Source organism: Porphyrobacter sp. AAP82, assembly GCF_000331285.1.
In the GTDB taxonomy this organism is placed as follows: Bacteria; Pseudomonadota; Alphaproteobacteria; order Sphingomonadales; family Sphingomonadaceae; genus Erythrobacter.
On the sequence record NZ_ANFX01000024.1, the window covers coordinates 1 to 55,252 of the forward strand.

Sequence of the window (55,252 nt, forward strand, 5' to 3'; positions counted from 1 at the left end):
GGCAACGGCGGCGGCAATCGTCGCGGCGGCCGCGGGCGTGGCGGCGGCGGCGGCGGTGGCGGCGGTCGTCCGCGCGCCGCGCAGGGCTGAGCCTTTGCCTGCAACTTTTGGCTGAAATACCGCATTTCCGGCCCCGATGGTTGCCGCCATCGGGGCCTTCGCCCATATGCGCCTGCGACAAAGCGGGAGCGGCGCAATGGCTGACGAATATGATTACGACCTCTTCACCATCGGTGCAGGCTCGGGCGGGGTGCGCGCCAGCCGCGTCGCTGCCGCGCACGGCGCGCGCGTGGCCGTGGCCGAGGAATACCGCGTCGGCGGGACCTGCGTGATCCGCGGCTGCGTGCCCAAGAAGATGCTCGTCTACGGTGCGCATTTTGCCGAGGACCTTGTCGATGCGCAGCATTTCGGCTGGACCATCGAAGGCAAGCGCTTCGACTGGAAGGCGCTGCGCGATCATGTGCAGAACGATGTGACCCGGCTGGAGGGGCTCTATGGCCAGACCCTCGGCAACCACAATGTCACGATCTTCGCCGAGCGCGCGACGATTACCGGCGCGCATGAAATCACGCTGGCGAGCGGCAAGACCGTCACCGCGAAACATATCCTCGTCGCCACCGGTGCGCGCCCGCTGGTGCCGGAATTTCCGGGCAGCGAGCATGTCATCACCTCGAACGAGGCCTTCCACCTCGAAGAACTGCCGCGCCGCATCCTGATTGCGGGCGGAGGCTATATCGCCAATGAATTCGCCGGCATCTTCAACGAATTCGGTTGCAAGGTGACGATCGCCAACCGCTCGGACACGATTTTGCGTTCCTACGATGCGTCCCTGCGCGACCGGCTGCTCCAGATCTCGATGGCGAAGGGCATCGGCTTCCTGTTCAACACCGAATTCGAGAGCATCGCCAGGCAGGATGACGGCACCTTGCTGGTCAAGCTCGCCGGCCAGGACCCTTGCGAATATGACGCGGTGATGGTCGCCACCGGCCGCGTCCCCAATACCCAAGGGCTGGGCCTCGAGACAGTCGGCGTCGCAATCGGCAGCAAGGGCGAGATCGTGGTCGATGCCTTCAGCAAGACGAATGTCGATCACATCTTTGCGGTGGGCGACGTGACCGACCGGGTGCAGCTCACCCCCGTGGCGATCCGCGAGGGCCAGGCCTTTGCCGATAGCGTGTTCGGCCCGGGCGAGCCCTATGCGGTGGACCATTCCTGCGTGCCCTCTGCCGTGTTCAGCCATCCGCCCATCGCCGCGGTGGGCCTGACGGAGAGCGAGGCGCGCAACAGCCTCGGCAATATCAAGGTCTACCAGTCCGACTTCCGGCCGATGAAGAACGTGGTCGCGGGGCGCAACGAGCGCAGCCTCTACAAGATGATCGTCGATGCCGCGAACGACCGGATCGTCGGCATCCACATGATCGGCCCCGAGGCGGCGGAGATCATGCAGGCCGCCGCGATCGCGGTGAAGGCAAAGCTCACCAAGGCGGACTTCGACGCCACGGTCGCCATCCACCCGACCATGGCCGAGGAGCTGGTGCTTTTCAAATAAGTTGCAATGCAAAACCTATCTGCTAAGGGCGGGACATCCGCAAACAGGGGAGGGTTCGCATGACAGGCACGGTTCTGGTGACGGGGGCGACCGGCTACATCGCCGGGGAACTGATCCGGCAATTGCTGGCAAGGGGCTGGACGGTGCACGGCACGGTCCGCAATGTCGGCAGGTCCGAAGGTGCCTTGCGCGTGCGGCTCGGCGATCCCTCGCCCACCGCGTTCCGCCTGTTCGAAGCCGAGCTCATGTCCGATCACGGTTGGGCCGAGGCCGTGGCAGGCTGCACCCATGTCGCCCACGTCGCCTCGCCGATCCCCGCACAGGCGCCGAAGCACGAGGACGATCTCATCATTCCCGCGCGCGAGGGCACCCTGCGCGCGCTGCGCTTCGCGCGCGGCGCGGGCGTTGCCCGCTTCGTCCAGACATCTTCGACCGCGGCGGTGATCTACGGCGTCGACCGCGGCGAACATACCTTCGATGAAAGCCGCTGGACCGACACCAGCCACCCCGACGCCTACCCCTACGTCAAATCCAAGACCATCGCCGAGCGCGCCGCGCGCGAGTGGGTCGCGGCCGAAGGGGGCGATATGGAGTTTGTTTCGGTCAACCCCGGCATGGTCCTGGGCCCGGTCGATAGCGGCGACTTTTCGGCCTCGGTCGAACTGGTGCAGCAATTGCTGTCGGGCGCGATGCCGATGGCGCCGGACCTCGGCTTTCCGATCGTCGACGTGCGCGACATCGCCGCGCTGCATGTGCTGGCGCTGGAGACCCCGGGGCTGGCGGGCGAGCGCTTCCTCGCGGCGGGCAAGTTCCTGACCGCGCTCGAGGTCGCAGCCGTGCTGCGCGCGCGGCTGGGGGACAGGGCGCGCAAGACCCCGACCCGGCCGATGCCCGATTGGGTGGTCAATATCCTCGCCCTGTTCAACCCCGAGGTCCGCGGCATCAAGACCGAGATCGGCAAGGTGCGCCATGTCAATTCGGCGCATGCGCAAGCGCGGCTCGGCTGGACAATGCGCGCGCACGAGGACACCATCGCCGAATGCGGTGAAAGCCTCATCGCGCATGGAGTGGTGAAAGTCTGATGGATGTGAACGGCAAGCAGGTGCTGCTGACCGGCGGCAGCGCAGGGATCGGGCGCGAGATCGCGCGGCAATTGCAGGCCAAGGGCGCGCATGTGCTGCTCACCGGGCGCGATTCCGAACGGCTGGCGGCGATGGCGGCCGAGGGCTTCGAGACCCTTGCCGCCGACCTGTCGAGCGCCGCCGGGGTCGACGCGCTGGTCGCAGCGCTGGGCGAGCGGCCGATCGATATCCTCATCAACAATGCCGGGCTCGGCGTGCCGCATGATGTGAGGAAGACGCTACCCGATCCGGACGCGGCGGATGGGTGCCTCTATGCCAACCTCTCCGCGCCGGTGCGGCTCATCACCGCGCTGCTCCCGCGCCTGCGCGCCCGTCCGCAAGCGGCGATCATCAATGTGACGAGCGGCCTTGCCATCGCGCCCAACACCGCGTCCTCGGTCTATTGCGCGAGCAAGGCGGGCCTCAGGAGCTACACCATGGCCCTGCGCGCCCAGCTGGCGGGCGAGCCGATCCAGGTGATCGAGGCGCTGCCGCCGGTGGTCGACACCCAGATGACCGCCGACCGCAAGGCCGCCAAGATGCCGCCGCAGGAATGCGCCCGCCAGATCATCGCCGCGCTCGAAAAGGGCCACGACGAGGCCAATGTCGGCATGGTCAAGGTGCTGCGGGCGGTCTACTCGCTCTCGCCCGCGCTGGCGCGCAGCGTGATGCGGCGGTTCTAGGCACCGAGCCGCGCCGGCGCGAAGGTCTCGAACGAAAGCCCCGCAGTCGCCGCATCTGCGGGGAAGGGCAGGCCGAGCGCCGCCGCGGCCGCGATCCGCGAGAGCGCAGGCGCGGTCTGAAACCCCGCGCCGCCTTGCCCGGCTACCCAAAAGAACCCGGGCGCGCCCGCCGCCTCGCCGATCACCGGAAGCTCGTCGGCCACGAAGCTTCTGAGGCCCGCCCAGGCGTGGCTGATCCGGCGGATGGCAAGGGTGGTGGCCTGTTCCACCCGGTCGGCGGCGATCGCCTTGTCGAGCTCCTCGGCCGCCGCATCGCAAGGGTCTGACGGGGTCTCGTCCATGTATGACGCGAGCAATTGCCCGCGCCCCTCGGGGAGCAGGTAAAAGCCTTCGCCAACGGTCTTGGTGAAGGGCCAGCGGCCGACATCCTCACCCTCCGGCGCGGGAAAGCTGATGACTGTGCGGCGGCGCGGCTCGATGCCGATGGGAGCTGCGCCTGCGAGGCGCGCGACCTCGTCGGCCCAGGCCCCGGCGGCATTGACGAGGATCGCAGCGGCGTAGGTCTCGCCGCCTGCGGTGACATGCCACGCATCGCCTTCGCGCCGGATGCCGCTCACCCGGCCGCCCGTCACCAGCCGGCCGCTTTGCGCCTTGAGGCTCGCGGCATGGGCCTGCAACATCGCGTGGGTATCGAGCTTCAGCGATCCGTGGTCGATCAGCGCCGCGGCGCAGGCCTCGGGCCTCAGCGCCGGCAGCAGCGCGCGCGCTTCTTCCGGGGAGGCGCGGGTATAGTCGCAGCCGTACCGCCGGTGCACCGCCTCCAGCGCATCGAGCGCCGCGATCTCGCCCGCCGAGGCGATGTGGAGCGCGGCATGGACGCTCCCGTGTTCGGCAAGCTCGCCCATGCTCAGCGCGGTCAGGGTGCGCACCGGCACGTTCCCGAGCCCGTAATGCGCAAAGGCCACCGATCGCCCCGAGGCGTGGTAGCCGGGCGCGCTCTCGCCTTCCAGCACTGTCACCCGCGCATGCGCCGCCATCCGCGCGGCGACCGATAGCCCCGCGATCCCTCCGCCGATCACCAGCACGTCCGCCACCTGCATCATCGCGCCTCCCGCCACTTTTGCCACGTTGACGCTTTGGCCATGCTAAGGCAACGCGTTGCGGCAAGAAACCGGCCCGAGAGAGGAACCCCACGCTTGTCCGCCAACATCGCCGAAATGGAACGCCGCCGCGAAGCCGCCCGCCTTGGCGGCGGGATCAAGCGTATCGAGGCGCAGCACGCCAAGGGCAAGCTCACCGCGCGCGAACGCCTCGACGTGCTGCTCGATGAAGGCAGCTTCGAAGAGATCGACGCCTATGTCGAACACGACTGCGTCGATTTCGGGATGGAGAGCCAGAAGATCCCGGGCGACGGGGTGGTGACCGGCAGCGGCACAATCAACGGCCGGCTGGTGTTCGTCTTCAGCCAGGATTTCACCGTCTTCGGCGGTTCGCTCTCCAAGCGCCACGCCGAGAAAATCTGCAAGATCATGGACATGGCGCTGAAGGTGGGCGCGCCCGTCATCGGCCTCAACGATTCGGGCGGGGCGCGCATCCAGGAAGGCGTGGCGAGCCTCGGCGGCTATGCCGAGGTGTTCCAGAGGAATGTGCTCGCCAGCGGCGTCGTCCCCCAGATCAGCCTCATCATGGGGCCGTGCGCGGGCGGGGCCGTCTACTCGCCCGCGATGACCGACTTCATCTTCATGGTGAAGGATTCAAGCTACATGTTCGTCACCGGCCCCGACGTGGTGAAGACCGTCACCAACGAAGTGGTGACGCAGGAAGAGCTGGGCGGGGCGATCACCCACACCACCAAGACCTCGGTAGCCGACCTCGCCTACGAGAACGATGTCGAGGCGCTGCTCGCCACCCGCCGCTTCTTCGACTTCCTCCCGCTCTCGAACCGCGAGGAAGGGCCGACGCTCCCCACCAGCGACCCGTGGGACCGGCTGGAGAACAGCCTCGACACGCTGATCCCCGACAACGCCAACCAGCCCTACGACATGCACGAGGTGATCACCAAGGTGCTGGACGAGGGCGACTTTTTTGAAATTCAACCCGCGCATGCCGGTAACATCCTGTGCGGTTTCGGCCGGGTGGAGGGCCGCACCGTGGGGGTGGTGGCGAACCAGCCGATGGTGCTGGCGGGCGTGCTCGACATCAATTCCTCCAAGAAGGCCGCGCGCTTCGTGCGCTTCTGCGATGCCTTCGAGATCCCGATCATCACCTTCGTCGACGTCCCCGGCTTCCTCCCCGGCACCGCGCAGGAGCTGGGCGGGATCATCAAGCACGGCGCGAAGCTGCTCTTCGCCTATGCCGAGGCGACCGTGCCCAAGATCACCGTCATCACCCGCAAGGCTTACGGCGGGGCCTATGACGTGATGGCCTCCAAGCACCTGCGCGGCGACTTGAACTACGCGTGGCCCACGGCGGAAATCGCGGTGATGGGCGCGAAGGGCGCGGTGGAGATCATCTTCCGGCAGGAGAAGGACGACCCCGCCAAAATCGCCGAGCGGACCAAGGAATACGAAGACCGCTTCGCCAATCCCTTCGTGGCGGCCCAGCGCGGCTATATCGACGAGGTGATTTATCCGCACTCAACGCGGAAGCGGATCGCGCTGGGGCTAAGGAAGCTGCGGATGAAGCAGTTGGAGAACCCGTGGAAGAAGCATGACAATATTCCGTTATGACAGATGATCGCAGACATTGGGCCCAGTCGAATGCTGATCCGGAACCGGGTGCTCCACCCGGTGTCCGCCCGATCAGTCTGGATGCGATGAATCATTTGGGTGTCGACGGAGAAGGAAATCTCTACTGGATCGACACTAAGATTCTGACGACGAAGAAGGAGTTCCGCCTTAGCTTCTTCCAAGGAGCAGTCGCGCTGGTTACCGCTGTTTCCGCCGCGATTGCCGCTGGCGCAGCGGTCTATTCAAGCTATCTTGAAGCGCTTGCACTTGAAGCGCAGCAACCAACGTCAACGATTTTGGCATCAAGGTGCTTGCCACCCGAAGGAGCGATTTTGCAAGTCGATCCATCTGCCAAGAATGACGGAACTTTCGACTTCACAACTGAGAACTGCATAACTGACAATGCCTATCGCTTTGCAGGCTTGGGTTCGTCTTTCGAAGATGCTGTGGGAGCTGTAACCGGTGCTTGCCGCTGGGAAATCTCATCGCACGTCAAAAGGATGGGCTCATCAGAGGCAGAGTGGCGGGACCGAGCTAGGTTTCGTGTCGCTGAGGCCAGAACGGGCAAATGCCTTACCAAATAGGCAGCCCAAGGGGACAAAGATGAAGCTGGGAAGACTGAACCACATCGGGGTCGCCACGCCCTCCATCGCGGACTCGATCGCGTTCTACCGCGACGTCATGGGCGCGACCAAAATCCACACGCCCTTCGATCTTGAGGAGCAGGGCGTGAAGGTCTGCTTCGTCGACACGCCCGGTGCGGACGGGGCGATGAACGGCACCCAGATCGAGCTGATCGAGCCGCTGGGGGAGAACTCCACGCTCGCAGGCTTCCTCGCCAAGAACCCCTTGGGCGGGCAGCATCACCTGTGCTTCGAAGTGCCCGACATCGCCGAGGCGCGCTCCGCGTTCGAGGCGCTCGGCAAGCGCATCCTCGGCCCCACCCGCATCGGCGCGCACGGCACGCCTATCTTTTTCGTCCATCCCAAGGACATGGGCGGGATGCTTACCGAGATCATGGAGACGCCCAAAGAGGGCACGCATTGGTCGAACTGAACCCCCGGGAGAGAAGAATGTCCTACGAAACCATCCGCGTCGAACGTGACGGCCCGCTGCTCACCATCACCTTGAACCGCCCCGAGCGCCTCAACGCCATGCCGCCGCAGATGGCGGACGAGCTGGGTCAGGCCTTCTACGACCTCGGCGATGCGCGCGCGGTGCTGATCACCGGCGAGGGCAAGGGCTTCTGCTCGGGCGCGGACTTGTCTGCGCGCGGCTCGGGCTCGGCATTGGGCGGCAAGGGCGGCAGCCACGAGGCGCTGATCAATCACTACAACCCCGCGATCAGCCAGCTGATCCGCGCGAGCGTGCCGGTGATCTGCGCGGTCAATGGCCCGGCGGCGGGCGTGGGCTGCTCGCTCGCGCTGGCGGCGGACTTCACCATCGCGGCCAAGAGCGCGTACTTCCTTCAGGCCTTCGTCAACATTGGTCTGGTGCCGGATGGCGGCTCGACCTGGCTGCTCGCCCGCGCCATCGGCCGCGCGCGCGCCACGCGGATGATGATGCTGGGAGAGAAGATTTCCGGCACGCAGGCCGAGGAATGGGGCCTCGTCTATAAGTGCGTCGAGGACGCTGACCTGATGACCGAAGCTCGCGCGCTGGCCGAAAAGCTCGCGAACGGGCCGACCATCGCCTACGCCACGATGAAGCGCAACATTGCCACCGCGCTCGACCAGAACCTGCAAATGGTGCTGCTCGCCGAGGCCGAGGGCCAGCGCATCGCGGGCGCCACCAAGGACGCGATGGAAGGCGGGATGGCCTTCCTCCAGAAGCGGAAAGCGGAGTTCAAGGGGGAGTAAAGGGCCCGTCATCCCCGCGAGAGGCGGGGATCCAGCGCCCTCTCCCGCGCGTTACCCGAACAAGCTGGACCCCCGCCTTTGCGGGGGTGACAATCTAGGCACAGACATGACCGACAAACCGACGCTCGAAGACTGGAACGCCCTCGCCGCCAAGGAGGTGAAGGGCCGCGACCTGACCTGGCAAACGCCCGAAGGTTTCGCGATCAAGCCGCTTTATACGGCTGAGGATCACGCTGGCTTCGATCCCGGCCTTCCCGGTTTTGCGCCCTTCACGCGCGGGGTGAAAGCCTCGATGTATGCGGGCCGACCTTGGACCATCCGCCAATATGCGGGCTTCTCGACCGCCGAGGAATCGAACGCCTTCTACCGCCGCAACCTCGCGATGGGGCAGAAGGGCCTGTCGGTCGCCTTCGATCTTGCCACCCACCGCGGGTATGACAGCGATCATCCGCGCGTTGTCGGCGATGTCGGCAAGGCGGGGGTGGCGATCGATACGGTTGCGGACATGGAGATCCTGTTCGATCAGATCCCGCTCGATTCCATGAGCGTTTCCATGACGATGAACGGCGCGGTGATCCCGGTGCTGGCCTTCTTCATCGTCGCCGCCGAGCGTCAGGGGGTGAGCCAGGAGAAGCTCGACGGGACCATCCAGAACGACATCCTCAAGGAGTTCATGGTCCGCAACACCTATATCTACCCGCCCGAACCTTCGATGCGGATCATCTCGGACATCATCGCATATACCTCGGCCAACATGCCGAAGTTCAACTCGATTTCCATCAGCGGCTACCATATGCACGAGGCCGGTGCGACGGCGGTGCAGGAGCTCGCCTTTACCATTGCCGACGGCAAGGAATATGCCCAGCGCGCGATGGCGGCAGGGCTCGATATCGACGCCTTTGCCGGGCGCCTCAGCTTCTTCTTCGGCATCGGCATGAACTTCTTCATGGAGATCGCCAAGCTGCGCGCCGCGCGCACCTTGTGGTGGCGGGTGATGGACGGGCTCGGCGCCAAGGACGAACGCTCCAAGATGCTGCGCACCCACTGCCAGACCTCCGGCGTCTCCCTGCAAGAACAAGACCCCTACAACAACGTCATCCGCACCACGGTGGAAGCGATGGCGGCGGTGCTGGGCGGCACGCAGTCGCTGCACACCAATGCTTTGGACGAAGCCATCGCGCTTCCCACCGATTTCTCCGCCCGCATCGCCCGCAACACCCAGCTGGTGCTGCAAGAGGAAAGCGGGATCACCTCGGTCGTCGATCCGCTCGGCGGCTCGCACTATATCGAGGCGCTGACCGCGACGCTGGTGGACGAGGCGTGGAAGCTGATCGAGGAAGTGGATGCAGCGGGCGGCATGACCGCCTTCGTCGCCACCGGCGCCCCCAAGGCCGCGATCGAGCGCGCGGCGGCGGAAAAGCAGACCAAGGTTGATAAAGCCGAGACCGTCATCGTCGGCGTCAACAAGTACCGCAAGGAAAGCGAAGACGCGCTCGAGACTCTTGAGGTCGACAACCAGAAGGTGCGCGCAGGCCAGATCGCCCGCCTCGCAAAGGTGCGCGAAGGCCGGAACGAGGCCGCCTGCCGTGCGGCGCTCGCGGCGCTGACCGAGGGCTGCAAGAGCGGCGCGAACCTGCTGGCGCTGGCGGTCGAGGCCGCACGCCATGACGCAACCCTCGGCGAGATTTCCTCGGCGATGGAAGAGGTTTTCGGCCGCCACGATGCCACCCCCGCGCCGGTCAGCGGCGTCTACAGATCCGCCTATGAATTTGACCGCCGCTGGGCGCAGGTGACCGACGGCGTCGAAGCCGTGGGCCGCCGCCTCGGGCGCGCGCCCCGCATCATGATCGCCAAGATGGGGCAGGATGGGCATGATCGCGGCGCGAATGTGATCGCGAGCGCCTTTGCCGATATGGGCTTCGATGTGGTGAGCGGTCCGCTGTTCCAGACGCCTGAGGAATCCGCCGCGATGGCGCTGGAGAGAGACGTCGATGTGGTCGGCGCATCGTCACTGGCAGCAGGCCACAAGACCCTGATCCCCGAACTGATCCGCCTCCTGCGCGAGGCGGGGCGCGGGGATATCAAGGTGACGGCAGGCGGCGTCATCCCCCCGCAGGACTACGACTTCCTGCGCGAGGCGGGGGTGCAGGGGATCTACGGGCCGGGCTCCAATGTGGTGGAATGCGCGGCGGATATTCTGGTGCTGCTCGGCCACAACATGCCGCCCTTGGGCGAAGGGCTGGACGAGGCGGCGGAGTAGGCGCTACTCGCGCAGGGAAAGCTTCTTTCCGGCAGGCCTTCTTGCGCTACATCACGCCACCAACTTGAGAAGGACGGACATGAGCATCTGCATCAAGGGCAAGCGGCTTGTGGTCTCCCTGCATATGGCAGTTCTCCTGTCAGCAGCATTCTCCGGAGGCACCGTGCAGGCCGATGAGGCGACCGCGCCGGCAGTCATTGTGCGCACCGTCAGCGATCTCGACGACCCCGAAGCGATCCGCCCCGTGCGGCCCCTTGCCCTCGATACCTGGCTCAAGCCCGACGATTTCCCGGCGGCGACTTTCACGCCGGGCAAGCAGAGCGGGCTCAACCTCAAGCTGCTTGTCGATGTGGCGGGCAGGGTGACCGGATGCACCAATTACGGTCCCGAAACCGAGCTTTCTGCGCGCGCCTGCGCGCTGATAGCGGAGCGCGCGCGTTTCGTTCATGCCATCGATGCCAAGGGCACGCCAAAGCCGAGCGAGCGGGTGATGGTCGTGTTTTTCTACGGCACCGCGCCGGCGGCTAATCTGCCCCCGCCTCCCGCGCCGCCGCCGCCCGGGTGGCGGAACACGCGTCCTGTGCTGAAGGATCCAGCGGTGTTGCAACTCTCGGCCGAGGCGCAGTCGCCGGGCGCGCCTGCACCGCGCGTGTCGGTAGCGGTCAGCGAAAAGGGCCGGGTGACCCGCTGCCGGATACTCCAGACAACCGACAATGATCCGGGCGATGTCGCGCTGTGCCGCCGGATCGGGGCCGCGCGCTTCGAGCCGGCACGAGACCCCGAAGGGCGCAAGGTGGCGGCCCCATCGCTTGTCCTGACCTTCAAGGTCGCGCCATAAGGCACCGGACGACCGGCGAATACCGGCGTCGCATTCAGAGAAAGCGAAAGCAGCAAATGACCCACCCCCGCACCGACTGGACCCGCGCCGAAATTGCGGCCCTCTTCGACCTGCCCTTCACCGAGCTGCTGTTTCAGGCCGCCAGCGTCCATCGCGCCTGGCACCCCGCGACCGAAGTCCAGCTGTGCACCCTGCTCAGCATCAAGACCGGCGGGTGCCCCGAGGATTGCGGCTATTGCTCGCAGTCGGTGCATGCCGACTCCGGCGTCGAGGCCACCAAGCTGATGGACGTGCAGGCCGTGCTCCAGCGCGCGGCGCAGGCGAAGGATGCGGGCTCGCAGCGGTTCTGCATGGGCGCCGCGTGGCGCAATCCCAAGGACCGCGACATGCCCGCGATCGTGGAGATCGTGAAGGGCGTGGCTGCCATGGGGCTGGAGACCTGCATGACGCTGGGGATGCTCGAACCGCATCAGGCAGCACAGCTCGCGGACGCCGGCCTCGATTACTACAACCACAATATCGACAGCAGCCCTGAATATTACGAGCGGGTGATCTCGACCCGCGATTTCCAGTGCCGCTTGGATACCCTCGATCACGTCCGCAAGGCCGGGATCAACGTGTGCTCCGGCGGGATCGTCGGCATGGGCGAGACGCGCGAGGACCGGGTGGGTTTTGTGCATACGCTCGCGACCCTGCCGCAGCACCCGGAGAGCGTGCCGGTCAATGCGCTGGTGCCGGTCAAGGGGACGGTGCTCGGCAACATGCTGGCCGATACGCCGCTCGCCAAGATCGACGATATCGAGTTCGTCCGCACGGTTGCCGCGGCGCGCATCACCATGCCGCGTTCGATGGTGCGGCTATCGGCCGGGCGCGAGTCGATGAGTGAAGCCACGCAAGCCCTGTGCTTCCTTGCGGGCGCGAATTCGATCTTCACCGGCGACAAGCTGCTGACCGCGCCCAATGCGGGCGACGACAAGGACGGCGCGCTGTTTGCCAAGCTCGGCCTCACCGCATTGAAGGGCGAGGAACCCGCACGGGCCTGCAAGGCGGCGGTGTGAGCCTTTCGCCCCTCCCGTCACCCCGGCGCAGGCCGGGGCCCAGTGACGCGGAGTGCAATGGCTGCCGCTCTGGGTCCCGGCCTGCGCCGGGATGACGAGGTGAGTTTATGCGGGCACGCCTGATCCTTCTCCCGCTGATTGCTCTTGCTGGCATGGCGCGCGCGGAGCCAACCCCGCAGCCGCTGACGATCGGCGAGACCGTGACGCTCGAAGCGCTCGGGGCGGCGCGTGCGGTCAACATCGTCCTGCCCCCCGATTACGCCACTGACCCCGAGAAACGCTGGCCGGTGATCTACCAGCTCGACGGCGCTTTAACGCAAGACCTGATGATGGGCGCAGGTCTCATGCGCTGGGGGGCGCTGTGGGGGCGCAGTGCGGATGCGATTGTCGTGGGGATCGAGACGAGGGACCGCCAGCGCGAGTTGCTCCCCGCGACGAAGGACTCCGCCGAGGCCAAGCGCTGGCCCACGGCGGGTGACAGCGCCGCCTTCCGCGCGTGGCTGGCGGGCACCGTCAAGCCGCTCGTCGAGACCCGCTACCGCACCGATGGCCGCGCCTTCCTCGTCGGCGAAAGCGCGGCGGGGCACTTCGTGGTCGAGACCTGGGAAGAGGCACCGCAGCTCTTCACCGGCTACGCCGCGATCAGCCCGATCCTGCAATGGGACTTCGAGGCTTTGAGCCGCAAGCCTTTGGGCGAGGGCCCGCGCCCCCCGCTCTACCTCAGCCTCGCCGACGAGGGCGGGGCGACGGAGAGCGGCATGATGCGGCTGCTCGCAAGCCTGCCGCCCAGCCAGCCCTTCTGCTTCTCCGACCGCCGCAGCGAGCTGCACCATTCGACCGCGCTCCACGGACTCTTGCCCGAAGCGCTGCAATATCTGATGCCGACCAAGGCGGATTGGCTGGAGGAATTCGGGATGGTGCTCAGATGCGAAAAGCGGGGCGGGCAGGGGTGATGGTCTCGCGCGCCTTCGAACTGCTTGCCAAGCTGATCGGACGCGCGGCAGCGCAGGTCGTATGCTTCATGCTGCTCTGGGGCTTCATCGGACTTTGCGTGCGGCTCTATGGATGGATCGACAGCATCGTCCCCGGCGGGATCGATCCGGTGCCGGCGGGGATGTTCGGCTTTGCCGCATTCGCTGCTTTCGCGAGCTGGCGGCTTATCCGCAACGCAAGGCTGGACGACTGACGCCCCAAATCCGCTAGCTTGCAGCAGCGCCGATCCCTCGGCATAGCCGCTGACGCAAAGACCGCCCCTTGGAGAGAGGCCCAACCCTTGTTCTCGAAAATCCTGATTGCCAACCGCGGCGAAATCGCCTGCCGGGTCATCACCACCGCCCGGAAAATGGGGATCAAGACCGTTGCGGTCTATTCCGATGCCGATGCCCGCGCGCCCTTCGTCGCGATGGCTGACGAGGCGGTGCATATCGGGCCCTCACCTGCGGCAGAATCCTACCTGATCGCCGATAAGATCATCGCCGCGTGCAAGCAGACTGGCGCGGAAGCGGTGCACCCCGGCTACGGGTTCCTCTCCGAACGCACTTCCTTTGCCGAGGCGTTGGCGAAGGAGAACATCGCCTTCATCGGCCCGCCGGTCGGCGCAATCGCCGCCATGGGCGACAAGATTGAGTCGAAAAAACTCGCCAAGGAGGCGGGCGTCAATGTCGTCCCCGGCTTTGTCGGCGAGATCGAGGACACCGAACACGCGGTCCGCATCTCGAACGAGATCGGCTATCCGGTGATGATGAAGGCCAGCGCCGGCGGCGGGGGCAAGGGGATGCGCCTCGCCTATACCGAGGCCGACGTGCGCGAGGGCTTCGAAAGCGTGAAGCGCGAAGGGCTCAACTCCTTCGGCGATGACCGCGTGTTCATCGAGAAGTTCATCTTGAACCCGCGCCACATCGAGATCCAGATCCTCGGCGACCAGCACGGCAACATCCTCTACCTGAACGAGCGCGAATGCTCGATCCAGCGGCGCCACCAGAAGGTGGTCGAAGAAGCGCCGTCGCCGTTCGTCACGCCCGCCATGCGCAAGGCGATGGGCGAGCAATGCGTCGCCCTTTCGCGCGCGGTGGGATATTATTCGGCAGGCACCGTGGAGCTGATCGTCAGCGGGGCGGACCCGACGGGGGAGAGCTTCTACTTCCTCGAAATGAACACGAGGCTTCAGGTCGAACACCCCGTCACCGAAGCGATCACCGGTATCGACCTGGTTGAACAGATGATCCGCGTCGCGGCGGGCGAGAAGCTCAGCCTGACGCAGGACGATATCGGGATCGACGGCTGGGCGATCGAAAACCGCGTTTATGCCGAAGACCCCTATCGCGGCTTCCTGCCTTCGACCGGGCGGCTGGTGCATTACCAACCCCCGCTCGCCGGATGGAGCGAGGACGAGGCGGTCGCGGGCAAGGCGCGCCGGGGCGTGGCGCGCGGGAACGGCTCGGTGCGGGTCGATGACGGCGTCTATGAAGGCGGCGAGGTCTCGCGCTTCTATGACCCGATGATCGCCAAGCTCATCACCTGGGCTCCGACCCGCGACGAGGCCGCCGATCTCCAGATCGAAGCGCTCGACCGGTTCCGCATCAAGGGCCTCGGCCACAACGTCGATTTCCTCTCCGCGATCATGCAGCACCCGCGCTTCCGCTCGGGCGAGCTGACGACGGGCTTCATCGCCGAGGAATATCCGGAGGGCTTCCACGGCGCGGCGACGTCGGACGAGGTGAAGCGCCTGCTTGCGGCAGTCTGCGCGGGCAACGAGTTCACCCTCCAAAACCGCGCGCGGCGCATCTCCGGCCAACTCGATGGCGACGACGGGCGCATCGGCGTGCTCCGGACCACCACCGAATGGCTGGTCAAGCTCGGGGACGAGCGCTTCCAAGTCACGCTCGGCGAGGGCCACGCGGTGGTCGACGGCGTTATGGTCGAAGGTATGTGCACCTGGCAGCCGGGCATGGTGCAAGCCGAAGCGACCGACGGGAAGGGGCTGCATCTTGGCCTGATCGTCGAGCGGCAGGGCAACCAGTGGAAGGTCACGACGCGCGGCGCGCAGCACACCGCGCTGGTCATCCCGCAGCGGCTGGCACGACACGAATCGCTGATGCTCGAAAAGGTCCCGCCCGATCTCTCGCGCCTGCTGATCTGCCCGATGCCCGGGATGCTGGTGAAGCTCCACGTCGCGGAAGGCGAGACGGTGCAGCCCGGCCAGCCGCTGGCGACGGTGGAAGCGATGAAAATGGAAAACATCCTGCGCGCCGAAAAGGAAGGCGTCATCGCCAAGATCAACGCCACCGAGGGCGAGAGCCTGGCGGTCGACGCGGTGATCCTCGAACTGGAGTGAACTGGCCCGCGCGCTGCTGACCGCGCGCGGGTTTTTGACCGATTTGCGTCAAACCGGCGCAAAGCTGCGCTTTGCAGCAAGATCATTGCAAAATCTGTTGTAGTTTTGCGTCAGATTAATGATTTCCGACAGAAAATTTGCGCCTGCTCTGTCCTACAAGCCAGTCCGTGAGAAACGTATCCTTGCCGATTCGCGGCATTCCGCCGCGTGAGGGATTGAATCTCAGTGGGAGGATTTGATCATGGCGCATACAGGTACCGGTTTTTTCGATCGGAAGGGCCATTTCTACAAGACCGCGCGCGAGGCGACGGTGAGCGACCTGGCGGCTTTGCTGGGGCAGATCGGCGAGGGCGAAAGCCTCGCGCCGGGCATCGCCTACATGCTGCTCGAACGCCGCGCCGAAATCGAGCGGCTGTTCGGCGAGCATGATGCCATGCTCGAGGAAGAGGCAGCGATGAAGGCGGCGCGCGGCGCGGAAACGCGCGACAATATCGCCAAGTTGCCGAGCCGCCCGGCTCATTGATTGGCTCAATCCAGTGCCAGATGCAGGCACTGGTTGAAGTCGGTGAGCACATAATCGGCAAAGGCCGGGCCGTTCACGAAACCGCGCCGTCGGTAGAGCGCCAGCGCGGGCTCGAAGACCGGGCCCCTGCCGGTCTCGAGGCCGAGCGTGGCAAGGCCCTCGGCGCGGGCGTGGGCGATGATGGTCTCGAGCAGCGCGGCGGCATACCCCTGCCGCAGGAAATCCGGGTGGGTGCGCATCGACTTGACCTCGCCCGAGCGCGCATCGAGGCGCTTCAAGGCACCGATCGCAGCGATCCGCCCGTCGATCTCGAGAGCCCACACCGTCACCCCCTCGGCCCGCAAGCCGCTCAGGTCGAGCGCGAAGCTGAGGCCGGGCGGCGAGCCTTCGCGCATCGCGCGCTGATGGTAAGTGGCCAGCTCCTGCACCCGGGGATCGTCCAGATCGGCCAGATCGATCCGCATCCTCACCCCTCCACGATTGCCACCGCCCTGATCCACCCCGCACTGGCGCGCTCGATCTTCACCGGAAAGCAGCTCACCATGAAACCGTGGGGCGGCAGGGCGGCGAGGTTCGCCAGCTTCTCGATCTGGTAATAGGGGCGGATGCGCCCGGCCTTGTGGCCTTCCCAGATGATCGCCGGGTCGCGGCTCTCGGCCCAGCGCTTGGCGGTGTGGCTGAAGGGCGCGTCCCAGCTCCAGGCGTCGGTGCCGACCACCTCGATCCCTTGCGCGGTGAGCCACAGGGTCGCCTCGGCGCCGAGGCCCACGCCCTGATCGGTGAAATTGTCGGTGCCGTAGAGCGCGCCCGATTGCACCAGCACGATATCGAGCGGCTGGAGCGTGTAGCCGATCCGCGCCAGTTCCGCCTGCACCTCGGCGGCGCTGACCACATGGCCGTGGGCAAGCGCGCTGAAATCGAGCTTCACGCCGGGGCGGAAAAAGCGGTCGAGCGGGGCCTCGTCGATGCTCGGGGCGGGGCGCGCGCCGCTATCCGTGGTCGAATGGAAATGCCACGGCGCGTCCATGTGGGTGCCGTTGTGGGTGGATAGCACGACGAATTCGACTGCCCAGCCTTCGCCATCGGGCAGGTCCTCGCGGCGAAGGCCGGGGAAGAACATCGCGATCTGTTCCCACGTGGTCTCGTGGGTCATGTAGGTGACGCGGGGCCGCATCACCTCGGGATCGGAGACCACATCGTTGGTGATCGGGATCGAGAGGTCGATGAAACGGGTCATCCGGCCAGTTCCTCGTCCATGAAGGCGGCGATGTCGGCAAGGTCGACATCGCGCGCCACATAGGCCTCGCCCAGCGCGCGCAGCAGGAGGAAGGGCAGGGTGCGCCCTTCCGCCTTCTTGTCATGGCGCATGTGATCGACGAGGGCAGCGCCGTCGCAGGCGAGGCCGAGCGCGGGGAGCGCGGCCGGCAGCCTCGCCTCCGCAATCGCCGCCGTCGCCCGGGCGGCATCCCCGGCGGAAATCTCGCCCCGCCGCGCCGAATATTTCGCCGCCAGCACCATGCCCAAGGCAACCGCCTCGCCATGCAGCAGGCGTTCGGAAAAGCCGGTCTCGGCCTCCAGCGCATGGCCGAAAGTGTGGCCCAAATTGAGCAGCGCGCGAAGGTCGAGCGTCTCGCGCTCGTCGGCCGCCACGATGCGGGCCTTCATCGCGATGCTGGTGGCGACGGCGTGTTCGAGGGCGGCGGGCTCGCGGGCGAGCACTCTGTCGCCGTTCGCCTCGAGCCAGGCGAAGAAGGCCGCATCGCCGAGCAGGCCGTATTTCAGAACCTCGGCGAAGCCTGCGCGCATTTCGCGGTCCGGCAGGCTGCCCAGCACCAGCGGGTCGATCAGCACCTGCGAGGGCTGGTGGAAGGCGCCGATCAGGTTCTTGCCGGCGGCCGTGTTGATCGCGGTCTTGCCGCCGACCGAGCTGTCGACCTGTGCCAGCAGGGTTGTCGGCAATTGCACGAAGCCCACCCCGCGCTTCACCACCGAGCAGGCAAAGCCGACGAGATCGCCGACCACGCCCCCGCCCAAAGCAAACACATGGTCCTTGCGGGTGACGCCCAGCGCCAGCAGCCAGTCGCACAGCTTTTGCAGCACGCCCCAGGTCTTGGCGTCCTCGCCCGGCGCGACCACGAACCAATCGGCGGCAAGCCCGTGCGCGGCGAGATGCGCATCGATCCGTGCGGCGAAGAGCCGGTGGGTGTGGGTGTCGGCAACGAAAGGCACAGGCCGCTCAGGGCCATATCCCTTGAGGAACGGCGCGGCAGTCTCGGCGAGGCGGGTGAGCAGGCCCTCCTCGATCACCACCTCATAAGCGCGCCCGGCCAGAGCGACGGGGATTACAGCCATTGATCAATCGCCTCGATGATCGCGCGCGCGGTGTCGGCGTGGGGGCCGGTCTCGCTGCGCACGCGGATATGCGCCTCGCCGTAGAACGGCGCGCGCTCGCGCGCCAGCCGGGTGAGGATTTCCCTGGGGTCGCCCTGCTTCAGGAGCGGACGGTTGCCGCGGCGCGCGGTGCGCTCGACCAGCGTGTCGATGTCGCAATCGATCCACACCGCGATGCCCTTCTCGAGCACCGCTGCGCGCGTCTGCGGATCGACGAAGGCACCGCCGCCGGTCGCGATCACGCCGTGGCCCTCGGCGAGCAGGCGGGCGATCACGCGGCGTTCCCCGTCGCGGAAATGGGCCTCGCCAAAGGCCTCGAAGATTTCGGGGATCGAGCGCTGGGCAGCCTCGGCGATGGCATCGTCGGCATCCACGAAGTCACGGCCCAGGAGGCCCGCAAGCTTCTTGCCGACCGTCGACTTGCCCACGCCCATCAGCCCCACCAGCACCACCGGGCGCGCGATGCGCGCGGCGATGGCGGCGATATCGCGATCATGGGGGGAGGGGCACGCGGCGGACATTGCCGCAAGGCCTATAGATGGGCTAGGGCACGCGCAATATGGCAAACTCGCGGCAAGAGCGTCTGACCCCCGGCGGTTTCGAGCGGTCTCCCCTTAAGCGGGGCGCGGGGCGCTGGCCGTGGCTGGCGGGCTTTGCCGTGTCCGGCCTGCTGGCGCTGGCGTGGTTTGACGGGGGCGAGAAGGCGCTGCGGCCGATCGCACAGGATGTGGCGCTACCGGAGCAGGGGCAATGACCGCACGCAGGCACAGGTTCGGCATGGGCGTGCTCGCCACCGGCGTCGCCGGCGCGCTGGGCGCTGCGGGGCTCGCAGGCCTGGCGATGGCGCAGGGCAAGCCCGAATCGCTGCTGCCGCCCGGGTTCGACGATCCCGCGCCCGCACCGAGTCCCCGCCAGAGCTCGCAGCCCCGTCCCGGCCAGAACCAGCCGCCCGCGCAAGGGCAGCAGCCACCCGCCCAGCCGGGCGCCGCGGCGGTGCCGGGCGCGGCGATCGATCCGGCGAGCCTGCCCCCGCTGCCCGCGATCAGCCGCGAGGATCTGGCGCGCCTGCCGAGCCTCGAGCAACTCGAGAACATGTCGACCGAGGAGCTCGACCAGCTGCTCGGCCTGAAGCCCAGGAGCGACATGCCCGCCGGCGCACAGCGCGCGCTGACCCGCGTCGGGGTGCTGGCGGTGGACGAAGGCGGGCTGCCGCCGGTGGCGCTCGCCAACCAGTCGGACAAGCTGGTGCGCGCGGTGCTGGCTGGCACGCAGGGCCCGCTGGTGTCGCGCTGGGGGCATATTCTCCTGCGCCGTGCGCTGGCGAGCCGGCTGGCCGCGCCGCTCGGCATGGACCCGGCCGAGTTTGCGGCGCTGCGGGTCGGCGTGCTCAACCGCCTGGGCGAATTCGCGCTCGCGCGGGCGGTGGTGCAGGATATCGATACCGCCAACTGGTCGCCCGCGCTCACCCAGGAGGCGCTCGGTGCCTATCTGGGGAGCGGCGACATCACCGGGGCCTGCCCTGCGGTGCGGCTCCAGGGCTCGCAGCGGCAGGATGGCGAGTGGGTCATGTGGCAGGCGATCTGCAACGCCTATGCGGGCGAGAGCGCGCTGGCCGCGACCCAGCTTGACCGGGCACTGTTCCGCGGCGCGGCGCCGCGCGTCGATGTGTTGCTGGCGCGGCGCTTTGCGGGCGCGGCGGGGCGCGGCAACCGCGGGGTGAATATCGAGTGGCAGGGGGTCGATGACCTCAACCCGTGGCGCTTCGGCCTAGCCAACGCGGTGGGCGAGCCGCTGCCGGGCGGGCTGCTCGACAATGCCTTGAAGGCGCGCGGCGGGGCCTATTACGCCCGCAGCGGCGCGCTGCTGCCGATGCTGCCCGCCGCCCAGCGCGCCGCCTTTGCCGGACGCGCCGCGCGCGAGGGGATCATGTCGGCCGATGCGATGGTCGATCTCTATGCCGAGGTCTATGCCGATCCTGCTGCCAGCGGCGATCCCGACACCCATGCCGCCGCCCTGCGCGAAGCCTATCTCGCCACCGACCCCGCCGACCGGATCGCCGCGATGCAGCGCCTGTGGGCGGACGGCGCGAAGCTGGGCGGGGGAGATGGCTACGGTGCGCGCGTGCTGACCGCCTATGCCGCCGCGCGCATCCCCGCCGCTGCCGAGAACGCGGGCGCGGCGGGCGACCTCATCGCCGCAATGCTCGCCGCCGGGCTCGATCGCAACGCGGGTCGCTGGCGGACGGTGGTCGAGGAAGGCTCGATGGGCTGGGCGCTGATCGCCCTCACCGCGACCGACACCGCCGCCATCGGCCAGGGTGGGGTCGAGAAGTTCATGGGCGATGACGCGAGCGATGAGCAGCGAAAGTCCGCCTTCCTCGTCGCCGGGCTTGCCGGGCTCGGCAAGCTGACCGAGGGCGATGCTGGCGCGCTGGCGAGCGATCTGGGCGTCGATCTGGCGCGCAAGACCCGCTGGACCGCCGTCATTTCCCGCGCCGCTGAGGTCGGCAATCCGGCGCTGGTGACGCTGCTCGCGGGGCTGGGGATGCAGGGGACGAGCTGGTCGCAGATGACCCCGCTGCACCTCTACCACATCACCGCCGCGCTGACCCGCGTGGGGCTGGTGGCCGAGGCCCGGATGATCGCCGCCGAGGCCGTCGCGCGGGGCTAGAGCACTTCCCCACGATCCCGGATCACCCTGACGGAGCCGAATTTTGCCCGGCGCGCGAAGAGAGGAGGGAGCCATGCAGAAGCATAGTGACCGACGATCGGCGTGGCGCTGGGCAAAAATCGGCCCGCCTCTTTCGGGTTGCACCACGAAGCCCGCGGGCTGCGTCACGGCACTTGCAGGGGCAACCAGCCCCTGCTGCGCGCCGTTCCTACCGTGCGGGCTTCCTGGCGCAAGCAGGATGAACCGGGATCGTGGGGAAGTGCTCTGATGTCCGCCAGCACCGAGGCGTTCCTCGCCATGCTGGCGGCCGAGCGCGGCGCGGCGCTCAACACGCTCGCCGCCTATCGCCGCGATCTCGAACAGGCCGAGGAGGCGATCGGCGATCTGGCTGCGGCCGATCGTGACGCCGTTGCCAGCCTTGCGGGCGAATGGGCGAGGCTCGCCCCTGCCAGCGCGGCGCGCAAGGCCTCGGCGCTACGGCAATTTTTCGGCTTTGCCATCGACGAGGGCTGGCGGGCCGACGATCCCTCGGGCGCGCTGCCTGCACCGCGTTTGAGGCGCCCGCTTCCCAAGGTCATGGGCCACGACCAGATCGCCGCCCTGTTCGCCCGCGCCGAGGAGGAGGCCGCGGGCGACGATCCCAAGGCGGTGCGGCTGCTCGCGCTTGTCGAGCTGCTCTACGGATCGGGCCTGCGCGCGACCGAACTGGTCAGCCTGCCGGTCATCGCCGTGCCGCGCGATGCGCCGTTGCTGACGGTGACGGGCAAGGGCGGGACAAGCCGGATGGTGCCGGTGGGCGCGCGCGCGCTGGAAGCGGTGAGCCGCTGGCTTGCCCTGCGCCCGGCATCGCCGCCTTCACGCTACCTGTTCCCCTCGGGCAAGACCGGGCACCTCTCGCGGGTCCGCCTGTTCCAGTTGCTCAAGGCGCTGGCGGGCAGGGCGGGGCTCGATCCTGCCGGCATCAGCCCGCATGTGCTGCGCCATGCCTTTGCCACGCACCTTCTGGAAGGCGGCGCGGACCTGCGCGTCCTGCAAAAGCTGCTCGGCCATGCGGACATTTCCACCACCCAGATCTACACGCATGTCGATGCCGCGCGCCTCGTTGCCCTCGTCAATTCCCGTCATCCGCTTGCAACCCGCACAACATCCGACTAGCGCCGGGCGATGATTTCCTACCTCGATTTCGAGAAGCCGGTCGCCGCCCTCGAGGAACGCATCGCGCAGCTGCGCAGCGTCAACGCGCTGCATGATGTCGATGTCGCCAGCGAGATCGGCCGGCTCGAGACCAAGAGCGCCGAATTGCTGGCGAGCACCTATGCCTCGCTCTCGCCCTGGCAGAAGACACAGGTGGCGCGGCACCCGCAGCGTCCGCATTTCCGCGACTATGTCGCCCATGCTTTCAGCGACTTCATGCCGCTGGGCGGTGACCGGCTCTATGCCGATGACCTTGCGATCATGGGCGGCTTTGCACGGCTGGGCGAACGGCGCGTGATGCTGATCGGTCACGAAAAGGGCCACGACACCAAGACGCGCATCGCTCACAATTTCGGGATGGGCAAGCCCGAGGGCTACCGCAAGGCGATCCGCCTGATGGAACTGGCGAGCCGATTCGGCCTGCCGGTGGTGACGCTGGTCGACACCTCGGGCGCCTTCCCCGGCATCGAAGCCGAAGAACGCGGCCAGGCCGAGGCAATCGCGCGCGCGACCGAGGCGTGCCTTGCACTGCGCGTGCCGATGGTCGCCGCGATCGTCGGCGAGGGCGGCTCGGGCGGGGCGGTCGCGCTGGCCAGCGCCAACCGGGTGCTGATGCTGGAACATGCGGTCTATTCGGTGATCTCGCCCGAAGGCTGCGCCTCGATCCTGTGGCGCACCTCGGAAAGGGCGGCAGATGCGGCGCAGGCGATGAAGGTCACCGCGCAGGATCTGAAGCGGATCAATGTCATCGACCGCATCGTCAAGGAGCCCCTCGGCGGTGCCCACCGCGATTCCGTAGCAGCCGCGCGGCTGCTCGGGCAGGCGCTTGCCGAAGAGGTCGATGCGCTCGCGCCCAAGAGCGCCGAACAACTGGTGGCCGCGCGAGAAGCCCGCTTCCTCGCGATCGGCGGCTGACCGGCAAACGCAGGTTAAGGTTCCGTCTGCCACCTCCCTGATGCATGAAGCATGTCCGACAGGCTGCGGGACAGCAGCAAGGGACAGGCGGAAAGGGACGGAAAAGACAATGGCACGTATGACACGCAAGGCGCTCGCCTTCGGGGTCGCCTCGGCGGCGCTGGCGGGGTGCATGACCGCCGATGCGAAGATCCCCACCAACGCAACCCCGATCACCCCTGCCGAAGCCAGGCAGGGCGCCGAATATCACCCGCAGCTGCTCGCCGAATTCGGCGGGGCGATGACCGGCCCGCACGCGACCTATGTCGAACAGGTCGGCAAGAATATCGCGGTGCAATCCGGGCTCGGCAATGCGCGCGAGAGCTTTACCGTCAGCCTCCTCAATTCGCCGGTCAACAATGCCTTCGCGATCCCCGGCGGCTATATCTACACCACCCGCCAGCTGGTGAGCCTGATGAACAGCGAGGCGGAGCTGGCCGCGGTGCTCGGGCACGAGGTCGGCCATGTCGCCGCGCGCCATTCGCAGCGGCGCCAGAAGGCGGCCACCACCAACACGCTGCTGGGGCTGGGCGGGGCGATCCTGTCGGGCCTGCTCTTGGGCGATTCGGGGCTGGGGCAGACCCTGTCGCGCACCTTCCTGCAAGGCTCGCAGCTCTTGACCCTCAAGTTCAGCCGCAAGCAGGAGCTGGAGGCGGACGGGCTCGGGATCGAGTATCTCGGCAAGGCCGGCTATGACCGGCGCGCGATGGGCACGGTGCTGGCAAGCCTTGCCGCGCAGAACGCGCTCGACGCGCGGCTTTCGGGGCAGGATGCGAGCGTTCCCGAATGGGCCTCGACCCACCCCAATCCGGCCAGCCGCGTCCAGAGCGCGCTCGCCAAGGCGGGCGCCACTGCGCCGGCAGCGGGCGCAGCGATCGCCAACCGCGACACCTTCCTCGCCCGGATTGACGGGCTGCGATACGGCGATGATCCGGCGCAGGGCGTGATCGAGGGCAGCACCTTCATCCACCCCGACCTGCGCCTCGCCTTCACCGCGCCCCAGGGCTTCTACATGGTCAACGGCACGCGCGCGGTGAGCATCCAGGGGCAGAGCGGCAAGGCGCAGATGACGACGGCTGCCTATAGCGGGGACCTCGAGGCCTATGTGCGCAGCGCCTTTTCGGCAGCGGGCGGGCAGAACAGCACGCTCGCGCCGCAGACGATCGAACGGACCACGGTCAATGGCCTTCCGGCGGTGATCGGCACGGCGCGGGTCAACAACGGCAGTTCGCCGGTCGATCTGGTGGTCATCGCCTATGAGTTCGCGCGCGATCAGGCCTTCCACTTCGTCGCCATTGCGCCGGCCGGCCGGGCGACGACCTTCAATCCAATGTTCCAGTCGATGCGGCGGATCTCCGCCGCCGAAGCGGGCGCGGTGGTGCCGAGGAAGCTCCAGGTGGTGACGGTGACCCGCACCGATACGGTCGCCAGCCTGGCACGGCGCATGGCTTATGATACAGCGCAGGAAGAGCGCTTCCGGGTGCTCAATGCGCTGAGCGGAACGGCGAGCGTGACCCCGGGCCAGAAGGTCAAGCTGGTGGTGCGCGGGAAATAGGCGAGCTGCCTGTTTGCGGCCAACCACGGCAGGGTCTGCACCGGGCGCCGGCGCGGGGGAGGAAACAAAAACGGCGGGGATCGCTCCCCGCCGTTCTTGCCGGTTCCCCTGAGCTGAAAGCTTAGGCGGTCGTGCCCTTCGACATCTTGGTGTTGACGTTGCTGAAGGTGCCCGACAGGGTCGAGCCGAGGTTGGTCATCGCGGTGATCGCGGCAACGGCGATCAGCGCAGCGATCAGGCCGTATTCGATGGCGGTGGCACCTTGCTGGTCCCGGACGAGGCGCTTGAAGAAGGTCATGAGTTGGTCTCCTGGCTGGGCATTTGTAAAGCTTTCGAGCCGCCTGGTCTTGGGCGGTCCGACGTAAAATTATCCGACACTCATTGATAAATGACTAACTTTTCGACAATTCGCCGGTAACCACAAGTTGCGGCGCAAGAACGGGTTGTGCAGTGCGCGCAATGCGGGGCGGAGCGGCGCGCGTGCGGGGCACTGCGGGTGGCATTGCCTGCTGCAACGCTTGTTCTGCGGTGGTGCTGAAAGCGGCCGGGCGGCCGTGCCGGGGGCAATGGGCGTGTGTGGCTCCTGGCGGAGCGCAGGAGCGGGCCACGCCCGATGGGGCGATGATCAGGCCGTGCCCTCCGGACAAAGAAAAACGGCGGGGATTGCTCCCCGCCGTCGTTCTTTTTGCCTGAGGCCGTCGCTTACGCGGTGGTGCCCTTGGTCATGTTGGTGTTCACGTTGGTGAACGTGCCCGACAGGGTCGAGCCGAGGTTGGTCATGGCGGTGATCGCGGCGACGGCGATCAGAGCGGCGATCAGGCCGTATTCGATGGCGGTGGCGCCCTGTTCGTCGCGGACGAGGTTCTTGAAGAAGGTCATGTCTAGTCTCCTGGTTTGGTCTTCGGTACCCGTGCCCCCCTGTGTCGCGGCGGGCTGACTTTAATTAGACTGCCAGTTGTTGAGAAATTCCTAACTCGGCGGTGTCCGTCGAATTTTTATTTCACCATGGCAGCCATACTCTTGCTTTGAACGCTGTCCCACATGTTGTTGGTCGTCGTGGCAACACCCTGGAGTGCGGCAATCATGGCGATCACAACGAGCGAGACGATCAGTCCGTATTCGATAGCGGTGGCCCCCGACTGGTCGTCGACAAGCCTTTTCAAGAATGTCGACAGCATCGTGGAACCCTCTACGTCCTGCGTTCTGACGTGGCCGAGAATCGGGCGAAAACGTTAACAATGGGTTGATGGGGGGCGGGCGGATGGAAAGAATACCGACATGACGATGGCCTGGATCGCAGTGGTGGCGGGCGCCCTTCAGCGCGGCGATGGCCTGTGGCTGATGCACCGGCGGCCTGAAGGAAAGCATCATGCCGGCCTATGGGAATTCCCGGGGGGCAAGGTCGAACCTGCCGAAATGCCCGCCGACGCCCTGGTGCGCGAACTGGGCGAGGAACTGGCAATCGCCTGCAAGGTCAATGACCTCGCGCCTTGCGGCTTTGCCGAAACCGCAGGGGAAGCGGGCAGCGGCGCACTGGTGCTCCTGCTCTACCGGCTCACCGGCTGGCAGGGCGAGCCGCAGGCGATCGAGGGCGGCGCAGTGGGGTGGTTCACCCCTGAACAGATCGCCGTGCTGCCCAAACCGCCGGTCGACACGGCGCTCGCCGCACGGCTCTTTCAATTTCGCTGATTCGCGAGCGAACCCACTTGCCAAGCCCGACAGGCGCCCCTAAAGGGCCCCCCTCAGCGCGCACCCGTAGCTCAGCTGGATAGAGCACCAGACTACGAATCTGGGGGTCAGAGGTTCGAATCCTTTCGGGTGCGCCAACAAAACAGCCGGTCCCATCGGGGCCGGCTTTTTTGGTGGCGGACCATGAGATATGGCGAAGCCGGCATGCCGCCCCCCTTCAATCCTCCACGCTGTCCTCGAGCGCGTGCATGTCATCGTCCGACAGACCGAAATGGTGGCCGGCCTCGTGGATCACCACATGGCGCACCAGCGCGGCAAAACCGACACCGGTGTCCTCCATCTCGGCAAGCAGCGGCTGGCGGAACAGGGTGATGACGGGCGGCAGTCCCTCGCTGTCCCACTGCGTCCTCTCGGTGAGCGGCACGCCTTCGTAGAGCCCGGTCAGATCATAGGGGTCCCCGATCCCCAGCGAATCAAGCTGTTCCGCGCTTGCGAACTCCTCCACCCTGAGCGCCACGCCCGCAAGCTCGCGGGCGAAGACCTCGGGAAGCCGCGCCAGCACGGCCCGGGCGACGGATTCGAATTCGGCAGCAGAAGGCGCGCGCATGGCGGATTTGCGTCCTTTCGGGGACATGAGGGGATGAATTGCGGAAAATGCCGATTACATTTGCACAGGTGGTGTCGGCATCCATCGGCTGCAATCGGCGTATCTTGGCGGAACGTCTCGGAATGTCGATGGTTGACGTCACTCGGGATCGACAGGCGAGGGGGCTCGATCAAGAGCCGATGAGTGAAGAAAGACCAGGCACCATGAATCATATCACCGCCCACGATCACGACGACGTGTTCGATCCGGAAAACCCGCTCGGCAAGCCCGAGGTGCCCGAACATGTGCAGGACGCGATCCGCACGCTGATCGCCTGGGCGGGGGACGATCCCTCGCGCGAGGGCCTGCTCGACACCCCCAAGCGCGTGGGCCGCGCGTGGCTCGAATATTGCGAGGGTTACCGCGAGGACCCGGCGATCCACCTCACGCGGCAGTTCACCGAGGTGGGCGGGTATGACGAGATCGTGCTCCTGAAGGACATTCCCTTCCAGTCGCATTGCGAACATCACATGGCCCCGATCGTCGGCAAGGCGGCGATCGCCTATCTGCCGAGGAACAAGGTCGTCGGCATCTCCAAGCTCGCGCGGGTGCTGCACGGCTATGCCAACCGCTTGCAGATCCAGGAGCGCCTCACCGCCGAGGTCGCGCAGTGCATCTGGGACCATCTCGACCCGCACGGCGTTGCCGTGGTGGTTGAGGCCGAGCACGGCTGCATGACCGGACGCGGCGTCAAGACCCACGGGGTGGGCATGGTCACCAGCCGCATCCTCGGCTGTTTTCTCGAAGACCATCGCAGCCGCAAGGAAGTGATGAGCCTGATGGGCTACTGACACCGCCCTTCGCCGCGCCGCGCCCGGACGAGGGTGCGGTGCGGCAGGCCGTGTGGTCCGCGTGGTGATATAGCATATCGCGTTCTTGGCCGCCCGCGCGCCGCCTGCTAATCCTGCGTTGTCCGACGGCCAACAAGGCCGCGACATGCAGGAGAGACCATGATGAAAAAGCTCCTCTTGAGCGCAGCCGTGCTCGCCGCCAGCCTTGCCGCGCCTGCGCTGGCGCTGGAGCACGAGGTGGTGATCGACCACGCCGAGGGGCCGATTGCGGCCGATTACAAAGGTACGGTGACGGTCGCGACGCGCCAGGTGGGCACTGCCGGTGCCCCCGGTCGGCCGAGCACGCTGTCCTGCCGGTGGACCGCAAGGCTCGAGGTAGAGCGGGTCGCAACCGTGGGCGCGGTGTTCCGCTCGCAGCGCATCCTTGCGCAGGACAAGGTGGCGAGCGGCTTGCGCCCCGGCTGGTGCGAGACCCAGACAAAGGCGATCGACCGCGTGGTGGCGGCGCGCCGCGACGCTTTCCGCAGCGCCATGCTCGCGCTGGTCGAACAGGACCGCACCGCACTCCTTGCCGAGGCCGACAGCGCGGCGGGCAGCACCCGCAGCTGAGCTGCGAGGGCCGATACAGGGCACACGCGGGGCGGGGCGATCATGGTCCCGCCCAGCTTTCGCATTTGCGAAAAGAGGCAAAGCCTCATAGCGTTGACGCCCACCTTCCCAGGAGATTGCCGATGCCGCGCATGCCCGCCCGCCCGCTTGTGTTTGCTGCCGCGCTTGCTGCCGGACTTGCCGCCTGTTCGGGAGGGGATGCCACCGAAACCGCCGCCACCAAGCCGGCAGGCGAGGTGCCGCCGGTGATCGCGGAGCGGCAGGAGAACTTCAAGGCGATTGGCGCGGCCTTCAAGGCGGTGCGCGGCGAGCTCGATCGCGATGCGCCCGATTTTGCGACCATCGCCGCCAAGGCGAGCCTCATCAACGCGCGCGCAGGGCAGATCGCGAATCACTTCCCCGCCGGCACCAGCACCGAAGACGGCTTCAAGACCGAGGCGCTCCCGGCAATCTGGAAGACGCCCGCGGAGTTCAAGGCCGCCGCGCAGATGCTGGTCGATGAAAGCGCCAAGCTGGCGAGCCTCGCGCCGGGCGGCGACAAGGCGGCGATCGGTGCGCAGGCGATGGCGATGGGCGGGGCCTGCAAGGGCTGTCACGACAAGTTCCGGCTCGACGACGAGAAGTAACCGGTGAACGACACCCGGCTGCCGCGCGCAGGCCTTTCCCCCGATGTCAGCGTGTGGGACCCGCTGCTGCGGATCGTCCACTGGAGCTTCCCGCTGCTGATCCCGGCCCTGTGGTGGACGGCCGAGAACGACAAGTGGGCGCTCCACAAGCGCCTGGGGCTGGTGCTGCTGGGCCTCCTGGTGTTCCGCCTGCTGTGGGGCTTTGCCGGGCCGCAGACGGCGCGGTTTGCGCAATTCGTGAAGGGGCCGCGCGCGGTGCTCGCTTACTTGCGCGGGGACAAGGCGGCCGGACCGGCCATCGGCCATTCGCCGCTCGGCGGGTGGAGCACGATGGTGCTGCTGGCCGCGATGCTGCTTCAGGCGAGCCTCGGACTGTTCGCGGGCGATCCCTTCGACGGGACCACCGGGCCGCTCAACCCGCTGGTGGGCGCGGCGCTTGCGGACGCGATCACCGAAGGGCACGAGACCCTGTTCTGGGTGATCGCCGGACTGGTGGGCCTGCACCTTGCCGCGATCTGCTTCTATGCCGCGAAGGGCGATGATCTGTTGAGCCCGATGATCGGCGGCAGCCGCCCGCCCATGGCAGGGGTTGCGGGAATAGGCCCGGTGCCGTGGACAAGGGGGCTGCTCGCCTGCGGCCTCGCCGGAGCGCTTGCGCTGTGGGTGGCCTACGGCGCGCCGCCGCTGACCTGACGCAAAAGGGGCGCACCCCGCTGCCGGGATGCGCCCCCTTTCTCTGGACGTTCCGAAGGGCTCACAGCTGGCCGAGCATGTGCTCTGCGCTCGAGACCTTGAAGTCGCCCGGTTCCTCGACGTTGAGCTGTTCGACCACGCCATCGTTGATGACCATCGAGAAACGCTGGCCGCGCTTGCCCAGGCCAAAGCCCGAGCCGTCCATGGTGAGGCCGATCGCCTCGACGAAATCGGCGTTGCCATCGGCGAGCATGGTGATGTCCTCGCTGCCCGCGTGCTTGTTCCAGGCGCCCATCACGAAGGCATCATTGACCGCGGTGCCGACGATCTCGTCGACGCCCTTCGCCTTCAATTCGGCGGCCTTCTCGACGAAGCCGGGCAGGTGCTTGGCCGAGCAGGTCGGGGTGAAGGCGCCCGGGACCGAGAACAGCGCGACGCGCTTGCCCGCGAAGTAGTCCGAGGATTTGACCGGCTGCGGGCCTTGCGCGGTAGCCTTGATGAGAGTGACTTCGGGAAGCTTGTCGCCAACGGAGATGGTCATTGCGGGGGTATCCTCTCGTTAAGGGAGTCTGGGCGGGGTGGGTGCCGTGGCTCTCTATCGCGGCGCGGGGCGAGGGGCAACAAATAGACATATAAAGATAAGTTTATATTTGCCTCACGGGCCATGTGCCGCTAGGGGGGCTGTCGCATCAACAGACAGCCCGCCTGCGCGGGTGTGTATCTGTGCATAGGAGATAGAAAAGATGGCCACCCTCGCCGCCACCCCTGCCACCGAATACGTCATCAAGGACATCGCGCTCGCCCAGTTCGGCCGCGACGAGATCATGATCGCCGAGACCGAAATGCCCGGCCTGATGGCCCTGCGCGCCGAATACGGCGCCTCGCAGCCGCTCAAGGGCGCGCGCATCACCGGTTCGCTCCACATGACGATCCAGACCGCGGTGCTGATCGAGACCCTCGTCGCGCTGGGCGCCGAAGTGCGCTGGGCGACCTGCAACATCTTCTCGACCCAGGACCACGCCGCCGCCGCGATCGCCGCGCGGGGCATCCCGGTCTTCGCCATCAAGGGCGAGACGCTGGCGGACTACTGGGACTACGTGGGCCGCATCTTCGACTGGGCCTCGGAAGCCGATCCCGACCTGACCTGCAACATGATCCTCGACGATGGTGGCGATGCCACCATGTTCGCGCTGTGGGGCGCGCGCCTCGAAGCCGGGGAAGAAATGGGCGAGCCGACCAACGCCGAGGAGATCGAGTTCCAGCGCGCGCTCAAGGCCTTCGTCGCCGCCAAGCCCGGCTATCTCACCAGGACGGTGAAGGCGATCAAGGGCGTCTCGGAAGAGACCACCACCGGCGTGATGCGCCTCTACCAGATCGCCAAGCAGGGCAAGCTTCCCTTCCCCGCGATCAACGTGAACGATTCGGTCACCAAGTCGAAGTTCGACAACCTCTACGGCTGCAAGGAATCGCTGGTCGACGCGATCCGCCGCGCGACCGACGTGATGCTGGCCGGCAAGGTCGCCTGCGTTGCTGGTTACGGCGACGTCGGCAAGGGTTCGGCCGCCTCGCTGCGTGACGGCGGCGCCCGCGTGATGGTCACCGAGATCGATCCGATCTGCGCGCTCCAGGCGGCGATGGACGGCTTCGAAGTCGTCACCATGGAAGACGCGGTCAGCCGCGCCGACATCTTCGTCACCGCCACCGGCAACGAAGACGTGATCACCGCTGCACACATGCAGGCGATGAAGCCCATGGCGATCGTGTGCAACATCGGCCACTTCGACAGCGAGATCCAGATTGCCGCGCTTTCCAACTACGAGTGGAAGGAAATCAAGGAAGGCACCGATCTCGTCACCTTCCCCGATGGCAAGTCGATCATTGTGCTTGCCAAGGGCCGCCTCGTGAACCTCGGCTGCGCGACCGGCCACCCGAGCTTCGTGATGAGCGCGAGCTTTACCAACCAGACGCTGGCCCAGATCGAGCTGTTCACCAAGGCCGACGAATACGCAAACGACGTCTACGTCCTGCCCAAGCACCTCGACGAAAAGGTCGCCGCGCTCCATCTCGAAAAGCTGGGCGTGAGGCTGACCCAGCTGTCGGACAAGCAGGCGAGCTACATCGGCGTGCCGCAGGCCGGCCCGTTCAAGCCGGACCACTACCGCTACTAGGATGCGGCAGGGCCCGCCCGCTTCCCGCCCCGTTTTTGCACGGGCTCGGGGGCGGGCGGCCTGTCTCCCGTTGCACTCGTGCGCCTGCGCGCATAGCGGTTGAGTGATGGACCTCTCGCCGCTCTCGCTGGTGCTGATCGCGCTTGTTCTTGCCGCCTGGGCGGTGGGAGCGGGCGTTGTCGTGTTGCGCGCCAATCGCAGCGCGCACCGGGCCAAGGCGCTGCGCACCAGCGTCAAGCGGATGCAGGCCCTGCTCGATGTTGCCCCGGCGCTGCCGCTGCTGGTGCGGGTCGATGGCCGGATCGAGGCGCCCGAGCGGCTGGCGCGGATGCTCGGCCTTGCTGCCATGCCCCGATATCTCTCCGAGCTGGCCGCGCCGCCGGGCAATCCCGGGTCGGGCGGCTTCGCGCAGGCGCAGATCGAGGAGCTGTGGGGCAAGATCCAGACCACCCAGAAAAGCGCCGCGCCGTTCCGCATGGCGATCAACCTGCCGGGCTCGCAGCGCTCCCTTGCGCTTTACGGCACGCTCGCCGATCCGCAGGTCTCGCCGGGCGGAGCGGCGCTGGTGTGGGTGTTCGATTTCACCGAGAGCCATAGCGAAATGGCCCGCCTGCGCGCCGCCGCCGCGCGCGCGACAGGCGATTTCGCCGCGCTTGTCGGCCTGATCGAGGCTGCGCCCATGCCGATGTGGTTCCGCGGCGCCGATCTCACCTTGCAACTCGTCAACCAGGCCTATGTCGATGCCGTCGGCGCGGGTTCCGCGGCCGATGTGGTGCAGGGCCAGATCGAGCTGCTCGAGCCCGAGGACGACCGCTCGCCCGCCGATATTGCCCGCGCCAGCCTGCAAAGCCAGAACGCATCGGAGCGGATCGTCGCCGCCACCATCCTCGGCGCGCGCCGCACCTTGCGCGTCTCGGACCTGCCGCTGGGGCAGGAGGGCGTGGCGGGCTATGCCATCGATATCGAGGAACAGCAGCAGGCCGCGCGCGAGTTCCGCGCCTTCCGCGACGCCCAGCGCGCGCTGCTCGACCAGCTTTCGGTCGGCGTCGCGCTGTTCGATGCGGACGAGCGCCTGACCTTCGCCAACCGCCCCTTCCGCCGCCTGTTCAGCCTGATGGACGAGGCGATCGAGGCGCACACCCCGTTCGAGCGTTTCCTCGCCGAAGCGCGCGAGCGCGGGCGCACCCCCGAAGTGCGCGACTTTCCCGAATGGCGCTGCCAGCGCGCGGCGTGGTTCGGGATGCAGGCCGCGATCGAAGAAGCCTGGCCGCTGCCCGGCGGCACGCACCTGCGCGTCGTTGCCCAGCCGATGCCCGACGGCGGCCTTGTGCTCATCACCGAGGACCGCACCGAAAGCCTCGCGCTGTCCGCCGTGCGCGATACGCTGCTGCGCACCCGCACCGCCACGCTCGACAGCCTGTTCGAAGCGCTTGCGATCTTCGCGCCCGATGGCTCGGTCCAGCTCTGGAACCGCAGTTTCGCGGGCACCTGGGGCCTCACCACCGACCTGCTCGACCGGCACCCGAGCGCCGATGAACTGCTCAGCGCGATCGGCCGCAATCTGGTGCGCCCCGAAGAGGCCGCGCTGATCGGCGCGGCGGTGCGCGCGGCAACGCTCGACCGGCGCGAGAAGGGCGGGCAGGTGGAACTGGCAGACGGGCGCACGCTGCGCTTTGCCGGCATTCCGCTGCCCGATGGCAACGGGCTGCTGACGGTGCTCGACATCACCGCCTCGCAAAAGGCCGAGCAGGCGCTGCGCGAACGCGCCGAGGCGCTGGAGGAGGCCGACGCGGTCAAGGCGCGCTTCCTTGCCAACATGAGCTACGAGTTCCGCACCCCGCTCACCACCATCGGCGGCTATGCCGAATTGCTCAAGAGCGGCGCGGCGGCGGACCCGCAGGCGGCGAGCGAATATGTCGACGCGATCCTCGCCGCGGTCGAGCGGCTGACCGAGCAGGTTGAGAACGTGCTCGACCTGTCGCAGTCCGAAGCCGGGCTGCTGCCGATCCGCAAGGAGCGCCTCGACCTGCTCGACTTCCTCACCACGCTGGTGCGCGAGCGCGAACAGGCGATCATCGGCGCGGGGCTCAGCCTCGACTTGAAGGGCAGGCGCGGCCGGATCGTCGAGGCCGATCCGCGCCAGATGGGCCGTGCGATGGGCAATCTGCTCGACAATGCCATCGCCGGAACACCCGATGGCGGGCGCATCGTCATCGAGATCAAGCGCGCCGCCGATGCCGGGGCCGGGTGGAGTGCCGAGATCAACATTGCCGATAATGGCCGCGGCATGAGCGCGCAGGAACTGGCGCGCGCGTCGGGCGGGGTGAAGCCCCGCGGCGAGGGCGCGCCCGAACGGCGCACCGGCCTCGGCATTCCGCTCGCCCGCCAGCTGATCGCCGCGCATGACGGGACGCTCGAGATCGTCAGCCGCAAGGGCGCAGGCACCACCGCGACGATTCGCTTGCCGTGAGGGGCCGCTTGCCGTGACCGAGGCGCGCGAGCCTCTCCCCGATCTGGCGGCGATGGCAGCTTACGGCGCGCGTATCGCCGCGCAGGTTCGCGCGGGCGACGTGGTGGCGCTGGAAGGCGGGCTGGGGGCGGGCAAGACCACGCTCGCGCGGGCAATTCTTGCCGGGCTGGGACACGCAGGCGAGGTGCCTTCGCCGACCTTCACCATCATCGAAACCTACGCCGCACCGCCCCTGCGCCTCGCGGCGGTGCACGCCGATTTCTACCGGCTCGACGATCCGGGGGAACTCGCCGAGATCGGTCTGGGCGATTACCGCGAGGGCGCGGTGCTGCTGGCCGAATGGCCCGATCATGCAGGCGGCTTCGGCCATGAGGCCGGCTGCCTTGCAATTGCGCTCGAGCCATTGGGAGAAAGCGGGGAAGGCGGGCGGATTGCGATTGCCCGCGGCGGGGCTGATTGGGTAGGGCGCATGCCATGAGCGAACTTCCGCAAGGTCTTGCCGCATTTGTCGAAAGCGCCGGATGGGGCGGGGCCGATATCGCCCCGCTGCCCGGCGATGCCTCGTTCCGGCGCTATTTCCGGCTTTCGCGCGGTGAGGAGAGCGCGATGCTGATGCACGCGCCTCCGCCGCACGAGGACCCGGCGCCTTTCCTCCATGTCGCGCACTGGCTGAACGACAACGGCATGCGCGCGCCCGCGATCCACGCCGCCGAGCCGCAAGCAGGCTGGGTGCTGACCGAGGATTTCGGCAATGACCGGATGCGCGACTGGCTCGACGAACACCCGGGCGAGGAACGCGCGGCCTATGAAGCGGCGGTCGATTCGCTCGCCGCGCTCCACCGCCTGCCGCCGGGGCCCTTCGCGCCCTATGACATGGCGGTCTATGCCCGCGAGGCGGCGCTGCTGACCGAGTGGTACTGCCCGGCGCAGGGGCTCTGCGTCGATGTCGAAGGCTATGCGCGCGCGTGGGAAGCGGTCATGGCCCCGGTCCTCGCGCGGCAGACGCCGGGCGTCACGGTGCTGCGCGATTACCATGCCGAGAACATCATGCTCTTGGGCGGCAAGGCCGGCGCGCCGCAGGGGTTGATCGACTTCCAGGACGCGCTGGTCGGGCACCCGGCCTACGACCTCGTCTCGCTCCTTCAGGACGCGCGGCGCGATGTCGATGTGCATCTGGAGACCGCGATGCTGCTGCATTATGCGCAGGCCATCGGCGGGGCGGATGACGATTTCCTGGCGGACTACGCGACCCTAGGCGCGCAGCGCAACGCCAAGATCGTCGGCATCTTCACACGGCTCGACGCCCGCGACGGCAAGCCGCGTTACCTTGCGATGATCCCGCGCGTGTGGGCGGCGCTGGAGCGTGATCTTGCCCATCCCGCGCTCGCGCCCGTCGCCGACTGGTTCGATGCCAATATCCCGGCCGATATCCGCGCCCGCAACGGAGCAATCCCGGCGTGAGCCAGCTCGCTTCCGACACCGCGATGATCCTCGCCGCCGGGCTCGGCAAGCGGATGCGCCCGCTGACCGCGAGCCAGCCCAAGCCGATGGTGCGGGTGGCGGGAAAGCCGCTGATCGATCATGCTCTGGACCGTCTGGCGGAAGCGGGCGTGGCGCGCGCGGTGGTCAATGTCCACTATCTCGCCGATGCGCTCGAGGCCCATGTGCTCGCCCGCAAGGTGCCGCAGGTGACCGTATCGGACGAGCGCACGCTGCTGCTTGAGACCGGGGGCGGAATGGCCAGGGCCCTGCCGCAGCTGCCCGATCCGTTCTTCGCGCTCAATGCCGACAATATCTGGCTCGATGGCCCCAAGAGCGCCTTTTACGACCTCTCGCGCCGCTGGGACCCGCAAGCGATGGACGCGCTGCTGCTGGTCGTGCCCCACGCGCGGGCGGTGAACTTCAACGGGCCGGGGGACTTCCACATGGACCCCATGGGCCGCCTCTCGCGCCGCCGGGCCGGGCGGATCGCGCCCTTCATCTATACCGGCATCCAGCTGGTCAGCCACCGCCTGCTGCGCGATTGCCCGGAAGGGCCGTTCTCGACCAACATCCTCTGGAACCGCGCGATCGCGGAGGGCCGGCTTTACGGGATCAGCTTCACCGGCCTGTGGTTCGAGGTCGGCACGCCGCAGATGATCCGCCCGACCGAGGAGGCGCTGGCGGGTGGCTGAGCCCCGGACGCCCGGCCCGCTCGTCTACTCCATCGCCGCGCATCGCGGCTTCGCCGATGCGCTGGTTGCTGGCCTTGTGCCGCGCTACCGGGAGGACGGCTTCGGCCTCGCGCGCCTGACGCTGCTGGTGCCTTCGAGCAGGGCCGCGCGCACGCTGTCTGAGGCCTTCATCCGCCACGCCGGCGAGACTGGCGAAGGCGGGCTGCTGATGCCGCGCATGATCGCGGTGGGCGACCTTGATCTCGACGAGAAGCTGGGTGCGGTCCTCGACCCGCTGGGGGCTGCCGCTATCCCGCCGGCCTGCGATCCGGTGCGCCGCTGGCTGACATTGGACCGCCTGATCGCCGAAGAGCGCGCGGGCGAGGGCATGACGCCGCTCCCCGGCCGCGCCCGCCTCAACCTCGCGCGCGAGATGGCGCGGACGATGGACCGGCTGCTGGTGGAGGAGAAGACGGTCGCCGATCTGCTGGCCGATGCCGTGATCGACCAGATGGGCAATCTCGCCGAACACTGGCAGCGTTCGATCCACCTGTTCGGCCGAGTCAATGTCCGCTGGCAGGCCGACTTGGCCGAGCGCGGCGAGGTCGATGCCGCGACGCGCCGCAACCTGCTGTTCGATCACGCGGCGAAGCGCTGGCGCGAGACGCCGCCGCCGCACCCCGTTATCGCCGCGGGTGTTACCAGCGCTTCTCCCGCTTTGGCGCGGTTGCTGCGGGTCGTCTCGCAGCTCCCGCAAGGCGCGGTGGTGCTCCCCGATCTCGACCTCGCGATGGATGCCGCGGCGTGGGACGAACTGGGCCTTGCAGGCGCTTCGCAGGAGCCCGGCGGGCCGGTGTTCGGGGCGGATGATGCGGTCACCCATCCGCAATATCACCTGAAGCTCCTGCTCAACCGCATGGGCGTCAACCGCGCCGAGGTGCAGCCCTGGCACCGCCGCGGGATCGCCGCCGCCGATCCCGCGCGCAGCCGCGCGATCTCCGCGCTGTTCCTGCCCCCTCAGGCGAGCCGGTCATGGCGCACGCTCGAGGCCAGGGACCGGCGGCTTGACGGGGTGCGCCTCCTCGCCAGCGCCACCATCGAGGAGGAAGCGCAGGCGATTGCTCTCCTCGTGCGCCAGCAGCTCGAAGTGCCCGCAAAGCGCATCGCCGTCGTCACCGCCGACCGCGGGCTCGCGCGGCGCGTGGCGCAGCATCTCGAGCGCTGGAACATCGCCGCTGACGATTCCGCCGGTCGCCCGCTGGCGCTGACCGCGGCGGGGCGCCTGTTCGGCCTGCTCGCGCACGTCGCGGCCAATGGCCCCGATCCCGCCAATCTGGTGGCCGCTTTCGGCCACCCGCTGGTGAAAAGCTGGGAGGGCGGTCTGCGCGCCGACTGGCTGAGGGGCCTGCGCGCCTTCGATCGCCAGCTCAGGGGACCGTCTCCTGCGCCCGGCATGGAGCCGCTGCGCGCGGCGGCCGCCAAGGCCGGAATCGAAAGCTGGTGGGAGGAAGCCGAAGCGCTCGTCACCCCGCTCGCCGACTGGCCGGAGACAATCGCGCTGGCCGAGGCCCTCTTGCGGCTCTCGGCCGCTGCGGAAAGCTTCGCCCGCTCCGCGATCTGGGAGCGCGAGGATGGCCGCGCCTTGGGCCAGCTGGTCGAGGAATTGCGCGCCGCCGCAGAAGCGCTCGGCACCCGGATCGAGACCACCGACCTCGCCGGCGCCTTGCGCGATGCGATGGAGGCGGTGGCGGTGCGCCCGGGCTATGGCGGGCATCCGCGCGTGGCCATCTACGGCCTGCTCGAAGCGCGCATGGCCCGTGCCGATCTGGTGATCTGCGGCGGCCTCAATGAAGGCTCCTGGCCGCAGCCGCCCGGCGCCGACGCGCTGCTCGCGCCGGCGGTGCTGCGGGCCTTGGGGGTGCCGGGGGCCGAGTTCCGGATCGGGCTTGCCGCCCACGATCTGGCAGGCGCGATGGGCGCGCCGCAGGTGGTGCTCTCGCGGTCCCTGCGCGATGCCGAGGGGCCGGCGCTGCCCTCGCGGTTCGTGCTGCGTGTCGAGGCCTTGCTGGGCGCGGAACTCGACAAGGAGCACCGCGAGCGGACCATCCCCGCGATCCTCCCGCACCTTGACCGCCAGCGTCCGGCCGCGCCCGAATATCCGCGCCCCGCGCCCGATCCCGCGCCCGCCTTGCGCGATGTGGCGATCAAGGTCACGGCCTTGGACCGCCTGCTCGGCGATCCCTACCAGTTCTACGCGCAGGCGATCCTCGGGCTGAAGCGTCTCGATCCGCTGGCAGCCGACCCGTTCAGCGATCCGGCGCTGCGCGGCACGCTGGTCCACGCGATCCTCGATGGCTGGCACCGGGCCAAGGAGAACCAGCCCGGCCTCGCGCTCGCGCCCTTTGCCGCCGCGTGGTTCGCCGCAGAGCGCGTCCACCCGCTGTTCCGTGCGCTGTGGCAGCCGCGCCTGATCGCCGCACTCGAACGCTTCGAGGAGTGGATCGCCGACAACGCGGCCGAGGGGCGCACCGTGCTTGCCACCGAGATCGACGGGGTGATGGAGGTGGACGGGGTCAAGGTCCAGGGCCGGGCCGACCGCATCGACCGGCTGGCGGACGGGACGCTCGGGATTGTCGATTACAAGACGGGCCGTGTGCCTTCGAAAACCGAAGTCGAGGCCGGCTTCGCGCTGCAACTCGGGCTGCTGGGCCTGATCGCAGAACACGGCACGTTCACGGACAGGAAGTCCGGCAAGGTGGTAGAGGGCGCCGCGACAGCCTTCGAATACTGGTCCTTCGGGAAGCACGATGACGGGTTCGGCAAGCGGCAGAGCCCGATGAAGCTCTCATCGCGAGAGAGCGGGCTCGAACCGGACAAGTTCCTGCCGCACCACCTCAACAAGCTGCGCTTCGCGATCAGAGAATACATCAAGGGCAGAACCCCCTTCCGGGCCCGCGAAAATCCCGATTATCAGGGCTACACCGATTACGACCAGCTGATGCGCCTCGAGGAATGGCTCGTCCGGCTCACGGGGCAGGAGGACAAGGCATGAGCGGCGCGAGCGGCCTCGTCTTCCCGCTTGAGGACAACCAGCTTCTTGCGGCCAACCCCGAGGATAACGTGTGGCTCTCCGCATCGGCGGGGACCGGCAAGACGCAGGTGCTCTCCGCCCGCGTGCTGCGGCTGCTGCTGCGCGAGGATGTGAGCCCGTCGCAGATCCTGTGCCTGACCTTCACCAAGGCGGGCGCAGCCGAGATGGCGAACCGCATCAACGCGGTGCTGGCGCGCTGGGTGCGGCTCGATGCCGGGACGCTCGGCAAGGAACTCAAATATCTCGGCGCCGATTACGGCCCGGCCACGCAGGAACGTGCCCGCACGCTGTTTGCCAGCGTCCTCGATTGCCCCGGCGGGGGCCTCAGGATCGACACCATCCACGCCTTCGCGCAGTTCCTGATCGGCAACTTCCCGGAAGAAGCGGGACTTGCCCCGGGCACGCGGGTGATGGATGACCGCAGCCGCGAACTGCTCGCGCGCGAGGTGCTCACCGACCTGTTCGAGGATGCCGAGCGGGCGCATGATGTGCGCATCCTCGATGCGATCACCGCCTTCACCACCCGCAAGGACCCGGCCGCCTTGCACACGTGGCTGATGCGCGCCGCTGATGCGCACGAGATGTGGGCGGGCCGCGACGGCTGGCAACCGCCGATGGCGGCGCGGGTGCGCCAGACACTGGGGATGCCGGCTGATGCGGGGGAAGAGTGGCTGGCGCAGCCGCTCGACCCCGATCTCTTTCCCGATGCCGCGCTGATCGCGATCCGGGATGCGCTGCGCACATGGGGCAAGCCATCGGGTGAGCCGGCCATCGCGGGGATCGGACGCTGGCTGTCGCTTGACAGGCCGGCCCGTGTCGGGGCGACGGACTGCCTGATCGGCAAGGTGGTCAATGCCAAGCTCCTGCCCAATGGCAACCTGCGCCACGCAGCCGCGCACGAACCGCGTTTCATCGACTACCAAAGCAACGTCGCCGAGGCCCTCGCCGAGTTCGAAACCCGCCGCGCGCTCCTCGCCTGTGCCGAGGTCGTCGCGTCCGCGCTCGAAATCGGCCGCGCCTTCGCGCTGCGCTGGGAGGAGCGCAAGGCCCGCGAAGGCTTGCTCGAGTTCGGTGACCTGATCCGCAAGGCCGCCGAATTGCTCGACAATTCCGCCGCTGCCGACTGGATCCGCTACAAGCTCGATCGCCACTTCGATCACATCCTCATCGATGAGGCGCAGGACACCAACCGCAGCCAGTGGGATATCGTCGAGGCGCTGATCGAGGACTTTTTCGCCGGCGAGAGCGCGCGCGCAGACAAGCTGCGCACGATCTTCACCGTGGGCGATTACAAGCAGGCGATCTTCGGCTTCCAGGGCACGAGCCCGGAAAACTTCGCCCGCGCCAAGGAGCGCATCCATGCGAAGATCGAGGCGGCGCGGACCGGGATCGCCGCAAGCCGGGCCAACCGTCGCCAGCCCGGCTGGCGCGATCTCGACCTCGGCAAGTCCTATCGCACCGCGCAGATCGTGCTCGGCTTCGTCAACCGCGTGATCGGGATGCTCGGTTTTGCCGCTTTCGGTCTCGACCGGGAGCCGCCCGAACACATGGGCGCCGAACGTCCGGGGCTGGTGACGCTGTGGCCGCCGGTGGTGCCCGACAGGGTCGAGGCGGAAGGCGATGAGGATAGCGAGGGCGCGGGCGAGGGCGAGGGCGAGGCGGAAGGGCGCGACTGGCTGCCCAAGCACGACACGCTGCTCGCCGAGAACATCGCCCGGCAGGTGGCGCGCTGGGTGAAGGGCCCGGAGCCTTTCGTCCTCGCCAAGGGCACCTGTCGCCATGCCGGGCCGGGCGATATCATGGTGCTGGTCCGCCAGCGCAAGGCGCTCGCCGCGCAGATCGTCGCCAAGCTGCACGCGCGGGGCGTGCCGGTGGCGGGCGTCGACCGGCTGCGGCTGGGTGCGCCGCTGGCGGTGAAGGACGTGCTCGCGGCCCTGCGCTTTGCCGCGCAGCCGCAGGATGACCTCAGCCTTGCGAACCTCCTCTCCTCGCCGCTGGTCGGGTGGAGCCAGGACGATCTCCTCGCGCATGTCCCGCGCCAGCCGCGCGTGCGGCTGTGGGACCACCTCAACCGCGAGGGCGCGCCGCCCTTGGTCGCCGACACCGCCGTGCGGCTCAAGGATCTCCTGCGCCGCGCCGACTACCAGACCCCGCAGGCGCTGATCGCCTGGCTGCTCACCGGCCCGTGGCAGGGCCGCGCGCGGCTGGTGGAGCGGCTCGGGAGCGAGGCCAACGACCCGCTCGACGAGCTCCTCAACGCCGCCTTCGCCTACCAGGCCGAGCACTGGCCGAGCCTTGCCGGCTTCATCGCCTGGTTCGACGCCGGCACCGGCGACCTCAAGCGCGACAGCGACAGCGCGGCCGGGCAGGTGCGGGTGATGACCGTCCACGGCTCGAAGGGCTTGCAGGCCCCCATCGTGATCCTCGCCGATGCCACCGGCGCGCCGGGCGAGGCGGGGGATCTGGAGCTCGAGGACGACCTGCTCGTCCTGAAGCCCGACCGCAAGCGCCTCGTCCCGCTCCCTCCGCTCGGCAAGGACGAGCGCAAGGGGCGCGTCGCCGAGGCCGAGGCCGCCAAGGCCGCCGCCGCGCTGCAAGAGCACTGGCGGCTGCTCTACGTCGCCATGACCCGCGCCGAGGAGGCGCTGTTCGTCGGCGGATCGCTCAACCTCAAGGAGGCCAAGAAGGGCGTGCCGCACGAGGACAGCTGGTATGCCCGCCTCGCGCCGCTGTTCGAGGCGGCGCCGATCGACGACCCGGTGTGGGGCACCCGCCGCGAATGGGGCGAGCGCGCCGGGCCGCTGGTGCCATCGGACGCCGCCTCAACCCCTGCCGCCGACTTCGTCCTCCCGCGCTGGGTCACCACCCCGGTGGGCGAGGAGCCGCGCCCGCCGCGCCCCCTCGCGCCGTCAGCCGCGGGCGAGGAAGCGGGCGCCGCTCCGCCGCAGGACGCAGGGGCCGCGCGCCATGCGGCAAGACGCGGGAGCCTGATCCACGCCCTGCTCGAACGCCTGCCCGAGGTGCCGCCCGAGACCCGCACCGCCGCCGCGCAGGCCTGGCTCGCCCGGCAGGCGGGCGACCTTCCCGAACCCTTGCGCGCCGATCTGCTCGCCGCCGCGCTCGGTGTTCTGGAGCACCCCGGCTTCGCTCCGATCTTCACCCCGGCCGCGCTCGCCGAGGTGCCGCTGGCCGCGACCGTGGACGGCGTGGTCGTTGCAGGGACCGCCGACCGCCTGCTGATCGAGCCGGCCCGCATCACCGTGGTCGACTTCAAGACCACTCGCCGACCGCCGGCGAGCGCTGCCGACATCCCGCTTGCCACCTTGCGCCAGATGGCAGCTTACGTGGCCGCGCTCGAGACCATCTACCCGGGCCGCGAGGTGCGCGCCGGCGTGCTCTACACCCACACGCCGGCGCTGTTCGACCTCCCGCCCGAGACACTCGAGGCACACAAGAACGCCTTGCAGGCCCCGCAGCAATCCTTGCCGCTTCCCGATATTGAGTGAATAGCCGAGCGCACTAGATTGCATTCATGTGACCGGCGCTCCTATGCTCCGGCCAAAGGAGACTTGATAATGGCGACCGTCAATGTGACCGATGCGAGCTTCGCAGCCGATGTCCTCGGCAGCGACACCCCTGTGCTGGTGGACTTCTGGGCCGACTGGTGCGGGCCGTGCAAGATGATCGCGCCTGCTTTGGAGGAGATCAGCGAGGAGCTCGCCGGCGAGGTCAAGATCGCCAAGATCGACATCATGGAGAACACCGACATCGCCGCGCAGATGGGTGTCCAGTCGATCCCGCTGATGCTGCTGTTCAAGAACGGCGAAGTCGTGGCGAGGAAGCTCGGCGCGGCGCCCAAGAGCCAGTTGAAGGCATGGCTTGAAGGCGAGCTGTGATCCGCGCGGCACGGCGGGGCGCAAGCGCGCTCCGCCGGCCGTGTAGGAGACACATGAGACACTGTCCAAGGGCGGAAAACCGTGTCCCCCTGCAGCACGCCCCGTGGCCGGTTCTAGAGGTGCAGGAAGGGCGCGGGCACGGGTCATTGCGGGCATGCTGACAGATGCGGCGCGTGTAGGAAAATCCTTTTTATCCAACGACCCGCGCGATGAAGCTGTCCCAGATTTCAGGCGATGACGCGCCCACAAGGCCGGGCGCGTCGTGCTGGTCCACCCGGTAAGCGCTGCCATCGAGCCGCGCCGCCTTGCCGCCTGCCTCGTTGAGCCACAGGACGCCCGCCGCATGGTCCCAGGCAAGCGTGCGCTTGAAGCTCGAGATGTCGTTTTCGCCCAGCGCGAGGCGCGGATATTGCTCGGCGGCGCAGCGCGGGATGTCCACGAGGGTATAGTGCGGGGCGAGCCTGGCATCGACCATCGCCGACTGTTCGGGGGTGAGGAAGATGCGGCTCACCGCGGTCACCGGCGGCGCTTGCCCGGTGGTGCGCGCCGCGATCCGCTCCCCGTCCACGAACGCCCCTTCGCCCGCCCTCGCGTGGCAGAAACGGTCTTTCAGCGGGTCATAGATCCACCCTGCCACCGCCTCGCCGGCATCGGCCAGCGCGACGATGATCCCGAACGGCTCCTTGCCTTCTGCAAAGTTTGCGGTGCCATCGAGCGGGTCGATGATCCAGCACTGGCCCGCGAGGTGGTCCAGCACCGTGGGGTCGGCGGATGCGGCCTCCTCGCCCACCACCGCGACGCCGGGCGCGAGCCGGGTGAGGGCTTCGGTGAGGAAGGCCTCGACCTCGCGGTCGACGATGGTGACGGGGTCGTCGGCGCCCTTCATCTCAACCTCGCCTGCGGCAAGGTTGCGAAAGCGCGGCAGCATCGAACGCTGCGCGGCAAAGCGCATCAGATCGCGGATTTCGTCGTCCAGCGCACTCACGAACAGGCCCTCACGAACGGTAATCCGCGTTGATCGCGATGTAGCCGTGGGTGAGGTCGCAGGTCCACACTGTCGCCCGGCCTTCTGCCAGACCCAGATCGACCGCGATGTCGATCTCTTCGCCCTTCAGGTGCGCGGCCACGGGGGCCTCGTCGTAATCGTCCACCGGAACGCCGTTCTTCGCCGCCCAGACCCCGCCGAAAGCGATCGAGAGGTGGTCGCGGTCGGCCGGTTCGCCCGCCTTGCCGACCGCCATGACCACGCGGCCCCAATTGGCGTCCTCGCCCGCGATGGCGGTTTTCACGAGCGGCGAATTGGCGATGGCAAGGCCGATGGTGCGCGCGCTTGCATCGCTCGCCGCGCCGCTCACGCGGATGGTGACGAATTTGCGCGCGCCTTCGCCATCGCGCACCACCAGCTGGGCGAGGGTGCGGCACACATCGGCGAGGGCGGCGGCGAAGGCATCCGCGCCTGCGCTCTCCCAGCTCTCGATCCGCAGGTTGCCGGCCTTTCCGGTGGCGAAGACCATCACGGTGTCGCTGGTCGAGGTGTCGCCATCGACGGTGATGCACGAGAAGGTCGCGGCATTGGCGCGCTCGAGGGCCTCCTGAAGGAAGGCCGGCGCCACGTCGGCGTCTGTAAAGATGTAGCCGAGCATGGTCGCCATGTCGGGGGCGATCATGCCCGATCCCTTGATGATCCCGGCAAGCTCCACGCGCACGCCGCCCAGCATCGCCGAAGCGCCGGCGCCCTTGGTGAAGGTGTCGGTGGTGCCGATCGCCTTGGCGGCATCCTCCCAGCCGCAGGGCGCGGCCTCCAGCGCGGCGGCGATCCCTCCTTGCGCCTTGTCGACCGGCAGCGGCACGCCGATCACGCCGGTGGAGGAGACGAACACCGCGTCCATCGCGCAGGCCAGCGCCCCCGAGACCTGCGCCCGGATCGCCTCGACCGTCGCGCGCCCGCGCCAGCCGGTGAAGGCGTTGGAATTGCCCGCATTGACGATCAACGCCCGGGCGCGGCCCAGCTTCACCGCCTCGCGCCCGAGTTCGACTTCCGATGAGGCGCAGGCGCTTTTGGTGAAGACGCCCGCGACGCTGGTGCCTTCGGCGAGTTCGGCGAAGGTCAGGTCGCAGCGGTCCCACGTCTTGTAGCGCGCCCGCGCGACGCGCAGGGTGACGCCCGCAATGGCCGGCAGGTCGGGGAAGGGACGGGCGAGGGGGGAGGGATCGATCTGCATGGGATGCGCCCCTAGTGGGCAATGCGCAGGGCTGCAATCGCGCGGTTTGGCGCATGGCGGGCTTGGCGCGATTAAGCTCTCGCACAGCTTATCGCGCTATGGCGGTGGACGAATTGGCGTTTAACCTCTATCTGATCGGTTCATGACCAGGCGTTTTCTAGCCCTTCTGGCGCTGCTGACCGGCCTTGCCGCTTTTGGCGGCACGGCCCAATCTGCGATGGCATCGTCGCTGGCCGAAGCGCTGGCATGCTCGGCGAGCGTCGCTGCGACGAGCGGGGACGAGCGGGGGGTGAGCGAAAGCGTCGCCGCACAGCCCGTGCCCGCCACGATCAGCGCCACCCGCGCGGCAGAGTGCGAATGCCCGGCCCCGCCGGTGCCAGAAACGCTGCGCCTGCCGGTCTTGATGGGGATCGAGCGCGCCTACGAATAGGCGCAGCCGCTCGCACTGTCCCGATTGTCCGCGCGCCGCGCCCCTGAAGGGCCCGCGCGCATTCCCCGCACAGACACGCAAGGCGCCCGCGTTTTTCTGGGTGTTTGCGCCCGAATCAAAGGCTTGCTCCCCATGTTCAGTTCCGTCATCAAATCCGTCTTCGGCTCGGCCAACGAGCGTTACATCAAGGCCGCGCGCAAGATCGTCGCGCAGATCAATGCGTTGGAGCCGCAGATCCAGGCGCTTTCCGACGAAGAGCTGCAAGGCCAGACGAACCGCTTGCGCGGCCTCATCGACGGCGGGGCCAAGCTCGACGACATTCTGCCCGAAGCCTTCGCCACGGTGCGCGAGGCTTCGGTGCGGGTGTTCGGGATGCGCCACTTCGATGTCCAGCTGATCGGCGGCCTCGTGCTCCACCGCGGCGAGATCGCCGAAATGCGCACCGGCGAGGGCAAGACGCTGATGGCGACGCTGGCGGTCTATCTCAATGCGCTCGAGGGCAAGGGGGTCCATGTCGTCACCGTCAATGATTACCTCGCGCGGCGCGACGCGGCCGAGATGGGGCGGCTTTACAACTGGCTCGGCCTGACGGTCGGCGTGATCGTCCCCGGCATGCCCGAGGAAATGAAGCGCGATGCCTACAACGCCGACATTACCTACGGCACCAACAACGAATTCGGCTTCGATTACCTGCGCGACAACATGAAGCACTCGCGCGGGGAGATGGCGCAGCGGCCGTTCAACTTCGCGATCGTCGACGAGGTGGATTCGATCCTCATCGACGAGGCGCGCACCCCGCTGATCATTTCCGGGCCCACCGAGGACAAGTCCGAGCTCTACGTCCAGCTCGATCAGGTGGCGCGCGAGATCCCGGTCGAATGGCTCGACATCGACGAGAAGGTGAAGCGCGTGCAGCTCACCGAAGAGGGGCTGGAGGAAGTCGAACAGCTGCTGCTCGCCAAGGGGCTGCTCGCCAGCGAGAACCTCTACGATGCGCAGAACACGCAGGTCGTCCACCACCTGGACCAGGCGCTGGTCGCCAATTTCGCCCGCAAGCGCGATACGGACTACATCGTCAAGGACGGCAAGGTCATCATCATCGACGAGTTCACCGGCCGCATGATGGATGGCCGGCGCTGGTCGAACGGGCTGCACCAGGCGGTCGAGGCCAAGGAAGGGGTGCGGATCGAGCCGGAGAACCAGACCCTCGCCTCGATCACCTTCCAGAACTATTTCCGCATGTATCCCAAGCTGTCCGGCATGACCGGCACCGCGGCGACCGAAGCGGCGGAATTCTGGGACATCTACAAGGTCGGCGTGGTCGAGATCCCCACCAACCTGCCCGTCGCGCGCATCGACGAGGAGGACGAGTTCTACAAGAACACCGCCGACAAGTTCGGCGCGATTGCCAAGGCGATCAAGGAAAAGCAGCAGATCGGCCAGCCGGTGCTGGTCGGCACGGTCTCGATCGAGAAGTCGGAGCTGCTCAGCGAATATCTCGACAAGGAGGGCGTGAAGCACTCGGTGCTCAACGCGCGTTTCCATGAGCAGGAAGCGCATATCGTCGCCCAGGCGGGTCGTTATGGCGCGGTCACCATCGCCACCAACATGGCCGGCCGCGGGACCGATATCCAATTGGGCGGCAATATCGAATACCGTATCCGCGACGGGCTCGGCGAGATGCCCGAAGGCCCCGAGCGCGACGCGGCCATCGCCCGCATCCGCGCCGAAGTGGCCGAAGAAAAGGAGCGCGTGAAGCAGGCGGGCGGCCTGTTCGTGCTCGGCACCGAGCGCCACGAAAGCCGCCGCATCGACAACCAGCTGCGCGGCCGTTCGGGCCGTCAGGGCGACCCCGGCCTGTCGCGCTTCTACCTGTGCCTCGAGGATGATCTGCTGCGCATCTTCGGCCCCGACACGCTGTTCTCCAAGATGATGAAATCGAACCTCGCCGATGGCGAGGCGATCGGTTCCAAGTGGCTTTCGAAGGCCATCGAGACCGCCCAGAAGAAGGTCGAGGCGCGCAATTACGACATGCGCAAGCAGGTCGTGCAATATGACGACGTAATGAATGACCAGCGCAAGGTGGTCTACGAACAGCGCGCCGAGATCATGGATTCCGAGGCGGTCGACGATGTCGTCGTCGACATGCGCCACGACACGATCAACGTGCTGGTCGGTGCGGCGTGCCCCCCGGGCTCCTACCCTGAACAGTGGGACATCGAGGGCCTCAAGGCGCGCACCGAGGAAATCTTCGGCTTCCTGCCGCCCTATGACGAATGGCTCGCCGAGGACGAGGTCGAGCCGCAGATTCTCGAAGAGAAGCTGCGCGACCTCACCGACCAGATGATGGACGCCAAGATGGGCGAGGCCGACGCGGGCATCTGGCGGATGGTCGAAAAGGACGTGCTGCTGCGCCAGCTCGATCACCACTGGAAGGAGCACCTTTCCACCCTCGATGCGCTGCGTCAGGTGATCTGGATGCGCGGCATGGCGCAGAAGCAGCCGATCAACGAATACAAGCAGGAAGCCTTCGTGCTGTTCGAGACGATGCTCGATACCCTGCGCGAGGAGGTCACCAAGATCCTGTTCCGCGCCGAGCTGCGCTTCGAGGAGCCTGCGCCCCAGGCGCTGCCGGACCTTCCGGCGTTTCTGACCGGGCATATCGACCCGCTCACCGGCCTTGATGACAGCGCCGATGGCGATGGTTCGGAAAGCCGCCCGCAGCTGTTCGGCTCGCTCGCGGGCGGGGCGGCGGCAGGGACCGATCCCTATGCCAATCTCGGTCTCGGCCGCAACGCTGTCTGCCCGTGCGGCAGCGGGCAGAAATACAAGCACTGTCATGGCGCGCTGCCGTCGCGCGCGCTGGTGTGAGGCTTTCTCCGGGGTGAAGCGATGATCGGTGCGGTCCCGGTGCTGCTCGCGCTCGCCTTTGCGGTGACGGCGCTGCTTTATGCCAGCGTCGGCTTCGGCGGCGGGTCGACCTATTCGGCGCTGCTGGCGATCTCGGGGCTCGATTACCGGCTGCTGCCGCTGGTCAGCCTTGCCTGCAATATCGTGGTGGTGACAGGCGGCAGCATCCGCTTTGCGCGGGGCCGTGTGACCCCGTGGAAGAAGGCGCTGGTGATCGTGGCGCTGGGCGCACCGGCGAGCTTTCTCGGCGGGCTGACCCCGATCAGGGAGGCGACCTTCCTCACGCTTTTGGGCGCCAGTCTGGTGCTGACCGCGCTGACGATGCTGATTCCGGTGAAGGAGGGTGTGGAGGGCGCGCCCGGCGGTGCTGCCCGCTTCATGCCGCTTGCCGCTGCGCCGCTGGGCTATTTTGCCGGGCTGGTGGGGATCGGCGGGGGGATTTTCCTTGCCCCGCTGCTGCATCTGGCGCGCTGGCACGAAGCGCGCGGGATCGCGGCGACCGCGAGCCTGTTCATCCTTGTGAACTCGCTGTTCGGCCTGGCCGGGCAGATGGTCAAGAACGGCCCCGGCCTGCTGGGTGCAGCCATCGGCGCGAGCCTGCCGCTGCTCGTCGCGGTGGTGATCGGCGGACAGATCGGCAGCCTGTTTGCCGCGCGCCTGCTGCCGCCCCGCTGGATCCGCTGGCTGACCGCGCTGCTGGTCGGCGTCGTCGGATTGCGGTTGCTGGCGGGGGTCTAGGCGTCTGGGCCCTATCGGCACGCGCTGCCGTGAATGCGATGGCCACGCCGCGCAGAGGGTGCGGGGGCGACACAAAGGGCCCTAGCGTTCGACCACCTGCCGCGACATCGGTGCAAGCTTTGCCAGCAGGCGGTTCTGGGCGGCAAAGGGCACGCCCGCCTCGCGCATCGCGGCCTGGAGGTTTTCGACCAGCGCGTTGAGATCTGCGCGGGTGGCGCCCATTGCGGCATGGGCGGTCTTCATGTCGCGCCCGGAATAATCGCAGCCCGCACCCAGCAGATAGCAGAACTGTTCGGCAAGCGTGCGCTTGAGGCGCACCGTATCATGGCTGGCGAAGATCGCGGCGATGCGCGGGTCGGCCTCGGACAGCTCGACGGTGCGCGAGGCGATCCGGGCAATCCCCTCGCGCCCGCCGAAATCGGCGACCAGGCCAGCGCTGCCCGCCTGCGCGATCGGGACCGCAACCGCTCCGGCCGTCTTCTCCATGTCGGCAAGAGTCCGGTCAGCAAGCCGGACCGTGCCTTCCAGCTCGACCACCTTCCACCGAAGGTCTGTGATTCGCTGCCCAAGTGCTTGGGCCGCATATGCGATCGGCGATCACCTGACGCTGACCGCGGCCTATGTCGACCTCGGCTCGATCGCCACCATCCCCCGCCAGCGCGGCGGATACCTGTCCGCGCAAATCGCGTTCTGACCCCGCCGGAGCCCTGCCCATGCTGCTCGCCGCCACCGCCTCTGCTGTCCTGATGCTGCTGCAACAGGCCCCTGCCGAGGGCACTGATTGGGACGCCGAATTCGGGGTCGAGGTCAAACAGCGCGATCCCGTGACGGGCGAGCTGCCGGTTGATCCTTACGAACAGTCCAACGCCAATGCCGGGGCCGCGCCCTATGCCACAGCGGCCCAAGTCGCAGGGCAGCAAATGCGCGGCGTGGCGGATGTCGCGAAGGTGCAGGGCGATGCGCTCGCCGCGCTAATGGACCGGCTTTTCCCCTACCAGGCGGCTTCGCGCAAATTCGCTGAAGAAATGGCTCTCATCCAAGCGTCGCGCCTGTCCGATGCGGAAAAGGAGCTTGCGATCGCACGGCTCGAGAATGAGAGCTTCGCCGATCGCGCGGGTATCCGCCGGCGAGACGATGGAGATCCGTAACGGCCGGCGCGCCGCCGATGCGCTGCGCGTCACGGTGACGATGGACCAGAGCACGGGGGCGCTCGGCGCGTTCGTCACCGACGCGGCGGGGCGGGTGGTCGCGCAGGCCGCGCCCGCGATTGCGCGGGCGGGGGCGGGGATGGCGCTCGACCGCATGGCTCGCGCCAGAGAGAACGCGCTCGCATGACGCCGGGCAAGGTTCTGCTGCGCGCCGATTACGGCAGAGGCTCGGGCGAGCCGCAAGGCGCGTTTGCGGTCGCGACGCTTCCCCCGATTCCGCATTTCTGCCAGCGGTTCTGGGTCGGCAATTCGCGCGACCCCTTCGCCAAGGCGCTCGGCTTCGCGGTTGGCACGGCGGCGGCGCTGCGCTGGGAGCTGGTCGACGAAACCGGACGGATTGCGCCCGCCATGTGTGCGGCGCTGGTCGCCGAGCGCATCGGCGAGGGCGGCGCGACGGTGACGCCGATCGAGGCGGCGCGGCAGCGCCGTGCCGAGCGCGCGGCAGGCGGGTGAAACGTCCCGCTTGCACGCAATCCAGAATAGGCGGATAAGTTAGCGGCTCGACCAGGCGCGCCAACGCCGGGCCGAGCCTCACCACAATCGCAACAGGAGTGCGACATGGCTACCGATGCTCTAGGCGGACGACCGCTTCCCTTCAAGATTCCGACCGGGGTCGATGCCCTGAAAGCCCGCGACGCCGAATTCTGGCGGCTGCACGCCTGCTGGCGGCTCGCCGAGACCGAATTCGAGACTTGGGACGCCTGCCCCGATGAATGCCCTCATTCGGCCCTGCTATTCGATCGTGCGACCGAGCTGCGCGACGCGATGCTGTCGCATCCCGTCCGCACTGGTGCGGCGCTGGCGATGAAGATCGAGGCGGTTCGGGAAGGGGATTGGGGCTCGATCCTCTCAGACCTGCCGTGCGGCATGACGGTCGCCGAGGTGATCGAGGCCGACGCGGGCCGCATCGCCAAGGCCGAGATATGGGGCGCGGATGCGTTCGCAGACCTTGCCGAGGGGTGAGGGGTTCCGCTTTATTGCATGGGGGGGAGGGGCGCGATTTTCGCGCCCTTTTCTTTCCCGCCGAGCGTGGGGCAGGTTGTGGGGCTGAATTTTTAATTATTGGAAAGCGGTTGAAATTCAGCGCTTTACGAAGGTGTGTGGCTCCCCGAGTAGGATTCGAACCTACGACAACTCGATTAACAGTCGAGGGCTCTACCGCTGAGCTATCGGGGAGCAACCGGCGGCCGAAACCGCTGGCAGAGGCGCGCCTATATGGGGCGCGGAATCGGATTGCAAGGGGGTTTTGGTGCCCTCCCGAACGATACTCAGATCGGTCGCAAAGCGACCGCAAGGCTGACCGGCCGCTCGCAGCGGGCGCAGCTCTGCTGCGCGTCGAGCGAGGACCGCGCGCCGGATCGCGCGCGCAAACAGGTCATGCCGTGACGAACTGCTCGGCGACAATCCGTTCCTCGAGGCTCTGGCCGGGGTCGAACAGCAAGGTGAGATCGCAGTCACGGGTGATTTCGAGGCGCACTTCGGCGATGTCGCGCAGCTCCTTCTGGTCGGCGACCGCGGCAACGGGGCGCTTGGCGGGGTCGAGCACGCGCAGCACGATCTTCATCCGGTCCGGCAGGATCGCCCCGCGCCAGCGCCGCGGGCGGAAGGGGCTGATCGGGGTGAGGGCAAGCATCTTGCTGTCGAGCGGCAGGATCGGGCCCTGCGCCGAGAGGTTGTAGGCCGTGGAGCCTGCGGGCGTTGCCACCAGCACCCCGTCGCACACCAGTTCGCGGATGCGCACGCGGTCACCCACGGTGACCTCGATCTTGGCGGTCTGGCGGGTCTCGCGCAGCAGCGAGATCTCGTTGATCGCCGAGAGCACATGGGTCTCGCCGTCCTGCGTCAGCGCCTCGACGCGCAAGGGGGAGATCGCCCAGTGGCGCGCCTTGTTGACCTTGGCGGCGATCGCGGCGCGCTTGTCGTAGCGGTTCATCAGGAAGCCGACCGTGCCCAGGTTCATCCCGTAGGCGGGGATCACGCGGCCGGTATCCATCATCGCATGGAGCACTTGCAGCATGTAGCCATCGCCGCCCAGCACGACAGCGGCATCGGCCTCTTCAAGAGCGACCCATGGCCCTTGCGCCAGCAGCGCCGCGCGCGCTTCCTGCGCGCGCTCGGTCTCCGAGGCCAGCAGCGCAAGCCGCTGGAAGGTCATGCCGTTGCTCGCCATTCTTCCCCCTCCGGCAGCATGATACGCGGCCCTCGCACTTATCCACCGCCGCAATCCGCGCAGGACACCTGATGTGCCATAACGGCTCGGATTGCAATTGATGCGAGGCAGCCTCGCGATCAATGATTAAGAGGGGCCGGGCAAAGAGGAAGGCAATGGAACAGGGTCCGACATCGCTGCGCAGGGCGAGCGTCCGCGGGCACCTGCCCGGGGTGCGGGCAGGGGTGCTCGAGGCGGACCTGCTGCGCGCGCTCGACAGGCGCGAGATCGAGGTGTTGTTCCAGCCGCAGTTCTCCTGCGTGACCGGGGCACTGACCGGGGCCGAGGCGCTGGCGCGCTGGCGGCATCCGACGCTGGGGGCGATCGGCGCGCGCGATCTGTTCGCGGTGGCCGAGCGCGCAGCGCTGGTCGCGCCGCTCTCGCGCCACGTGGTCGCCCGCGCGCTCGAGGATGCGGCGACCTGGCCGGACAACCTCACCCTGTCCCTCAACATCACGCCCGAGGAACTGGGCGACCCGCGCTTTGCGGCCGATTTCGCGGCGCTGATCGGCCGCTCGGACATCGCCCCGCACCGCTTGATGCTCGAGATCACCGAGGACCTGCTGCTGCGCAACCTCGCCCAGGCGGCCAGCGCGCTGAAGGCGCTGCGCGGGCTCGGTTTCCGCACCGCTCTCGACGATTTCGGCGCGGGCTTCTGCAATTTCCGCTACCTGCGCGAGCTGCCTCTCGATGCCCTCAAGCTCGACAAGGCGATGGTCGAGGGCGTGCCTGCCGATACGACCGCGCTCGCCGTCCTGCGCGCGATCATCGCGCTCGCCCGCGCGCTCGGCCTGGCGGTCTATGCCGAGGGGATCGAGGACGAGATCCAGCGCGCGGCGATCACGGCGGAGGGGTGCGATTACTGGCAGGGGTTCCTGCGCGCCCAGCCGATGCCGAGCGCCGAGGTCGTGGCGCTCTCGCGCACGGCGCGCGGCATGGGGCACGGCTAGGCGGGGGCGGGGGCTCAATCCCACCACAGCGTGAAGCGGCCGGTTGCGGCGAGGTCTGCGGCCAGTTCCGCCGGATCGCCGGCATCGGGGCACAGCTGCGCGAGCTGGCCGGCCAGCGCGAGCGGGTCCGCAGGTGGCCCGCGCAGCGCCGCCCGCACGAAATCGAACCCGCAGCCGTAGATATCCAAGGGGCCGCGGCGGCAATCGCGGCGCGGCTCTCGAAAACGTAGTCGGTGCCGCCGCGCGCATTGGCGTTGGTGCCGCCGGCGATCACCGGCGCGAGGCTGTCGGCGATCGGCAGCAGCACCAGCGGGAAACGCCCCGGCGCGGCAGGACCACAATGGAACAGCACCGCGCCCTCGGCCCGCGCCTCGGCGGCCAGCCGCGCGAGGGCAGCGTCGTGGCGGCGTGCGTCATCGCCCGCCGGCACAGGCTCGCCAAGGTGCGCGTGGATGCGCGCGGCCGAGACATCGTGGAAACAGAGTCCGCCCTTGCGCCGCTTCCAGCCGGAAGGGTGGCGGCCCAAGGCAGCGCCGAGGCTTTGCGCATAGGTGGCAAAGCGCGGCGCCCGCGCGCGTGCAGGGAGGTCCTTGAGGCGAGCGCGCAAGCCATCGGCCGGACGCGGCGGCAGGCCCTTGTGCTCGGCGATCACTGCCCGGGCGCGGTGGTTGGACCTGGCGTAGAATTCGATCCCCTTGCCGGCATTGTCGCGCGCATCGAGGTCGGCTCCGGCAGCGATCAGCGCGGCGATGACGGGGGCCTTGGCGGTCTGGCACAGGTCGAGGAACACACTCGCCCCGGCGGCGGGGCGGCGCAGATCGGGATCGGCACCCGCCGCGAGCAGCAGGGCGGCCGTCACCTCGGCGGCCCCGAGCCCCGCGCCGGGCGCGATCATCGCAAGCGCGCCGGCAAGATCGCCCGCGCGGATCGCCCGGTTGAGGTCTCTGGTCGATGGCGCGGCGTTGCTCCTCGGCAGATTGCCGATGCGCCTACCACGGGGGCCGTTTCGGGAGATTTAATCGGCCACGGGCCACA

The 55,252-nt window shown here is 67.8% G+C and carries 57 protein-coding genes and 2 tRNA genes (1 of these 59 cut by a window edge); 43 read left to right on the forward strand and 16 right to left on the reverse strand.

The annotated features are described in order from the left end of the window. Window positions 1–196 precede the first annotated feature (196 nt). The 3 genes from gorA to D620_RS0107515 are packed head-to-tail and all read left to right on the forward strand — an operon-like array spanning window position 197 to window position 3,353. Entirely contained in the window at window positions 197–1,549 is a 1,353-nt protein-coding gene (gene gorA, locus D620_RS0107505; protein WP_026092029.1) for a glutathione-disulfide reductase, read from the forward strand. A gap of 59 nt (window positions 1,550–1,608) precedes the next feature. Further along, window positions 1,609–2,631 (forward strand): NAD-dependent epimerase/dehydratase family protein, encoded by a 1,023-nt coding sequence (locus tag D620_RS0107510; protein ID WP_017665184.1) that lies wholly within the window; start codon window positions 1,609–1,611, stop codon window positions 2,629–2,631. Next, the gene (locus D620_RS0107515; protein ID WP_017665185.1) at window positions 2,631–3,353 is read left to right on the forward strand and encodes an SDR family oxidoreductase; all 723 of its coding nucleotides are present in this window, start codon (window positions 2,631–2,633) and stop codon (window positions 3,351–3,353) included. Before D620_RS0107510 ends, D620_RS0107515 begins: the two co-directional genes overlap by 1 nt. Here D620_RS0107515 and D620_RS0107520 read toward each other — a convergent pair. Further along, entirely contained in the window at window positions 3,350–4,480 is a 1,131-nt protein-coding gene (locus D620_RS0107520; protein WP_233992023.1) for an NAD(P)/FAD-dependent oxidoreductase, read from the reverse strand. The two genes, D620_RS0107515 and D620_RS0107520, sit on opposite strands and share 4 nt — an antisense overlap. A 69-nt stretch (window positions 4,481–4,549) precedes the next feature. On the opposite strand from D620_RS0107520, the gene D620_RS0107525 reads away from it, so the two are divergent. From D620_RS0107525 to D620_RS0107570, 11 genes are all read left to right on the forward strand, one after another. Further along, window positions 4,550–6,082 carry an acyl-CoA carboxylase subunit beta gene (locus D620_RS0107525; protein WP_017665187.1) on the forward strand — a complete coding sequence of 511 codons (1,533 nt, stop codon included), beginning with the start codon at window positions 4,550–4,552 and terminating at the stop codon, window positions 6,080–6,082. Next, window positions 6,079–6,666: a hypothetical protein gene (locus D620_RS16370; protein WP_155800069.1), complete on the forward strand. Its 588-nt coding sequence runs from the start codon at window positions 6,079–6,081 to the stop codon at window positions 6,664–6,666. The genes D620_RS0107525 and D620_RS16370 overlap by 4 nt, the downstream gene beginning before the upstream one ends. Before the next feature lie 19 nt (window positions 6,667–6,685). Next, window positions 6,686–7,138: a methylmalonyl-CoA epimerase gene (gene mce / locus D620_RS0107530; protein WP_017665188.1), complete on the forward strand. Its 453-nt coding sequence runs from the start codon at window positions 6,686–6,688 to the stop codon at window positions 7,136–7,138. Between the two features lie 17 nt (window positions 7,139–7,155). Beyond that, window positions 7,156–7,941, forward strand: coding sequence for an enoyl-CoA hydratase-related protein (locus tag D620_RS0107535; protein WP_017665189.1), 786 nt, complete (start codon window positions 7,156–7,158; stop codon window positions 7,939–7,941). Window positions 7,942–8,047: 106 nt separating this feature from the next. Continuing rightward, the gene (gene scpA / locus D620_RS0107540; RefSeq protein ID WP_017665190.1) at window positions 8,048–10,201 is read left to right on the forward strand and encodes a methylmalonyl-CoA mutase; all 2,154 of its coding nucleotides are present in this window, start codon (window positions 8,048–8,050) and stop codon (window positions 10,199–10,201) included. Between the two features lie 79 nt (window positions 10,202–10,280). After that, window positions 10,281–11,039, forward strand: coding sequence for a hypothetical protein (locus D620_RS0107545; RefSeq protein WP_017665191.1), 759 nt, complete (start codon window positions 10,281–10,283; stop codon window positions 11,037–11,039). 56 nt (window positions 11,040–11,095) lie between these two features. Beyond that, window positions 11,096–12,097, forward strand: a complete 1,002-nt coding sequence (gene bioB / locus D620_RS0107550) for a biotin synthase BioB (protein ID WP_017665192.1) — start codon at window positions 11,096–11,098, stop codon at window positions 12,095–12,097. A gap of 152 nt (window positions 12,098–12,249) precedes the next feature. Further along, entirely contained in the window at window positions 12,250–13,050 is an 801-nt protein-coding gene (locus D620_RS0107555; RefSeq protein WP_017665193.1) for an alpha/beta hydrolase, read from the forward strand. After that, entirely contained in the window at window positions 13,050–13,283 is a 234-nt protein-coding gene (locus D620_RS0107560) for a hypothetical protein (RefSeq protein ID WP_017665194.1), read from the forward strand. Before D620_RS0107555 ends, D620_RS0107560 begins: the two co-directional genes overlap by 1 nt. 87 nt (window positions 13,284–13,370) lie before the next feature. Then, the gene (locus D620_RS0107565; protein ID WP_017665195.1) at window positions 13,371–15,431 is read left to right on the forward strand and encodes an acetyl-CoA carboxylase biotin carboxylase subunit; all 2,061 of its coding nucleotides are present in this window, start codon (window positions 13,371–13,373) and stop codon (window positions 15,429–15,431) included. Between the two features lie 241 nt (window positions 15,432–15,672). After that, window positions 15,673–15,954 (forward strand): hypothetical protein, encoded by a 282-nt coding sequence (locus tag D620_RS0107570; RefSeq protein WP_033376434.1) that lies wholly within the window; start codon window positions 15,673–15,675, stop codon window positions 15,952–15,954. Between the two features lie 5 nt (window positions 15,955–15,959). On the opposite strand, the gene D620_RS0107575 is transcribed toward D620_RS0107570, so the two are convergent. The 4 genes from D620_RS0107575 to D620_RS0107590 are packed head-to-tail and all read right to left on the reverse strand — an operon-like array spanning window position 15,960 to window position 18,866. After that, window positions 15,960–16,418, reverse strand: coding sequence for a GNAT family N-acetyltransferase (locus tag D620_RS0107575; protein ID WP_017665197.1), 459 nt, complete (start codon window positions 16,416–16,418; stop codon window positions 15,960–15,962). A 2-nt stretch (window positions 16,419–16,420) separates the two neighbouring features. Next, the gene (locus D620_RS0107580) at window positions 16,421–17,191 is read right to left on the reverse strand and encodes a cyclase family protein (RefSeq protein ID WP_017665198.1); all 771 of its coding nucleotides are present in this window, start codon (window positions 17,189–17,191) and stop codon (window positions 16,421–16,423) included. Next, window positions 17,188–18,306, reverse strand: coding sequence for a 3-dehydroquinate synthase (gene aroB, locus D620_RS0107585; protein WP_017665199.1), 1,119 nt, complete (start codon window positions 18,304–18,306; stop codon window positions 17,188–17,190). Before aroB ends, D620_RS0107580 begins: the two co-directional genes overlap by 4 nt. Further along, window positions 18,297–18,866 carry a shikimate kinase gene (locus D620_RS0107590; RefSeq protein ID WP_017665200.1) on the reverse strand — a complete coding sequence of 190 codons (570 nt, stop codon included), beginning with the start codon at window positions 18,864–18,866 and terminating at the stop codon, window positions 18,297–18,299. The genes aroB and D620_RS0107590 overlap by 10 nt, the downstream gene beginning before the upstream one ends. A gap of 38 nt (window positions 18,867–18,904) precedes the next feature. Here D620_RS0107590 and D620_RS0107595 point away from each other — a divergent pair, with 38 nt between their 5' ends. From D620_RS0107595 to D620_RS0107615, 5 genes are all read left to right on the forward strand, one after another. Next, window positions 18,905–19,099 (forward strand): hypothetical protein, encoded by a 195-nt coding sequence (locus D620_RS0107595; protein WP_017665201.1) that lies wholly within the window; start codon window positions 18,905–18,907, stop codon window positions 19,097–19,099. Next, window positions 19,096–21,015, forward strand: a complete 1,920-nt coding sequence (locus tag D620_RS0107600) for a hypothetical protein (protein ID WP_155800071.1) — start codon at window positions 19,096–19,098, stop codon at window positions 21,013–21,015. Before D620_RS0107595 ends, D620_RS0107600 begins: the two co-directional genes overlap by 4 nt. A 267-nt stretch (window positions 21,016–21,282) precedes the next feature. After that, a complete protein-coding gene (locus tag D620_RS0107605) occupies window positions 21,283–22,170 on the forward strand; it encodes a tyrosine recombinase (protein WP_017665203.1) in 888 nt (295 codons plus the stop codon). A 9-nt stretch (window positions 22,171–22,179) separates the two neighbouring features. Then, window positions 22,180–23,124 carry an acetyl-CoA carboxylase carboxyltransferase subunit alpha gene (locus D620_RS0107610; RefSeq protein ID WP_017665204.1) on the forward strand — a complete coding sequence of 315 codons (945 nt, stop codon included), beginning with the start codon at window positions 22,180–22,182 and terminating at the stop codon, window positions 23,122–23,124. 118 nt (window positions 23,125–23,242) lie between these two features. After that, window positions 23,243–24,718 (forward strand): M48 family metalloprotease, encoded by a 1,476-nt coding sequence (locus tag D620_RS0107615; RefSeq protein WP_017665205.1) that lies wholly within the window; start codon window positions 23,243–23,245, stop codon window positions 24,716–24,718. Between the two features lie 121 nt (window positions 24,719–24,839). Here D620_RS0107615 and D620_RS0107620 read toward each other — a convergent pair whose 3' ends face one another. From D620_RS0107620 to D620_RS0107630, 3 genes are all read right to left on the reverse strand, one after another. Further along, window positions 24,840–25,016, reverse strand: coding sequence for a Flp family type IVb pilin (locus tag D620_RS0107620; protein ID WP_017665206.1), 177 nt, complete (start codon window positions 25,014–25,016; stop codon window positions 24,840–24,842). A gap of 404 nt (window positions 25,017–25,420) precedes the next feature. Further along, window positions 25,421–25,597 carry a Flp family type IVb pilin gene (locus D620_RS0107625; RefSeq protein WP_017665207.1) on the reverse strand — a complete coding sequence of 59 codons (177 nt, stop codon included), beginning with the start codon at window positions 25,595–25,597 and terminating at the stop codon, window positions 25,421–25,423. Window positions 25,598–25,713: 116 nt separating this feature from the next. Next, on the reverse strand, window positions 25,714–25,896 hold the full coding sequence (locus tag D620_RS0107630) for a Flp family type IVb pilin (protein ID WP_017665208.1): 183 nt from the start codon (window positions 25,894–25,896) through the stop codon (window positions 25,714–25,716). Window positions 25,897–25,996: 100 nt separating this feature from the next. On the opposite strand from D620_RS0107630, the gene D620_RS0107635 reads away from it, so the two are divergent. After that, window positions 25,997–26,407, forward strand: coding sequence for a (deoxy)nucleoside triphosphate pyrophosphohydrolase (locus D620_RS0107635; RefSeq protein WP_026092031.1), 411 nt, complete (start codon window positions 25,997–25,999; stop codon window positions 26,405–26,407). Window positions 26,408–26,467: 60 nt separating this feature from the next. Beyond that, window positions 26,468–26,544 (forward strand) — tRNA-Arg (locus D620_RS0107640). An 80-nt stretch (window positions 26,545–26,624) separates the two neighbouring features. Here D620_RS0107640 and D620_RS0107645 read toward each other — a convergent pair. Beyond that, window positions 26,625–27,014, reverse strand: coding sequence for a metallopeptidase family protein (locus D620_RS0107645; RefSeq protein WP_017665210.1), 390 nt, complete (start codon window positions 27,012–27,014; stop codon window positions 26,625–26,627). 203 nt (window positions 27,015–27,217) lie between these two features. Here D620_RS0107645 and folE point away from each other — a divergent pair, with 203 nt between their 5' ends. The 4 genes from folE (at window position 27,218) to D620_RS0107665 (ending at window position 29,772) form a co-directional block, all read left to right on the forward strand. Continuing rightward, window positions 27,218–27,844, forward strand: coding sequence for a GTP cyclohydrolase I FolE (folE, locus tag D620_RS0107650; protein ID WP_017665211.1), 627 nt, complete (start codon window positions 27,218–27,220; stop codon window positions 27,842–27,844). Between the two features lie 159 nt (window positions 27,845–28,003). Then, window positions 28,004–28,453: a hypothetical protein gene (locus D620_RS14910; RefSeq protein WP_017665212.1), complete on the forward strand. Its 450-nt coding sequence runs from the start codon at window positions 28,004–28,006 to the stop codon at window positions 28,451–28,453. A gap of 122 nt (window positions 28,454–28,575) precedes the next feature. After that, complete coding sequence (locus tag D620_RS14915) at window positions 28,576–29,079, forward strand: c-type cytochrome (RefSeq protein ID WP_017665213.1); 504 nt, start codon at window positions 28,576–28,578, stop codon at window positions 29,077–29,079. Between the two features lie 3 nt (window positions 29,080–29,082). Continuing rightward, window positions 29,083–29,772: a cytochrome b/b6 domain-containing protein gene (locus D620_RS0107665; protein ID WP_017665214.1), complete on the forward strand. Its 690-nt coding sequence runs from the start codon at window positions 29,083–29,085 to the stop codon at window positions 29,770–29,772. A 61-nt stretch (window positions 29,773–29,833) separates the two neighbouring features. Here the strand turns inward: D620_RS0107665 and D620_RS0107670 are convergent, their stop codons facing one another. Then, window positions 29,834–30,313, reverse strand: coding sequence for a peroxiredoxin (locus tag D620_RS0107670; RefSeq protein WP_017665215.1), 480 nt, complete (start codon window positions 30,311–30,313; stop codon window positions 29,834–29,836). A gap of 202 nt (window positions 30,314–30,515) precedes the next feature. Between D620_RS0107670 and ahcY the strand changes: the two genes are divergently transcribed. The 8 genes from ahcY to trxA all read left to right on the forward strand — a co-directional run bounded on the left by ahcY (window position 30,516) and on the right by trxA (window position 43,550). Beyond that, a complete protein-coding gene (ahcY, locus tag D620_RS0107675) occupies window positions 30,516–31,940 on the forward strand; it encodes an adenosylhomocysteinase (RefSeq protein ID WP_017665216.1) in 1,425 nt (474 codons plus the stop codon). Between the two features lie 106 nt (window positions 31,941–32,046). Then, window positions 32,047–34,410: a PAS domain-containing sensor histidine kinase gene (locus D620_RS0107680; RefSeq protein WP_017665217.1), complete on the forward strand. Its 2,364-nt coding sequence runs from the start codon at window positions 32,047–32,049 to the stop codon at window positions 34,408–34,410. Between the two features lie 13 nt (window positions 34,411–34,423). Further along, window positions 34,424–34,888 carry a tRNA (adenosine(37)-N6)-threonylcarbamoyltransferase complex ATPase subunit type 1 TsaE gene (gene tsaE / locus D620_RS0107685; RefSeq protein WP_017665218.1) on the forward strand — a complete coding sequence of 155 codons (465 nt, stop codon included), beginning with the start codon at window positions 34,424–34,426 and terminating at the stop codon, window positions 34,886–34,888. Then, a complete protein-coding gene (locus tag D620_RS0107690) occupies window positions 34,885–35,871 on the forward strand; it encodes an aminoglycoside phosphotransferase family protein (RefSeq protein WP_017665219.1) in 987 nt (328 codons plus the stop codon). The genes tsaE and D620_RS0107690 overlap by 4 nt, the downstream gene beginning before the upstream one ends. Continuing rightward, a complete protein-coding gene (locus D620_RS0107695; RefSeq protein WP_017665220.1) occupies window positions 35,868–36,584 on the forward strand; it encodes a nucleotidyltransferase family protein in 717 nt (238 codons plus the stop codon). The genes D620_RS0107690 and D620_RS0107695 overlap by 4 nt, the downstream gene beginning before the upstream one ends. Continuing rightward, window positions 36,577–39,615: a double-strand break repair protein AddB gene (gene addB / locus D620_RS0107700; RefSeq protein WP_017665221.1), complete on the forward strand. Its 3,039-nt coding sequence runs from the start codon at window positions 36,577–36,579 to the stop codon at window positions 39,613–39,615. Before D620_RS0107695 ends, addB begins: the two co-directional genes overlap by 8 nt. Continuing rightward, window positions 39,612–43,160, forward strand: a complete 3,549-nt coding sequence (addA, locus tag D620_RS0107705; protein ID WP_017665222.1) for a double-strand break repair helicase AddA — start codon at window positions 39,612–39,614, stop codon at window positions 43,158–43,160. Before addB ends, addA begins: the two co-directional genes overlap by 4 nt. Window positions 43,161–43,229: 69 nt before the next feature. Beyond that, window positions 43,230–43,550 carry a thioredoxin gene (trxA, locus tag D620_RS0107710; RefSeq protein WP_017665223.1) on the forward strand — a complete coding sequence of 107 codons (321 nt, stop codon included), beginning with the start codon at window positions 43,230–43,232 and terminating at the stop codon, window positions 43,548–43,550. Window positions 43,551–43,740: 190 nt separating this feature from the next. Here trxA and D620_RS0107715 read toward each other — a convergent pair whose 3' ends face one another. Together D620_RS0107715 and argJ are read right to left on the reverse strand one after the other, a co-directional pair. Then, complete coding sequence (locus D620_RS0107715) at window positions 43,741–44,535, reverse strand: inositol monophosphatase family protein (RefSeq protein WP_017665224.1); 795 nt, start codon at window positions 44,533–44,535, stop codon at window positions 43,741–43,743. A gap of 10 nt (window positions 44,536–44,545) precedes the next feature. Beyond that, a complete protein-coding gene (gene argJ, locus D620_RS0107720; RefSeq protein WP_017665225.1) occupies window positions 44,546–45,772 on the reverse strand; it encodes a bifunctional glutamate N-acetyltransferase/amino-acid acetyltransferase ArgJ in 1,227 nt (408 codons plus the stop codon). Window positions 45,773–45,914: 142 nt separating this feature from the next. On the opposite strand from argJ, the gene D620_RS14920 reads away from it, so the two are divergent. The 3 genes from D620_RS14920 to D620_RS0107735 all read left to right on the forward strand — a co-directional run bounded on the left by D620_RS14920 (window position 45,915) and on the right by D620_RS0107735 (window position 49,850). Continuing rightward, entirely contained in the window at window positions 45,915–46,202 is a 288-nt protein-coding gene (locus tag D620_RS14920) for a hypothetical protein (RefSeq protein ID WP_033376438.1), read from the forward strand. 132 nt (window positions 46,203–46,334) lie between these two features. After that, entirely contained in the window at window positions 46,335–49,073 is a 2,739-nt protein-coding gene (gene secA, locus D620_RS0107730) for a preprotein translocase subunit SecA (RefSeq protein ID WP_017665227.1), read from the forward strand. Window positions 49,074–49,094: 21 nt separating this feature from the next. Further along, a complete protein-coding gene (locus D620_RS0107735; RefSeq protein ID WP_017665228.1) occupies window positions 49,095–49,850 on the forward strand; it encodes a sulfite exporter TauE/SafE family protein in 756 nt (251 codons plus the stop codon). Between the two features lie 81 nt (window positions 49,851–49,931). On the opposite strand, the gene D620_RS0107740 is transcribed toward D620_RS0107735, so the two are convergent. Then, window positions 49,932–50,387 carry a group I truncated hemoglobin gene (locus tag D620_RS0107740; RefSeq protein WP_033376441.1) on the reverse strand — a complete coding sequence of 152 codons (456 nt, stop codon included), beginning with the start codon at window positions 50,385–50,387 and terminating at the stop codon, window positions 49,932–49,934. Window positions 50,388–50,403: 16 nt separating this feature from the next. On the opposite strand from D620_RS0107740, the gene D620_RS16590 reads away from it, so the two are divergent. The 5 genes from D620_RS16590 to D620_RS0107765 all read left to right on the forward strand — a co-directional run bounded on the left by D620_RS16590 (window position 50,404) and on the right by D620_RS0107765 (window position 52,021). After that, on the forward strand, window positions 50,404–50,544 hold the full coding sequence (locus D620_RS16590) for a DUF3034 family protein (protein ID WP_017665230.1): 141 nt from the start codon (window positions 50,404–50,406) through the stop codon (window positions 50,542–50,544). A gap of 19 nt (window positions 50,545–50,563) precedes the next feature. Further along, on the forward strand, window positions 50,564–50,998 hold the full coding sequence (locus tag D620_RS16595) for a hypothetical protein (protein WP_017665231.1): 435 nt from the start codon (window positions 50,564–50,566) through the stop codon (window positions 50,996–50,998). Continuing rightward, window positions 50,985–51,185, forward strand: coding sequence for a hypothetical protein (locus D620_RS0107755; RefSeq protein WP_017665232.1), 201 nt, complete (start codon window positions 50,985–50,987; stop codon window positions 51,183–51,185). The genes D620_RS16595 and D620_RS0107755 overlap by 14 nt, the downstream gene beginning before the upstream one ends. Beyond that, window positions 51,182–51,511 carry a hypothetical protein gene (locus tag D620_RS0107760; protein WP_017665233.1) on the forward strand — a complete coding sequence of 110 codons (330 nt, stop codon included), beginning with the start codon at window positions 51,182–51,184 and terminating at the stop codon, window positions 51,509–51,511. Before D620_RS0107755 ends, D620_RS0107760 begins: the two co-directional genes overlap by 4 nt. Before the next feature lie 105 nt (window positions 51,512–51,616). Continuing rightward, window positions 51,617–52,021: a hypothetical protein gene (locus D620_RS0107765; protein ID WP_017665234.1), complete on the forward strand. Its 405-nt coding sequence runs from the start codon at window positions 51,617–51,619 to the stop codon at window positions 52,019–52,021. A gap of 138 nt (window positions 52,022–52,159) precedes the next feature. On the opposite strand, the gene D620_RS0107770 is transcribed toward D620_RS0107765, so the two are convergent. Together D620_RS0107770 and D620_RS0107775 are read right to left on the reverse strand one after the other, a co-directional pair. Continuing rightward, a tRNA-Asn gene (locus tag D620_RS0107770) sits at window positions 52,160–52,234 on the reverse strand. Window positions 52,235–52,433: 199 nt separating this feature from the next. After that, a complete protein-coding gene (locus D620_RS0107775) occupies window positions 52,434–53,228 on the reverse strand; it encodes an NAD kinase (protein ID WP_017665235.1) in 795 nt (264 codons plus the stop codon). A gap of 155 nt (window positions 53,229–53,383) precedes the next feature. Between D620_RS0107775 and D620_RS0107780 the strand changes: the two genes are divergently transcribed. Then, window positions 53,384–54,217, forward strand: a complete 834-nt coding sequence (locus D620_RS0107780; RefSeq protein WP_017665236.1) for an EAL domain-containing protein — start codon at window positions 53,384–53,386, stop codon at window positions 54,215–54,217. A gap of 14 nt (window positions 54,218–54,231) precedes the next feature. Here the strand turns inward: D620_RS0107780 and D620_RS16385 are convergent, their stop codons facing one another. Continuing rightward, on the reverse strand, window positions 54,232–54,405 hold the full coding sequence (locus D620_RS16385) for a DUF4253 domain-containing protein (RefSeq protein WP_017665237.1): 174 nt from the start codon (window positions 54,403–54,405) through the stop codon (window positions 54,232–54,234). Window positions 54,406–54,557: 152 nt separating this feature from the next. Between D620_RS16385 and D620_RS0107790 the strand changes: the two genes are divergently transcribed. Continuing rightward, window positions 54,558–55,252, forward strand: partial view of a hypothetical protein gene (locus tag D620_RS0107790; protein ID WP_017665238.1) — the 5' portion only. The gene runs 106 nt beyond the window's last position; 695 of the gene's 801 nt are visible here — the first part of the coding sequence; it begins with the start codon at window positions 54,558–54,560; its stop codon lies off the right edge, out of view.

Bases quoted from the DNA above. Each gene is read 5' to 3' on its own strand.
- secA (WP_017665227.1), top strand. From the start codon at position 46,335: ATGTTCAGTTCCGTCATCAAATCCGTCTTCGGCTCGGCCAACGAGCGT.
- D620_RS0107555 (WP_017665193.1), top strand. From the start codon at position 12,250: ATGGCGCGCGCGGAGCCAACCCCGCAGCCGCTGACGATCGGCGAGACC.
- D620_RS0107605 (WP_017665203.1), top strand. From the start codon at position 21,283: ATGTCCGCCAGCACCGAGGCGTTCCTCGCCATGCTGGCGGCCGAGCGC.
- D620_RS0107645 (WP_017665210.1), bottom strand. From the start codon at position 27,014: ATGCGCGCGCCTTCTGCTGCCGAATTCGAATCCGTCGCCCGGGCCGTG.
- D620_RS0107620 (WP_017665206.1), bottom strand. From the start codon at position 25,016: ATGACCTTCTTCAAGCGCCTCGTCCGGGACCAGCAAGGTGCCACCGCC.
- D620_RS16595 (WP_017665231.1), top strand. From the start codon at position 50,564: ATGCTGCTCGCCGCCACCGCCTCTGCTGTCCTGATGCTGCTGCAACAG.
- D620_RS0107570 (WP_033376434.1), top strand. From the start codon at position 15,673: ATGGCGCATACAGGTACCGGTTTTTTCGATCGGAAGGGCCATTTCTAC.
- D620_RS0107560 (WP_017665194.1), top strand. From the start codon at position 13,050: ATGGTCTCGCGCGCCTTCGAACTGCTTGCCAAGCTGATCGGACGCGCG.
- bioB (WP_017665192.1), top strand. From the start codon at position 11,096: ATGACCCACCCCCGCACCGACTGGACCCGCGCCGAAATTGCGGCCCTC.
- D620_RS0107595 (WP_017665201.1), top strand. From the start codon at position 18,905: ATGGCAAACTCGCGGCAAGAGCGTCTGACCCCCGGCGGTTTCGAGCGG.
- D620_RS0107775 (WP_017665235.1), bottom strand. From the start codon at position 53,228: ATGGCGAGCAACGGCATGACCTTCCAGCGGCTTGCGCTGCTGGCCTCG.
- D620_RS0107760 (WP_017665233.1), top strand. From the start codon at position 51,182: ATGACGCCGGGCAAGGTTCTGCTGCGCGCCGATTACGGCAGAGGCTCG.
- D620_RS0107575 (WP_017665197.1), bottom strand. From the start codon at position 16,418: ATGCGGATCGATCTGGCCGATCTGGACGATCCCCGGGTGCAGGAGCTG.
- mce (WP_017665188.1), top strand. From the start codon at position 6,686: ATGAAGCTGGGAAGACTGAACCACATCGGGGTCGCCACGCCCTCCATC.
- D620_RS0107755 (WP_017665232.1), top strand. From the start codon at position 50,985: ATGGAGATCCGTAACGGCCGGCGCGCCGCCGATGCGCTGCGCGTCACG.
- D620_RS0107515 (WP_017665185.1), top strand. From the start codon at position 2,631: ATGGATGTGAACGGCAAGCAGGTGCTGCTGACCGGCGGCAGCGCAGGG.
- addA (WP_017665222.1), top strand. From the start codon at position 39,612: ATGAGCGGCGCGAGCGGCCTCGTCTTCCCGCTTGAGGACAACCAGCTT.
- D620_RS14920 (WP_033376438.1), top strand. From the start codon at position 45,915: ATGACCAGGCGTTTTCTAGCCCTTCTGGCGCTGCTGACCGGCCTTGCC.
- D620_RS0107580 (WP_017665198.1), bottom strand. From the start codon at position 17,191: ATGACCCGTTTCATCGACCTCTCGATCCCGATCACCAACGATGTGGTC.
- gorA (WP_026092029.1), top strand. From the start codon at position 197: ATGGCTGACGAATATGATTACGACCTCTTCACCATCGGTGCAGGCTCG.
- D620_RS0107615 (WP_017665205.1), top strand. From the start codon at position 23,243: ATGACACGCAAGGCGCTCGCCTTCGGGGTCGCCTCGGCGGCGCTGGCG.
- D620_RS0107635 (WP_026092031.1), top strand. From the start codon at position 25,997: ATGACGATGGCCTGGATCGCAGTGGTGGCGGGCGCCCTTCAGCGCGGC.
- D620_RS0107630 (WP_017665208.1), bottom strand. From the start codon at position 25,896: ATGCTGTCGACATTCTTGAAAAGGCTTGTCGACGACCAGTCGGGGGCC.
- D620_RS0107735 (WP_017665228.1), top strand. From the start codon at position 49,095: ATGATCGGTGCGGTCCCGGTGCTGCTCGCGCTCGCCTTTGCGGTGACG.
- argJ (WP_017665225.1), bottom strand. From the start codon at position 45,772: ATGCAGATCGATCCCTCCCCCCTCGCCCGTCCCTTCCCCGACCTGCCG.
- scpA (WP_017665190.1), top strand. From the start codon at position 8,048: ATGACCGACAAACCGACGCTCGAAGACTGGAACGCCCTCGCCGCCAAG.
- D620_RS14910 (WP_017665212.1), top strand. From the start codon at position 28,004: ATGATGAAAAAGCTCCTCTTGAGCGCAGCCGTGCTCGCCGCCAGCCTT.
- D620_RS0107690 (WP_017665219.1), top strand. From the start codon at position 34,885: ATGAGCGAACTTCCGCAAGGTCTTGCCGCATTTGTCGAAAGCGCCGGA.
- folE (WP_017665211.1), top strand. From the start codon at position 27,218: ATGAATCATATCACCGCCCACGATCACGACGACGTGTTCGATCCGGAA.
- D620_RS0107600 (WP_155800071.1), top strand. From the start codon at position 19,096: ATGACCGCACGCAGGCACAGGTTCGGCATGGGCGTGCTCGCCACCGGC.
- trxA (WP_017665223.1), top strand. From the start codon at position 43,230: ATGGCGACCGTCAATGTGACCGATGCGAGCTTCGCAGCCGATGTCCTC.
- D620_RS0107545 (WP_017665191.1), top strand. From the start codon at position 10,281: ATGAGCATCTGCATCAAGGGCAAGCGGCTTGTGGTCTCCCTGCATATG.
- D620_RS0107610 (WP_017665204.1), top strand. From the start codon at position 22,180: ATGATTTCCTACCTCGATTTCGAGAAGCCGGTCGCCGCCCTCGAGGAA.
- D620_RS14915 (WP_017665213.1), top strand. From the start codon at position 28,576: ATGCCGCGCATGCCCGCCCGCCCGCTTGTGTTTGCTGCCGCGCTTGCT.
- aroB (WP_017665199.1), bottom strand. From the start codon at position 18,306: ATGGCTGTAATCCCCGTCGCTCTGGCCGGGCGCGCTTATGAGGTGGTG.
- D620_RS0107625 (WP_017665207.1), bottom strand. From the start codon at position 25,597: ATGACCTTCTTCAAGAACCTCGTCCGCGACGAACAGGGCGCCACCGCC.
- D620_RS0107535 (WP_017665189.1), top strand. From the start codon at position 7,156: ATGTCCTACGAAACCATCCGCGTCGAACGTGACGGCCCGCTGCTCACC.
- D620_RS0107590 (WP_017665200.1), bottom strand. From the start codon at position 18,866: ATGTCCGCCGCGTGCCCCTCCCCCCATGATCGCGATATCGCCGCCATC.
- D620_RS0107765 (WP_017665234.1), top strand. From the start codon at position 51,617: ATGGCTACCGATGCTCTAGGCGGACGACCGCTTCCCTTCAAGATTCCG.
- D620_RS0107510 (WP_017665184.1), top strand. From the start codon at position 1,609: ATGACAGGCACGGTTCTGGTGACGGGGGCGACCGGCTACATCGCCGGG.
- D620_RS0107670 (WP_017665215.1), bottom strand. From the start codon at position 30,313: ATGACCATCTCCGTTGGCGACAAGCTTCCCGAAGTCACTCTCATCAAG.
- D620_RS0107680 (WP_017665217.1), top strand. From the start codon at position 32,047: ATGGACCTCTCGCCGCTCTCGCTGGTGCTGATCGCGCTTGTTCTTGCC.
- ahcY (WP_017665216.1), top strand. From the start codon at position 30,516: ATGGCCACCCTCGCCGCCACCCCTGCCACCGAATACGTCATCAAGGAC.
- D620_RS0107780 (WP_017665236.1), top strand. From the start codon at position 53,384: ATGGAACAGGGTCCGACATCGCTGCGCAGGGCGAGCGTCCGCGGGCAC.
- D620_RS16370 (WP_155800069.1), top strand. From the start codon at position 6,079: ATGACAGATGATCGCAGACATTGGGCCCAGTCGAATGCTGATCCGGAA.